We start from the raw sequence: 57671 nt of genomic DNA, 5'->3' as shown, positions 1-57671 counted from the left end.
TTCGATTTATAACGCCCGCCACATGAAGGAAGTGCGCTATATGAAGCGCCGCATCCAGAGCCGCCATTTTCAGCTCAATCATTATTACGAAGAAGAAAACCTGGAAAAAGAGCAGGGGTCCTTGCCCAGTTACAAGAATTTCGGCCATGAGGGCTTGAGCACCAATTTCGGCTGGAACATCACCGGTTTTCTGGAAAACAAGGAAGGTAAACTGCGCTGGAATACCTTCGAGGAAAACGCGTTCTGCATGGGTTGCCATTCCACGATCGGCTCGACGATAGACAAGACCTTCAGTTTCCCCCGCAAAGTAGACGGCGCCGCCGGCTGGGGTTATATCAATCTGCGCGGCATGCCGGACGCGCCGAATCTCGGCGAAACCCTGGGCGAGGTGGCGACGTATTTGCAACGGGTCGGCGGCGGCACCGAATTCCGCAGCAATCCGGAGCTGGAATCGCGCTTTTACCATGCCGACGGCAGCCTCAATACCGTGGCGCTGGCCAGCGCCAGCGACTTTTACGAGTTGGCGGCGCCGTCGCCCGAACGCGCCTTGCTGCTGAATAAAGCGTACAAAGCCATCGTCGAGGAGCAGGACTTTATCTTCGGCCGCGACGCCTCCGTCACGCCGCCGGAACGGGTGCTGGAATCGGTGGATAACGATACCTCGCCGACATTGCCGCCGGAAAAACAGCACGAGTGGAATATCGTGCTGGATTGGCAAGCGGCGGCCCGGGCGCTGTGCAATTATGGCGGCGACGTGGATTTTCATCAGCTGAACGCAGCGCACAGGGTGGTACTGGCCGGCAAGGAAACCGGCAAGTTCAACCGCGTCTGCGCCGGCGGCACCGTAACCTTGAGCGGCGATTTACAGGTCGAACTGGCGCAGGGTTATCTGCCGCAACCGGGCGACAGCTTCGAAATCGTCAAGGCGGGCCAAGGCGTCAACGGCCAATTCGCCGGCGTGCAACTGCCTGCTTTGACCCAAGGCCAGTTCAAGCTGAAAACCAATTCCGGCGGCGTGGTCTTATTTGTGGTCCAGGACAGCGACGGCGACGGCGTCAACGACGACGAAGACAATTGCAGTCAGGTGGCCAATGCCAACCAGCGCGATAGCAACGGCGACGGCTTCGGTAACGCTTGCGACGCCGATCTGAACAACGACGGCATCGTCAACCAAGCCGATACTGGCCTGTTCCGCTCGGCTTTTGGTTCGACCAACGCGGATGCCGACTTCAACGGCGACGGCCGGGTCGATCAACGCGATGCGGCGATTATGCGCGCGGCATTCGGCAAGGCGCCGGGCTAGTGCCGCCGGTGCCCAAGTAACGTTCGTAAGGCTCGGCCTCTCCCGGGGAACCGTCATGGCAGCATGCTGGGTTTTGGGGGAGGCCGAGAATTGCGTTATTGACGGGATTATAAATCTATCCGTTCCGGGGCCACGCGCATGACTTCCTCGATAGTGGTGATGCCGGCGGCGACTTTTTCGGCGCCGCTCAAACGCAGCGGCCGCATGCCTTCCTTGATGGCCTGTCTTTGTAATTGGTTGACATCGCAACCCTCTACGATGATTTTTTGCAAAGTGGCGCTGTTTTCGAAAATTTCATAAATACCGATACGGCCGGCAAACCCGGTGTTGCGGCATTCCTTGCAGCCGACGGCCCGGTAAATTTTCTTGGGGGCGGCCACTTTAAACGGTGCCGTCAAGGCTTGCCACTGCTGCGGGTCCGGCACAACGGCGGTTTTACAATGGCACAGCACCCGGATCAAGCGTTGCGCCATGATGCCCAGCACGGTTTGCTGGATCAAATACGACGGTACGCCGATATTGAGCAAACGGGTCACCGCCGCCGGTGCATTGTTGGTATGCAGGGTGGAGAACACCAGATGGCCGGTTAACGACGCCTGGACGGCCATTTCGGCGGTTTCCATGTCGCGGATCTCGCCCACCATGATGATGTCCGGGTCTTGCCGCATCAACGTGCGGATGCCGCTGGCAAAGTCCAGGCCGATATTGGCTTGCACCTGCATTTGATTGAATGCGGGTTCGATTTGCTCGATGGGGTCTTCGACGGTACACAGGTTGATTTCCGGCGTGGCCAGCCGTTTCAAGGTGGAGTACAGCGTAGTGGTTTTGCCGGAACCGGTGGGACCGGTCACCAGGATGATGCCATGACTCTGGCTGGTCATGTGGTTCCAAATCTGCAATTCCTGCTTGTTGAATCCCAGTTGCTCGTAATCGCGCAACAGCACGTCCGGATCGAAAATCCGCATCACCAGCTTTTCGCCGAAGGCGGTCGGCATGGTGGACATGCGCAGTTCGATTTCCTTGCCGGCCGAGCTTTGAGTCTTGATGCGGCCGTCTTGCGGCAGGCGTTTTTCGGCGATATTCATGCGGCCCAAAATCTTTAGCCGGCTCAAGACGGCGTTCATGATGTTCTTGGGTAATTGATACACTTGGTGCAGTACGCCGTCGATACGGAAGCGGACATTGCTTTGCAGGCGGCGCGGCTCGATGTGGATGTCGCTGGCGCGCTGGTCGAAGGCGTATTGCAGCAGCCAGTTGACCAGATTCACCACGTGCTGATTGTTGGCGTCCAGATCGGCATTTTTGCTGAGTTCGATCAGCTGTTCGAAATTTTGTACCGAGCTGCCGTCCGGTTGGCCGGTTTGATGGCTAGCGCCTTTTAACGAACGGGAAAAATTATAAAACTCATCCACGTAGCGCTTGATTTCATCCGGATTGGCAAACACGCAGCGGATTTTTCCGTTATGCATTTTGGCTAAATCCTGTTGCCAGGATTGCACAAACGGTTCGGCCGTGGCGACGACCACTTCGTCGTCGGTGATTTTGATCGGCAAAATGTTGTAATTGCCCGCGTACGCTTTGCTGAATACCGTCGTAACCTTGGATACGTCTATACGTAACGGGTCGAAGTAGTAATAGGGCGTCTTGAGTTTTTTAGCCAGCCATTGCGTCAGGTCTTCCTGGGTCAGCAGTTTGCCCAAGGCCGAACGATCGGCCAATTCGCACTCGGCCAGGATTTTCAGCGGATGTTTATGTTTGTTGATGCCGGCTTGCGCGTATTGGCGGCATTTTTTAAGATCCGCCGCGGATAACATGCCGTCGGCCTCCAACCAGGCGATGATTTGCGCTATATCCAGTTTTTGGTCTTCGGTCGTGCTTTCTTCAGGCATCGGGCGGAATAGTTTTATAAGTAGGCTTTTAGCTAGGGGCGTATTTTAAAGCGAAGCGGAAAATCGGCTGTTAAAGCTTAAAATCGTCATCCAGTTCCGATTCATCCAGAATGATGGAGCCGTCCGGCGCCCAATTGACTTTGGTAATACCGGGTTCCTCTGCTTCCAAGGCTTTTAAAATGGCATCCTGTTCGTTCAACTTGGCTTGTTGTTGCCTGACTTGGTCGGCAAGCGCCTTGTTTTCCTGTAATATCCGTTTTAATTCAAGGCCTTTTTCCACGGCATTGATAATTTCCAGGTTATTCCAGGGTTTGTTGATAAAGCGGAACACACCCAGCGTGTTGATGGCATTTTGCGCGGCTTCAAGGTCGGCATAACCGGTGACGATGATCCGAATGGCGTCCGGTTGAATCGCCATGAATTTTTCCAGAAATGCGATGCCGTCCATTTCAGGCATGCGGTAATCGGAAATGACAATATCGAATTGGGTTCCCAGGGCATGCGCCAGACCTTCGGAGCCGCTGTTGGCGGCGGTAACGGTATAATTTTTCAATACACGGCCGAGCGCCTTGAGTATATTGGGTTCGTCATCGACGAGCAAAACGTGGGCGGGTTCATTGTTCATGGTAGTGACGAGTTTATTTTTCTATAACTTATAGCATAAATTAAAATGATGGCCATGGAACATTCCGACCAATCAAGCTGGGTGTTTTTATACAAATTATCGTTTGTTGACGGTAACCGCCTGGAATTTCCGATACATATCGATAAAGCCAGCAACAGCTTTATCCCGTCCGCGCAAAATCCCGCTCCCGCTTGGGCTGCATTGGATTACCAGCAGTGCGGCAATTGCCCGCTGTCGAAAAGCGAGGTGCCGCTTTGCCCGGTGGCGGCCAATTTGGTGCCGCTGATCGAATTGTGCGGCTCGATGAAGTCCTATCAAACCGTGAGTCTGGAGGTTGCGACGCCGGAGCGCACCATTAGCGGAGAGACGACCGTACAGCGGGTGATCAGTTCGATACTGGGTCTGATCATCGCCACCAGCGCCTGCCCGCATACCGAGTATTTTAAACCGATGGCGCGGTTTCATTTGCCGCTTGCCAGCGATGAGGAAACCATCTACCGCACCACGTCCACGTTTTTGTTGGCGCAGTATTTTTTATACCGGGACGGCAAACCCTACACTCTGGAACTGGAGCAGCTCACGCAGATATACAAGGAATTGCAAATCATCAACCGGGCTCTGGCGCGCCGTTTGAAAGCGGCGATTAGCGAGGATGCGGCCGTCAATGGCATCATCCTGCTGGATTTATTGACGCAATCGGTTGCCTGGTCCATCGAGGAAGGCTTGGAAGGAATTCGCTACCTATTCAAGCGCTACGGGGTTGAATAAGCCGGCCAAGGTTTAAACGCGCACCCGCAAAACCAAGTCTTTACTATGCCTGCGCATTTCCAGGATTTTCTCGATTTGGCTGTGGCTTAAGATCTGGTCCTTTAAATACAGCATGCCGTTGTGGATGATTTCAACCGCTTCCATGCCCGGTTGCAATTGGGTCCAGGAAATGTCGATCACCGGGCGCTCGTCCTCGCTTTGCGATTCCGACAGCAAGGCCAGAAACAGATCGACAACGGCGGGATCGTAGAGGCTGCCTTTTTTCCGCGACAAGCGCTTCTTGGCGTTGTCCGTGCTTAACGATGCGCCGGTGATAAAGCCGTCCAGGCTGCTGATATAGTCGCGCACCACGGCTAAAATTCTTGATCCCAAGGGGATCTGGCTGCCCGATAAGCCATGCGGTTCGCCGGAACCGTCGAAATTTTCGTGCTGGTAAAGGATCAGCTCGGCCGCATTTTTGAGCTGGTCGATGCCGCTCAATAAATTGCTGCCTTCCTGGCCGTGATGCAGGAAACGCTTCCTGCCGGCCAGCGTCATGTCGGTCAACGGTTGTCTGAGTAAATCGTCCGGCAAGCTGATTTTGCCGATTTGCAGCAGCAGGCCGGCATACAGAATATCCTTGACGTCGTCGTCGGCCATATTCAGGCGTTGGGCCAACTCTTTGGCGTTTTCGGCTATGTATTTGGAATGGCCGCTTTTGATGCCGGGGCGCATTTCAATGATGCGGGCAAAGGTTTTAATGGTGTTGTTGAATTGTTTCTTTAACGCATTATGGGCGTTATCGATTTTTTGCAGCGAGAGTCTGACCTGCTCGGTACGCAGCTGGACCTTGGTTTCCAGTTGGTCGTTTAAGGTTTTCAGTTCCTGATTTTGCTGTTCGATAATCGCAAACAGCTGCCGGCGTTCGTCCAGCAGGCGTTTTTGTTCCAGGGCGTTATTGACCAGGATTTTCAGCTCGTTGTCTTCCCACGGCTTGCTGCAATAACTGTAAATTTTGCCTTTATTGACCGCGTTGATGGTGGATTCCATGTCCGCATAACCGGTCAATAAAATCCGGATAGTCTCGGGCCAGTGTTCGGCGGCCCGGGATAAAAATTCCGCGCCGTCCATTTGCGGCATGCGCATGTCGGATATGATCAAATCGACCGGCGTTTCGGCCAGGATCCTTAAGCCTTCCTCGCCGTTTTCCGCCAACAAAATAGTGTATTCCGCGCCCCGAAACAGCCGTTTCAGGGATTTGAGTATGTTGGGTTCGTCGTCTACAAACAGCAGGGTAGGCGGCTGTATCTGAATGGTTGCGCTCATGGCGGTCGGGTCCCTGTGCTAATTTATGGGATAGGTAAGGAGACTCTGAATTTAGTCCCTTTACCCTCGGCGGATTGCAAATCAACCTTGCCTTGATGGTCCTGAATGATTTTATACGATAGCGACAAACCCAGTCCGGTGCCCTTACCGACCGGTTTGGTGGTAAAAAAGGGGTCGAATATTTTGGACTGAATGGCTACCGGTATGCCTTTGCCGGTGTCTTCCACCTCAAACCAAACCCAGTTCGGTTCGTAACCGGTACGGATGTAAATTTTGCCGAATTCCTCGATGGCCTGGGCGGCATTGACCAATAGATTTAAAATCACCTGATTGATTTGGCTGCCGACGCAGACAAACGGTTTAACGCCGGCATATTCTTTGACGACTTCCGCTTTGTATTTGATTTCGTTGCTAACGATATTCAACGTGGCGTCGATACCGGCCTCCAGATCGAACGGACTTTTGTCCTGCTTATCGATTCGGGAAAAATCGCGTAAATCCTGGACGATTTTTTTGGCCCGGGTCGCGCCTTCCAAGGCTTCCTGGACCAGGTCGGGAATATCGTCCTTCATGAAATCCAGGTCGGCCGATTGTTGCAGCCGCAGAAACTCCACGACGGCCGGGTCATCGGCGGGCAGATGCGCTGCCAAGCGTTGGCCCGATTCTACAATGTTTAGCAAATCCTGAATGTATTGTTTTAAGGTATTCAGATTGGAATAGATGTAACCGAGAGGATTGTTAATTTCGTGCGCCACCCCGGCGGCCAACTGGCCCAAGGAAGCCATTTTTTCGGATTGCACAAGATGGCTTTGTACTTCTTTTAATTGCTGGTTCAATTCAACTTGTTGATTTTTCTCGTCTTCAAGGTGCTGGTTCACTTCCCGCAATTGTTCTGTGCGTTGATCGACCAGGATTTCCAGATGGGCTTCCGCCTGTTTCTGCAGGCTGATGTCCATGCCGAAGCCCATCAACCCGGCCACATGCCCGTTTGCCCTGATGCGCGGGACGATTTTTTCCAGCATCCAGAAGGTGCCTTTCTCGCCCCGGTTCAGACGGTATTCTATTTGTTGTTCGCAAAGTTCAGTGCTGGCTTTTTGGTATGCCTGTTTAACCAGCTCGATATCGTCGGGGTCGATGGCGCTATGCCAGTTGTCCATGGTGATTTTTTGCTTGGGCAGGCCGAAAATTTCCACCCAGAACCGGTTGCAAAAAATGGGGATATGTTGGGTGTTGGTGATCCAGATCAGGGCCGGCAACTGGTCGGCCAGTTCCTTGAAACGGTTTTCGCTTTCCCGCAAGGCCAAATAAAGGTTGCTGTGCATGATGTCGGCTTGCTGTTTGCGCAGCTCGATATCGTTAATCGCCGGGGCTCGGCTCAGCGCCAGCGCCATTTGTTTGTCCGAATACAAGATATGGTCCATCAGCCAGGCGACCAGAAACTCCAACAACACGCTCGAAACCGTATCCGGATTGTCGATGGCCATCGTCCGCTCTTGAGTGACCTTTTCGATGAATTCGTCGTGTTCGAGTTTATGTTTTTTATACTGGGCCGCATCGTAGCCGCTTTGTTGCATCAGCTGTTCTTCTTCCTGAAAGTGGTATTGCGTGTAATCGATCAACTCGTCGACCAGCTGCAGGATTTTTTTGTATTTGTAACCCAAGGCCACGGCTTCATCCAGCTGATTCAGGATGTCGACCAACTTTTGATGTTGTTTATCTACGTTCGTTATTCCAACATTGAGTTGGTCATTCCAAGTGATAATGGTCATAGTGCTAACTTGAGAAAAATACGGAATTCGGCGGCAAAGCGGAGGGTGCCCATGCGATATTGCCGTTAGAGCCGGATCATACACGCAACCGGCCCAACTTATAAACCAGGATGAATCAAACTGTTTCGCCATACGGCAATTGACAGCCCAAAGTGGCTTGGCAATACTGCGGAAACGGCTTGTGCCGCTTACTGACTCATTAGGAGTGTCAATTCATGAAAATAGGTCTGATAAAAGAGATCAAAAGCGAGGAATACCGGGTGGGATTAACGCCGGAGGGCGTCGCGGCGTTGGTTGCCCGCGGCCATCGGGTCTCGGTCGAGACGTCGGCGGGGGTGGGCTCCGGATTTAGCGATTCGGATTATCAACGCGCCGGCGCGGACATCGTCGGCGTCGAGCAGGCATGGGACAGGGAGTTGGTCATCAAGGTCAAGGAGCCCGTCGAAGCCGAGTACGGGTACCTGAAACAGCAAATTGTGTTTACTTACTTTCACTTGGCGGGTGTGCCCAAAGCGCTCACCGAAGCGTTATTGAGCGGTAAAACCACCGCGGTGGCCTACGAAACGCTGGAAGACCGGCAAGGCCGCTTGCCTTTGCTGGCGCCCATGAGCGCGGTCGCCGGCAATATGGCGGTGCAAATGGGCTGTCATTATCTGGCGCGCTGTAACGGCGGCAAAGGCGTGATGCTGGGTTCGGTGTTGGGTAAGCGCCACGGCAATGTCCTGATCGTCGGCGACGGCGTGGTCGGCAGTCATGCGGCGCGCACGGCGGCCGGTTTGGGCGCCAATGTAACGGTGGCGGGCTTATTTCCGGAAAACGCGGCCCGCTTGCAACGCGAGATATCCCCGGACATCGGCTTCATTATTTCCGACCCGGCGACTATTGCCGAACATGTGAAAAATGCCGATTTGGTAGTGGGCGCGGTACTGATACACGGCGCGCGGGCGGCGCATGTGGTCACCGAAAAAATGGTGCAAACCATGCAGCCCGGCTCGGTGGTTGTGGATGTCAGCATCGACCAGGGCGGTTGTATCGAAACCGCGAATGCCACTACCCATCTTGCCCCGGTTTACGAACAATACGGGGTCATACATTATTGCGTCAGCAATATGCCCGGCGCCTATCCCCGTACCGCCACCATGGCGCTAACCGACGCAACCTTGCCTTATGTGTTGAAATTGGCCGACCAGGGGCTGGCGGCGCTGTCTCAAGACCCCGGTTTCGCTAAAGCGTTAAATACGCATCAAGGTTTTATTACCTGCCAACCCGTGGCGGACGCGTTAGCGTTGGCCGATCGATACAAGGCCTATCCCGCGTAGTTGGCGAGGCCCTGGCAGCGCTTTCGGCACAACCGGTTTCGCATTTTTAAAATACTTACTGTTATCCGGGTTGCAAAAATCGATATGTCCGGTATTTTCGAGTGCTTCATCTACAAAGCGGCCGCCGGTTAATTGATATGATGGCCGGGATCGGCGGCCGTTTGCCCCGCGTTTGCCTTATGCCCCTGGAGAACTTGATGTCCGACAACCCCTTCCGTATTTTTGTAGTGGATGACGATAATTTGCAGCGCATGATCGTAACCGACCATTTGCAAGGCCATGATTATCGAATTCATGAATTCGGCGGCGGCGCCGAATGTCTGGCGGCAATGGACCTGCAACCCAATCTGATCTTGTTGGATATCGAAATGCCGGGGCAAAGCGGGCTTGAAACCTGCCGTGCGTTACGCGCCGAGGGTTACGACGAGGTACAAGTGGTTTTTGTCTCCGCGCATGACGACCTGGAAACATTGATGGCGGCTTTCGAAGCGGGCGGTAACGATTTTATCCCCAAAAATGCCGCTAAGGATGTACTGCTGCGCAAGGTCGAAATAGCCATCGAGGCCGAAGAGCAAAAACACCAGTTGCAGCAACAATTGTCGTATGCGCAAAAAACGGCCTTTACGGCCATGTCCAGCCTGGGCGAAACCGGGTTGGTGTTGCAGTTTCTCCGCTCATCGTTTCAGTGTTTAAATCTGCGGGCACTGGGGGATTTGCTTATAGAGACGATGGACCAATTTGGCCTGCATGTCTTGGTTAAATTGAGCGACGCCGGCGAGGAGCACTTTTTCCGTTCCGATACAACGTGCACCGAACTGGAAAAATCCATTTTGGGTTATGCCGCCAAATTGGGGCGCATCAGTCAGACCGGTGACCGGCTGGCCATGAATTATCCCAACATTACCTTGTTGGCGACCGGTCTGGATACCGAAGATCCGGAATTGATAGGCCGCTTACGCGATCATTTGGCCACCATTGCCGAAGGGGTCGGGGTGCGGATCGATGCCATGGCCAGGGAACAGGAGCGTTTGCGGCAAGCCAATGCACGCATGGCGGGAATTAAGGAACTGGTGGATTTGATTGCTGAAATCGAGACGCACCAAGCCAGCAACCACAGCCAATTGGAAAAATTGATCGAGCTGCATCGGCTGCAAATGGAGGAGGCTTTTGTGTTCTTGGCTTTGACCGATAGCCAGGAATTGCAATTGCACGGCATCGTGGATGAGCTGGTCACGCAAGTAGAGGCGCTTTTTGTCAAGGACAATTTGTTAGCTTTACGGTTGAGCGGCATCGTGGACAAACAACAGCAGCTGTTAAAGTCCGAATGAATAGGCCTTTTGTTTGGCGCGGTTGGCAGTCGTTTTGACGATGCGGCGTTTTTTCCGGAAACGGGGTCCCCGGATGCAAGGCTTATTATCTCCAGCTATTGCCGTGATGAATCGGTTGAGTTACGGCAAAAAAAATCTGTTGTTGTCGATTTTATCGCTGCTGGCCGTTTTGGTGGTCATCGCCAGCCTGTATCAAAGTCTGAATCGGGTGATCCAAAGATCGCAGTTGGAATTGGAGGGCTTGCGCCATTTAAACGCGACTGCGCAACTATTAAATGAACTGCAAAAATACCGCGGCCTATCCATGGCCGTGGCTGGCGGCATGCGGTCGATGCAGGATCGCCAATCCGAAGTGGAAGGCGAAGTCGACCGGGCTTTCATGGTATTAACGCGAGTTTTGCCGGCTGGCATGCAACAACGGTTCGGTTACGCGGCCATGCGGGAAAACTGGCAGCGTATCAAGCAGTCAAGGGATGATGGCGCCGATATCGAAGACATTTTTGCCGATCATGGCCGCTTGGTGGACAGCGTCTTGCAATTACAGGCCAATCTGGCGGATCAAACGAAGCTGCTGATCGATAACGAGCCGGACACTCGGCAGTTGATTCGCCTGTTAAGCGAAGAACTGCCGGACGTATTGGAAAAAATCTGTCAATTGCGTGGGCGCAGCATTGCCGCGATGGCCCAAAAAAATTTGACGGACGACCAGCGCATGGCGATGTTGTTCGCCAAGAACAACATCGAATTGCACATGGCTAAAATTGAAAATATTTTGCTCAAAACCGTTCAATATAATCCGGCTTTAGAAGTGCCTCTCTCGGCCATTCGGGACAGTCTGCATAACGCGGTTCATCTATTTACTCAGGTCGCTTTACCCGATATTTTACGGGGCGAATTTTCCCACGATTCGGAATATTTCGTATCGAGCGCGCTGTTCGTGGTGGATACGAATTACCGGCAGATCCTTGAAAATTTATTTCCCGCTGCCGACAAACTGCTTCAAGACCGTATCGAAAATGCCTATGACGTGCTCCGGCTCGGCATCGGCATACCCATGCTGTTGTTCGGTGCGTTGGCCTATTTGGCTATCGGCGCGCATGTTTCCGTATCCGGCGGCATGGCTGCCTTGGTGCGTTCGACCAAGGCATTCGCGCGCGGCGATCTCGATCAATCGCTACGGATTGCCAGCCGGGACGAACTGGGCCAGATGGCCGACAGCTTTAACCAAATGGCGGCCGGTTTCGCGCTTTTATTGAAAAGCCAGCAACAAAATGAAAAACGGCTGATCAGTATCGTCAACAGCGCCTTGGATGCCGTCGTACAAATGGATGCGGCGGGTTTGATATGCGGTTGGAATCGGCAGGCGGAAATCGTTTTCGGCTGGCGGGCCGATGAAGCAACAGGGGCCGAATTGCACACGCTGATCATTCCGGAACGCTTTCGGGAAGCCCATGGGAAGGGCCTAAAACGATACCTGTCGTCCGGAAACGCCAAGCTGGTTAATCAACGCATCGAGATTGTGGGGTTGCATAGGCAAGGGCATGAGTTTCCGATCGAATTGACCATTACGCCGAATCAGTTGCACGACGGTATTGAGTTCAGCGCTTTCATTCGCGATATTTCCAGCCAAAAACAGGCCTTAAAAACCTTGCAAGACAGCGAGTTGCGCTATCGGTTGTTATTCGAATCCTCGCGCGACGCCATCATCACCCTGTGCCCCGCTCGCGGTATTCTGTCGGGCAACCCCGCCGCCATTAGCTTGTTCGCCTGCCGGGATGAAGCGGAATTGATCCGGCAGGATCCGGTTAGCCTGTCGCCGCCATTTCAGAACGATGGTTTACCGTCCGCCGAGGCCGCCGCCTCAAAAATTCAACGGGCCATGGCGGAAGGATTTAATGAATTCGAATGGGTGCATCGGCGGTTGAACGGCGAAACCTTTATTGCCGAAGTACAGCTGAGCCCGATTGCCATCGGCCAGGGGACTATTTTGCAGGCCACCGTCCGCGACATTACCGAACGCAAACAGGCTAAAACGGAACTGCTGGCCAGCGAATCCCGATTCCGGGGCATATTGCGCACCATGGCCGATGCGGTCGTGCAAATCGATGCGTTCGGCCATATTTTATTGGTGAACGACGCCACCCTGGAATTATTCGGTTACCACGAAGAAGAGCTGATGGGCAACAATATCAAGCTATTGATGCCGGAGCCGCATGGTAGCCGGCATGACGAATACCTTAAGCGGCATCGCGAAACCCGCGGCCGCGTCATCATCGGCAGGCGGGTGGAATTTGAAGCCAAACACAAGAACGGCGATTTGATTCCTATCGAATTATCGGTGAATGAATTGATGGACGACGAGGGACATACCTATATCGGCGTGATTCAGGATATTAGAAAACGCAAAGCCGCCGAGTTTACCCAGGAGAGCGCGCGCCGGGAAGCCGAACATTTGGCCCATGTTAAAAGCGAATTTTTAGCCAATATGAGCCATGAAATCCGTACGCCGCTGAATGCCATTATCGGTTTGGCCAAGATAGCATTACGCGACCGTACCGGTTCGACGGCGGAACAGGCCAATAGCCGGCGGATATACGATGCCGGTATGCATTTACTGAACGTGGTCAACGATATTCTGGATTTTTCCAAAATCGAAGCCGGTAAAATGACCGTTGAAACCCAGCCTTTTAACCTTGCTTCGATCATCGAAGATGCCCTCGGTTTGATCGAACTGCGGGCCAAGGAAAAGCATTTGCAATTGGTGGTGGAAAAGTCGAAACATCTGCCGGAATGGGTGGTGGGCGATGCCTTTCGGGTACGGCAAATACTGGTCAATTTGTTATCCAATGCGGTCAAATTTACCGAACACGGCTATGTCAGCCTGTCCGTCAGGCAGGAACGTCGGCAAACGTTAATTACCGTCAGCGACAGCGGTATCGGCATCTCCGCGGAACAGAGGCAACGTTTGTTTGCCGCGTTCGAACAGGCCGACGGCTCTACAACGCGCAGATTCGGCGGCAGCGGCTTGGGGTTGGCCATCAGCCGTAATTTGGCGCGGATCATGGGCGGCGATATTTTCGTTAGAAGCCAGCCGGGGGTGGGAAGCCAGTTTTGCTTGAGCATTCCGTTACCGGCAACGCATCCGCGAGCCGAAGAGCCGGCGGCAAGGGTGAAAAACGGTCCCCGCCTATCGGGCCTGAGAATATTGGCGGCGGACGATGTAGAGCTGAACCGGTTGGTTTTGGAGGATTTGCTGGTTTACGAAGGCGCTGATGTGATTTTCGCCGAAAACGGCCGGCAAGCCTTGGAAAGGCTGGAAGAAATAGGTTATACGCAAATCGATGCGGTATTGATGGATATACAAATGCCGATCATGGACGGTTATCAGGCAACCCGCAAGATCCTTGAATTAGCCCCCGACCTGCCGGTTATCGGCTTGACGGCGCATGCCATGCCCGAAGAGCGGCAACGCTGTCTGGCGGCCGGAATGCGGGAGCGCGTTACCAAACCGATCGACAACGACCATTTGGTTAAAGTAATACTGCAGCATTTGCCCGTTAAGCCGCGGGACCGGTTGAATGAAGCGCCGGTTATCGAACAAGCCGGGCCGGAAAGTCCGCAACCGGAAACCGCCCAAACCGGGGCGATCGACTGGGCGGCGGTCCGGCAGCGTTTCGACGGGCGGCAGGATTTTATTCTACGGCTCATCGATAGTGCGCTGGATGGTTCCCAACAGGCTAACGCGCAAAAATTACGGCAAGCCTCCCATGACGAGGATTTTGCCGGCGTTAAGTTTGTAGCGCATGCTTTAAAAGGTTTTGCCGGCGTGTTTCAGGCGGCCGCCTTAATGGAGTTGGCGCAAGCGGCCGAAAAGGCCGCCAAGGTGCAAGAACCGCAGTGTCTGGAACTGTCCTTGAAATTAGCGGACTGTTTGGAACTTTTGTTAACGGAATTACAGCATTACCGGGAGATTGGTGCGGGCGATGAATCTTAATCAGCTGGAATTATTGCGCATTTTGCAAGAGACGGATTTTAACCTCAGCAAGGCGGCGGAAAAAATGCATGTGGTGCAATCGGCGGTCAGCCGGCAATTGCAATTATTGGAAACGGAGTTGGGATCGCCGTTGTTCGAACGCCACGGCAAACGGTTACTGGGGTTGACGCCGTTGGGAGAGCGCATCATGTGTGAAGTGGAGCAGATTCATCAGGCCAAGAAGAACATCCAAAGCATGGCCGACGATTTTCGCGCCAACCGGAACGCTACCCTGCATATCGCCACCACGCATACCCAGGCCAAGTATTTATTACCGGTGCCGGTGAAAAAATTCCGCCAACACTATCCGGGTATCAAAATTTATATGGTGCAGTCGTCGCCGGATAATCTGATCGATTTGCTGCACCGGCATCAGGCGGACATAGCCATTTGCACCGAAAAACTGGCCGACGACGACAGGTTGATTCTCAGGCCATGTTATCAATGGCACCACGTTGCCGTTGTCCCTAAAAATCATCCGTTGACTAGCGGCGAATTGACCTTGCAGCGCCTGGCCGCGGAACCCATTTTGACTTACAGCCCCGGCTTTACCGGGCGGTCGGCCATTGAAAAAGCCTTTAACGATGCCGAGTTGCAGCCGGATATTATTTTGGCGGCGGCGGATTCGGATGTTATCAAAACCTATGTCAGGCTCGGTTTGGGGGTAGGCATTATTGCGGAAACGTCTTACGAACCCAATAAGGACAGCGATTTGGTGGCGTTGGATTTAAGCCGGTTGATTCCGGCATCGGTGACTAAAATCGCCTATTTAAAGCAATTGTATTTACCCTCCTATTGCCGTTACTTCATCGATCAGTTGTTGGAACAAGCGCAATTAAAACACCGCTAAGGATCTCGCCAAAAATAATGGCTCATACGCTCCGAGCGATAAGTTTCGGCTTCGGGAAATTATGACTGACCAGTTCCTAACGCTTACAAGATAATTAAACAGCGTGGCAACGGCATAACGGCTTAAAATAGTCCTAAAACACTGATTTATTTTAATGAGCCGTTATGACTTTATCTTCCTCGGACTGCGTTGATGACGCTATTTTGTCAGCCTTGGCTGACAATCAATTGGCTGTCTGGTACGACCAAATCGCCCGCTCAAGCAGTCCGGTATATAACATCGGCGGCCGCTTGGCTATTTATGGCGAGCTGAATGTTGCCTTGCTGAAACGGGCCTTGGAGCTATTGGTTGCCCAAAATGCCGCATTCAGACTGGCAATAAGCCCAAGCGGCGGACGCATAATGCAGAGCGTGCGCCCGCATCTGCCGGTTGAACTGCCGTTTATCGATTTCTCGAATGAAGCCAACCCGGAAAGCTTGGCCGAGGCGTGGTTGCAAGAGCGGTTTAAGCAAGCTTTTCCCATCGGGGACGCAAGTATTTATTGGCAATTTGCCCTGCTTAAAATCAGTAACCGGCAATATGCCTTATTGACAAAATACCATCATCTGATCGCCGATGGCTGGTCGACTAAAATTGTCATCGATAGGCTGGCCGAATTATATAACGCCCTGCTATGCGGAATGCCGCCGCCGCTGCCGGAAACAAGCGGTTATCTGGATTATGTGGCTCAAGAAGCCCGCTATTTGAATTCCAAGTCATTCCTTAACGATGCCGCATTTTGGCGGCATGCCCTGCCGGAGCTGCCGGAACCCTTGATACGGCGGAAATATCCCGGCAACGGCCGCTTGCAAGCGGCCCGGGCCCATGTGCACCGGTTTAGCCTGAACCGGACATTTTACGACAGCCTGCAAAGCTGGGCCGGCGAACGGCAATCCAGCATCTATCATGTATTGCTGAGCGCGCTGAGCGTGTATTTTGCCCGCGCCCACCAGCAGCAACGCATTACCGTGGGCTTGCCGGCCTTGAATCGCGGCGGGGCCCGCTTCAAAAAAGTGGTGGGCATGTTCGCCAGTTTATCGCCATTGGCGATCGACATCGATCCGGAGATGTCGGTGCGGCAATTTATAAGGCGGATATCCTTAGCGGTTCGGCAAGTCCACAAGCATCAGCGTTATCCTTTGAGTGCTTTGCACCAGCGCCTACAGCTGTTGAAAAATCAACGCGAGAGTTTATTCGATTTGGTGCTGTCTTTCGAAAAACAGGATTATTCGGCGCGGTTTGGCGAAGCCGATGTGCATGCCCGGCAATTATTCAGTGGTTTTGCGCTTTACCCGTTGGCGGTGACTGTGTGCGAGTTTAATGCGGCGGACGACATCGAAGTGATTTTCGAGGCTGCCGAAACCTGTTTCAACCCAATTGAACTGGCGTTTTTAGCCCAGCGTTTTCAATGGCTCCTACGGCAGTTTATCGAAGCGCCCGACCTGCTTTTGCAAGATGTCGACTTGGTGCCGGCGGCCGAAAAACAATTTATCTTCCAACGCTTCAATTCCGCAAAACCCGCCGCCGGCTTCAACAGCGTCATCGGCCGGTTTTCGGCTTGGGTTGAACAGACCCCGAATGCAATAGCGGTCAGTCAGCAAAACCGAAGCGTGAGCTATGGCCTGCTGGACAGGCTTAGCGATCGACTGGCCGGGGAATTGCTGCGGCGGCGGATACCGAACGGCGCCGTGGTGGCAGTCTGCATGCCGCGTTGTATCGAAGCGGTGGTCGCTTTATTGGCCATTTTCAAAATTCGCGCGGTTTATCTGCCGATCGATGCCGATAGCCCGCCGGAACGCATCGAAACGATTTTGCGCCACAGCGAGGCGGTTGCCGTATTGGCCGTTTCAACGGCGGCGTGGATAGGCGCGCTGCATCGGTATTGTTTGTTTGTCGACCGGCTTGATGCGGCCGCTTCGTCCGGCGGAACGGCATGGGCCGAGCCGCGGGCGGACGAAGCGGCGTATGTGATTTATACCTCCGGCAGCAGCGGACAACCCAAGGGCGTCCAAATCCATCACCAAGCGCTTTCCCTGCGCCTGGACTGGTTGCAAGAGGCCTTCGCCATTCAGCGGCATGAAAGAGTTGGTCAGAGTATTCAGACCCATTTCGATCCGTCCCTAATCGAAATATTTCTGGCGTTGACCCAGGGCGCGCAGTTGGTTTTGGCGCCCGGGCAACGGTTAACCGCGGATGAATTCGCCGATTTCGTTTTGTCCGAAAAGATTAACGCTCTGGCATTGGTACCCAGTAGTTTGCGTCTGCTCATGCAAGGTTTGCCCGAATCCGGCGATGTGCCGTTAAGAGTGGCTTGCTGCGGCGGGGAAACTTTACCGCCCGCTCTAGCCAAGGCATTTATAGCCCGCACCGGTGCGAAATTGTGGAATGTATACGGCCCCACGGAAACCGCGATTTTGGCCAGCGCCTGGCCCTGCGGCATGGATGACGGCGAGGTGTTGCCGATCGGCTGGCCGGTGAGCAATACGCGGATTCTGGTTGTGGACAGGCGGTTGAAATTATTGCCGTTGGCCGTGCCCGGGGAAATCGTCATAGGCGGCGCCGGCGTGGGCCTGGGCTACTTGCGGCAGGAGGCGCTAAGCCGGCGGGTTTTCGTTGCCGATATTTACGACGAGGAGGAGGCAAACGCGCGCCTCTACAGAAGCGGCGACCAAGGCTATATCGGTACCGACGGACAATTATATTTCGCCGAACGCCTGGATCGGCAGGTCAAAATAAGCGGTTACCGTATCGAGCCCGCCGAAATCGAGAATCTGTTGTTGCGGCATGCCGCCGTGGATGCCGCGGCGGTGGTTGCGGTTGAAGAGCGGCATGGATCGAAACGGTTGGTGGCATACGTTGCGGCCGTGACGGATGCGCCCGACCTGCTGCGGGCCGAACTATCGGCTTTCCTGCGCGGACGCCTGCCGGATTATATGCAACCGCGGGCGATCAGCGTGCTGGACAGCATGCCGGTCGGAAATAACGGTAAGATCGCCTATGAGCGCTTGCCGAAACCGCAGCCTATCAATCGCCCGCGCGGGCAACCCGCACCCATGTCGGAGCTGGAAACGCAATTGTTGCTTATCTGGCGGCAAACGCTGAAAAATCCGGCTTTGGGTGTTGAAGATAATTTTTTCGAACAGGATACCGACTCCATCGCGGCCATCGGTTTAATCGCCGCCATCGAAAAATTGACCGGTTTTCGGCAATCCATGGCATTTTTAATGGCTTATCCGACAGTAGCGGCGCAAGCCGAGCGGCTAAAACAAAACCCTGTAGCCATGCAACCGTGCTGCGCGACGCTCACCGCTGAAAATCCGCACGTCAGTTTTTATTTGGCGGCGTCGGGCTACGGCGATCAGATGCGTTTCCAGGCCTTGGCCGATGCCTTGTCGGACTATTGCACGCTGCACGTGCTATATCCGCCCGCCGCCGGGAAAGAGCCCGCGGGTATAGAGGTTATCGCCGGCCACTATGCGCGTTTAATCAGGGAACAGTCGCCGCAAGCTTTTTATTTGGGCGGCTTTTCGATAGGCGGCGTGACCGCGCTTGAAACGGCCCGCCAACTCGAGTTGCAAGGGTTTCCGCCGCGGAAACTGATTTTGCTCGATTCCGTTTATCCGCGCTGGCCTTTGCAATCGGCTTGGCTGTTCAAAACCTTGCAAGGCTTGTCCGGTCTATGGGGATTCAATGCGATCTCCGTCAACGGCCGTAAATTGCGGGCCATGCTGACCGACCCGGGCATCATTCAGCAACTGGCCGGGTTGAGCCGGCATAGCATTCGGCCTTATTCCGGGCTGACATTATTGGTCATGTCCAGACGGATGAAGTGTTTGAAGCATTGGCTATTTTCCGGCTGGATCAAGTTATTCGGCGGCCAATTAAGCGTCGACTATGTGCCGGGCTTACATGGCGCCATGTTTAGCAGCCGGTATTTGCCCGCCCTCAGTCGGGCTATCAAGCGCGGTTTGCGCATGCCGTAACGGAAGGGCCGGGTTATTGCCCGGTTGAGTTTGCCAGCCTTTCAATCGCTCGCGGGTATATTGATAGCCGGCGTAGGCTATGGCCCGCGCCCGGTTGTAGCCGGTTAGCGGAAAATGTTTGACGGGCGGTTGCAGATACAGGTCCGCCAGACCTGCGCGCATCTTTTTTTGTTGGGCCAACCCGCCTATCATGCTGGCGCGAGTCAGTATTTGCACCATGCCCGGCATATTGATGCGCGGCGCCCAAGGGTTCAAGCGGCTCCATAATAGTTGCCAGCCGCTGACGCCTCCCAGGTTGTCCGTATTGTCGAGCAAGTCTTCCCGCTCGTTAACATCCACCGCAATAATGCGGCCGCCCGGGTTCAACTCCCGCATCACATCCACCGGCAGGTTGTTCAATAAGGCGCCATCGACCAGCAAGTCGCCGTTACTGACTTGCGGCGGGAACAGGCCGGGCGGGGCGTTGCTGCTGAGCAAGGCGGCCAGTAACGTTCCCTGGCGGTGGATCATCAGCGTGGCGCGGCTGATATTGCAGGATACGCAAAAAAAAGGCATCCATAAGTCTTCTATGTAGATGTCGCCGAATAGGTTTTCCAGGGCGTCGGTCATGGTCTTGCCGGAAAACAGCGAGACCAACGGTAATGTCATGCGATCGCCCCGCACGCAAAGTTGCCGGGTTTTTTCCAGCATGCGATTTTCATCCCACTGCAATGCGAATTCGGCGGCCAATACGGCGCCCATGCTGTTTCCGCCCACCATGTCCACCGCGATTCCCCGCTCTTTTAGAGCTTTGAGTACGCCGATATGGGCAAAGCCCCGCGCCGCGCCGCCGCCTAAAACCAAACCCAGTGCGTTGCCGGTCATGAAGCGCGCCAAACGGTCGAAGTCGCTTTGCAGCTGTTGCCTGACATGGTAGTGCGAGTCCAATTGCCTGGGTTTTAACCAGCGGGATGTACCGATAGGGGTTTGAGCGTTCTTGGGGTGCTGTAGTACCAGGGTCTTTTTGACGGCGTTAGCGTTGAGTTCCGCCAGCAATTGCGCTTCAAGCGCCGCGATATCGGGGCGGTCTTCGGCGTCGGCCAGGAACAAGACATGGTCGGCCTGGCGCAGACAGCGGCGCGTCCAGGGGTTGAGGCGGGCATCGGCCAAGTAGACGATGTGTTCGTGCGCCAGTTCCTGTTCGGAAAGCCACTGTACCAGGCTGGCGTTATCCAGGTTGTTGAAATCGCACTGGGCGGCGTCCGGGCGCATGAACGCCTGATCGACGATAGTGCTGGTCAATACCCGGGCAAGACCGTGGTTTTGTAAACCTTTGAGCAAGCATCGGCAAAACTCGAATGGGTCCAAATGCGGCGATAAATTGATTAAGGCAAAGGTATTGGCGGTATTGGTTTTTACTTGCGAGTTTTTTTCCAGGCGATTGATGAGACTTCTGACAAAGGTTTGGTTGATTTCCAAAGGGTGCTGTTTTAACAGGCGCTCGAAGGCATTCCGGTTCAAGTAGGCTACCGTCGAGTCGCGAATGGCAAACACATTGGCCGCGCGTTTACTGCCCGAGATCAAGCCCACCTCGCCCACTGTTTCCCCGCGGCCGATCACGGCGAGCATTTCGGGTTGGCGGTTTTCGTTTTCCCGGCAAACTTGAAATTGGCCGTTGATGACGATGCACATATATTCGGCCGGGTCGGACTGTTTTAATAATAGGGTATTGGCGGGGATGGATTTAATGGTTAATGCGTTAATCAAATCGCGGGCTATCTGTTCGTTCAGGCCGATGAACAGGCTGGACAGGCGCAAGGCCAGCATGGTCTGATTCCAGCCCAGCCGTCTGACCAAACGGGTGGTGATGGGTGTGAAATCCTCGGGTTGTTGCAGCAGCAAGGCGCCGAAGGTTTTCATGGGCCAGAATAATAACCGGCAATCGGTCAAAGCCAAGGCGCTGGTCGAGCGTATGCTGTTGCCGCATAACAGAAACTCGCCGAACAAATGGCTTTTACTGGAATGAGACATGATCAGCCGGTTATTGTCGTGCTCGCTGAAAATTTGCACTGTGCCTTGCACGACCAGATATAAGCCGTCGGCTTCCTCGCCTTGTCTGAAAATCAGCGTGTTTTGAGCCACGGCCATGAATTGCAGACAGTCCGCAATGGTGGCCAATAAATCCTGGCGGGAGCCGGCCACTAAAATGTTTTGTCCGATCAGCTCGATTAATTGCGAGCGAGAGGGTGGGGTAGAGCGCATTGCCATGTGCTTCAATAGCCCAGGCTGGATTTAAGGTATAAAACAGCCAGTGTTACATAGACCAGGAAACTGAGGCCCAGCAACCAAGGTCGGCCGCGGGGACGGGCCCATTCGGGCAAGTGCGGCGGCAGAAGCTTATGATTCAGCCGGTACAGGGCCAGCGGAAAAATAATAGTGCCGATGAAGCCGATCAAGGCGCTGGTTAAAATCAAGGGCCCCGGCGCATCCAGTTGCATGGTAAGCGAGGTGATCGCGGTCAGCAACGCCAGAAAAATGTAATACCAACGTCTGGCCGGCAGGCGGCGGCTGGCGGGAAACAGCGTCATGACAATGTCGGTTTGGATACGGCTAACGGCGTCGGCGGTGGCCAGCCAGGTGTCGGTCAAAAAGGCGGCGGCAATCACTAAAAACAGCAGGCGGCCGATTTCGCCCCAACTCACCGCAAAAAATTGGCTTTGCACTACGGCCAGTTCGTATTCCTGCGGTAGCAAGCCTTTGGGAAACAATAACGCATACGCCAACAGGCAAGTCATTAGGGTGGTGAACAAATTACCCAGAATGCCGACCATGATGTCCGTGCTCAAAAACCGCCGCCAAAGCGACCAGTTTTCGGCGCTTGGCCTGTCGTCGCTCGGTAGATAGCCGTCGCTGAGCACGGCTTCCTCGGCGCCGCCCAGTCCGGTGATGCGTCCCACCAGACCGGCCATGCCGGCGCCTTTGTCGCGCAGCCAATAGGAATAAAACAAAATCCAGAAACCGCCCAGGCCGGCAAAGGTAATGGCGGTCAGCAGTTTGCTGGCGTCCGCCGCCTCCCATGGGCGCGGGCTGGCCTCGGTAGGCCCGAGCAGACCGCGCATAAAACCGGGTAAACTGGCGACAACTTCCGCTTGCATGCAGGCCGATAGCAGGCCGATGACGGTCACCAGCGCCACCAGTTTCATGAATCGCTCGATCAAGGTATACACCACACCGCTGGCCAGAATGGCGCTTACGAACACTGCAATCGACGCATAGCCCCAAAACAGGCTTTGGCCGCGCTGGCTCCAGCCCGCCGGCCAGTGGGTGAGTTCCGCCATGGCGGTGCCGCCCGCCGAGGCGAACGCGCCGAACCACAAAAAAGAAACGCTCATCAGCAGCCACAAAAATATGCCGAAGCCGCGGTGCAGGCGAATGAAGCCATGAAAAATACTTTCGCCGGTCAGCAAGGTATAACGGCCGATTTCCAGATTCAATGGGTATTGCAGCAGGCAGGCGGGGGCTAGCAGCCAGATAAAGGTCAAACCGTATTTGGCCACCATGTAGGGCCACCAAATCAACTCCCCGCTACCCTGCGCCAGCGCCATCCACACCACGCCCGGGCCCAAGGCGGCCCACCAGCCGGGAAATGCCGGTACCGAGCGGCGGGGGAGGTGCTGTAAATCGGCGATATTCATGGTTAGGCGCGGCTGGGGAAAATGATGGCGGAATTGTCGATTAAGCCTGGCCGGCTTCTCTGGCTTTTTGCAGCTTTTTCAAAATGCTTTTACCGATGGCGGCGACGAATTCGTCCGGATTCTCGTAGTCTTGCGCCTGAATAAAGGCTACCGCGGCTTGCACGATTTGTTTGGTGCCGGCGATCTCGGCATGCGAACGTCCGCAACCTTCGCAGTGGCTGCCTTCTTTGGTGCATTGGTCGATACAGGGATTGAATTTCATGCGGGTTTCCTTGGTTACGAAGCGTGGATGGTATCTTGCTATTGTATGTCGAGGGCTTAAGGTTCGGCAAAAGTTAGGTTTTTGCATTTTTAGCCATTTCGCGCGCCTGGCCGGTATTTCGCGGCGAATGCAGTTTTATCGCTTGGCGGGTGGGTAGCGATGCCATCCTGAAGTACAATTTTGTAATCATTATTCAGTTAACAACTTACCGGCGGCACAACAATGGCAATTATTAAAAGTATATGCGTGTACTGCGGCTCCAGCCCCGGCCGGCGCGAAGTCTATGCCGATGCGGCGGCCGCGCTTGCCAAGTCGCTGGTCAGCAGAAATATTGTTTTGGTCTACGGCGGGGCCGGCATAGGTATCATGGGAACGTTGGCCGATCAGGTGTTGCGGCTTGGCGGCGAGGTTGTTGGCGTTATCCCCAAGGCGCTGTCGCATAAGGAAGTTGCGCATCCGCGGTTGACGGAGCTGCATGTTACTGCCTCCATGCATGAACGCAAAATGCGGATGGCCGAATTGTCCGACGGCTTTATCGCGCTGCCGGGCGGAATCGGCACGCTGGAGGAGTTGTTCGAGATTTGGACGTGGGCGCAATTGGGTTTTCATCAAAAACCCTGCGGTCTATTGAATGTAGACGGGTATTACGATGCATTGATCGGCTTTTTGGATCATGTTCTGGCCGAGCAGTTTGTAAGAACCCAGCATCATCGCATGTTGATGGTGGAAACCGACCCGGAGGTATTATTGGACCGCTATGCCAACTATCAACCGCCCGTCGCGAAGCATTGGATCGGCAGGGATGAAATTTGATGTATGTAAGGTAAAAGCCAAAATGTAGGTTAGTGTGGCCGTAACCCAACAAAATCAAAATGTTGGGCTTCATTGCATTTAACCCGTCTTTTGTGTAATGGGGGTAAAAAATCTTCTCCAGCCTTTCTTTTTCAAAGGGGGTAATCGTATGATTTGGTGCGATAGCAATTCCTGGAAATTGTTTATGACCATATACTTGGCTTTGTGATGGTATTGCTGGATGGGTTTGGCCTCTCTTAGAGATTTCACCTACATAACTTAAAGAAGATAGAAGGTATTCATAAACGAGGCGGATTTGTTACCAGCAATTGGTAGCTGTTCCATCTACCGCTCTTGCTCCCGTCTGCGTAAGGGTAAATGTGCCGCAATCATCGCCGCTTTGCGGACCGGTAGGCGCCGCGCTTAATGTATAACTGCTGGCGGTGGCGGCGCTGATCGTTATTGTGTAATAGGTTTGGGTTTCCGCCGCAACGGTGTAAATTGCAGGCGCGCCGGTATCTTCAAGGTTTGTACCGCAACCGGTGTCGGTTCCGGACGCATCCGCCGCATCGCAATAACTGTTTCGCTCGGTAAAACGTCGTTCCATGGCGTTAGCTAATCCCAGCAATGCTGCTTTCGCGTCCGCTCGGCGCGATTTGCGTACGCTGTCTTGATAACTGGGGAGTGCGATACCAGCCAGGATGCCGATAATTGCCACGGCAACCATTAACTCGATAAGAGTAAAAGCTTTTTGTTTTTGCATAATGTCGATGAAAAAAAATTAACTTGGCGGAAGGCTCGATTTGTCTATAGGTTGTGTCTCGGGGATGTTACCGTCCGGTGCTGGGTATTCATCCTTAGGACCCTTATCAGTGTCGTGATTGTCATGCCCAATTTCGCGATCGCTTGGTTGCAAAGGGTAAGAAGCACTCGACTTGCGATTGTCCTGCTGCGCGGTGTTGGAATCCCTATCGGTCGCGGTTACCGATAGGGGTGAAGACACCAGGGCCAAAATCATTAGCGATAGTAATATATTTTTCATGAGTGCGCCCCTTAATGGCGTATTTCTTGCCATGAGTTTCTTTTCATGTTCGATAAAGGTGTAGGAGGCGTTGGAGTTGGTGGTGGGGCAGGTGGCCTGACCCTACGCTTCTCTATAGTTGAACCGCCGCTTGTTCCCGGGGTGTATTGGTAATCCGTTAAGAAACTTGAAGAGGCGGGCAAGCCGCGCGTAAATATTTGACCGGTTGCGGCGTAAGTTGAACTCCCCGAGAGCAACAGGTCGGTACTGTCGATTGTATTATCGCCATTCAGGTCGAATGGGGCAATTTCAGGTCTGCCTCCGGTTACAAGATCGATAGACATTAACACCCCGGAGCCGCCCGCGCTGCAAACCGTGTTTTCCGGGATCCAGGTATTGAAGAACAGAAAATCTCCGAAGACATCGGGATCGACAATCACTCGTTCGCCGGTATTTTGCGTCAATCTGATAAACCAACCGTGTTTAGTAGCATAGTCGACCGTGTTGTTGGTCAATACGGTAAACCGGTTGGAAACGTTGACGCCGTTATTGGTGAACGTATTGGATAGAAACGTTTGTTCGACCAACTGCGCCGAGGTGATAGCGGCCGTGCCATGATCCCAAACGCCATAAAAGGCTTGAACGTCGGTGTTAGTCACGTCGGTGTCGACCAAATATTGTCCAGTGCCGAAAAATACCAGTACGTTAGGTGCTATGCCATTTGGTTGCGAGGGATGGGTTACCAATGCCGGTTTACTAGTAATTGGCTTGCCGGCGATGAACAATGGTTGCCCGGAATAAGCCACGGTCCAATTAGCGGCAGATGAGTTAGATACATCGAACGCCCACATATTGCCTTTTAAATCGCCCGCATAAATCCTGTCGATAACGTGATCGCCGGTTATGTCGGCGGCAAGCGGAGTGGACAAACCATTGCAATCGCTGGTCGGGTCGATACAGTCGTTGTTGACGATGCTGCCTATGCCTGTGCTTATTTCGATATAGTCCGTACCTGGAGTCCAGACGCCATCCAAGCCGCCGTCTAGAAACAAAATAAATAACTTGGCTTGTCCGTCCCCGGTATTGTTATAACCGTTGCCTATAATGGCGGCCCAGCGGCCGTTCGGCATCAGGCCGATACTGGGTTTGCTGAAGGAAAAGCCCAAGTCGGCATCATTGTTGTTGGTGAATTCCCATAACGCAATTTGGCTGGCATTGGCTTCGGAAAACGTTGCTGGGTTAGTGATATCCAGCGCGAATACGCCTTTGCCGCCGGCGCGTTCTCCGCCGACTAAAACGGTATGCCAATACGTGCCCGTACCGGTATTGATATACACATCTTCAACGGCCGAAGCCAAGTCAACGTAGAAACGATGCGTGTAGGCAGGGTCGGTTAAATAATGCAATCCGTTGAGAGGGTCGCCCGAACTGAATAAATTACCCGGTATGTATGCAAGGGTTTCGCTGCCGTCGGCGGCCGAAAACCCGTGCAGCATGCCATCGTTGGCGCCTAGATAGACCATTTCGGCGCGGTTTATATTGTTGGCGGCAAAATCGCTATATTTGTTTCCGGTTGTGATTGGAAATGGCGCACTATCCGGCCATGCGGAACGCGGCGAGCCCACGAAAACAGGATCGGAATTGACAATATCGCCGAGCAATTTGCTACGGTCCCTAAAGCTATAAGTACCGTTTAGGCTTTGTTCGTTGCTTCTATCGCCACGCAGATAATTTAGGCGCGCCTGCCCTTTGGCATCATCGGTGCCAAGGGTGCCGTTGGGATCGGTTAATAGATCGTTCCTCTGCGCGGTTGTCAGATTAGCCCATTGAAAAGGAATGCCATCGCCGCCGTCGTGGGTCAGGATGGTACGTGTCGTTACCGGATTGGCGCGGTTGTCCAAAATATCCGCGGCCCCCGCGGGATTGCCATTGACAGACCAACTTTGGGTTGTGGCCACATCCCCGTTTGTGGTGTTGAGGGCAAAAGCCAGCAGGTCGCCGCTCCATTTGTTGTTCAGATTGTTGAATTGGGCCAAAAAAACCGCGCTGGAGCCGGTTAAAGTGGTGGTGTTGAAAGAAACCGAGGCGGCACTTCCCGAGCGGTCGCCAATACTGGCCAGCGCCGTGGTCAATGCCGAGTTAACAGCTTCCGGCGACGAAGCCGAGACGAAAGCGCCGCGGCCGTTGTAAGCGGCGTGCCAGAGATCGTCTATTTTTTCCGGATCGCTATCGAATGGGTCTCCCCAGTCATCATCTTCGGCCAAGCCCGGTGCCGTGCCCGGCCAGCCGTCGCCATCGGCGTCGGTTAATAACCCGCTTAAACCGAAGGCAACTCCAAAAGTAACCATGTGTTGATGATTGACGGTATCGAACACGCTGTTGGGTACGTTATCGGCCAAGGGGCTTAAATCGCGGGTGTAATAGTATCTTGCAACGTCCGCCAGGGTTCGGCTGTGGCCGTCGTCGTCCGCATCGCCTATGGCCGTGGCGGGATTGCTGCCGTTCCAATAGCCATCGGTCAGTAACAGGGCAAAGTTTTGCTGGCATTCTTGAACAATAGGATCGGTCCTATCGTCTGTGTTGTCGAAGTATTTACCGACCCGTTCCAGTCCGCGCCGCAGCGGAGTGCTCGACTCGGGCCAGTTGAAGCTAAATAAATCGCTAATAAGGGTTGAGTTGTGAGAGGCAAAATTAGCGTCTAAATCCGGTACTTCGGTAAAAAACGTACTGCTGTTGATCGTGTTCAAACCGTAGCGAAAGCTGGGTTTTTCCGATATGACCTTGGCAATGGAGCCTTTAGCGACGAACGAGCGGCGGCGGGAATATTGATACCAGTTGGCAATGTTTTGTTTTTCCTCGGCCAGGGTGCGGCCGTTCAGGCCGGTTGTCAGGGTAGTGGAGGCCGCCGACGCATTCAGCCGGCCTTTATTGGTGCCGTTGGCGGTTGGGGAATACGTGATGACATCCCTGGTGATTGAGGTGGCATTGACGGTATAGCGGGTATGTTCGTCCCAATAATCCATTAGGCCATTGGCGCCGACGGTTCTATCGATGTTGGTGCCGCGATTGGGGCGGGTACCGTTGTAGCCGTGAGTGTCAGACCAGACTTCAAATATAAAACCGGTCAGGTTTTTGGTGTCGTCGTAGCCGGATTCGCCGCTTTTGGGGTTGCTTCTGACCGACGTGAAGCTGGCGTCCGGCATGGCGGTGCCGTCGCCGTTCTGCCATGGTAAATAAGTGATGTTTGGGTTGTAATACAGCACATTTAGGTCGGATGAACGAACCCGCCACTCATAATTACGCACATCGGAAACGCAATTTTCCAATTTCGGATAGTCATCCGCATTACAACCGTTGTTGTAGAGATTGTCGTCATTGTCGAATATGTAGGCATAGCTGCGAAAGGCGGTACCGGAATAAATTCTTATCAAGCCGTCGTTTAATACGCCGCCGCAATCGGTACTGCCAGTGTTACCCGGGCTATCCCTATCGTATGCGCAGGCGTGCCAATAGTTTTTAGTCAGGATCTCCCAATCCATCGAACCCGAATCGTCCAGTTCGAAGAAGACATTGGGGGGTACGTTGCTCATGGTGAACAATGGAGAATTGGCCAGTATACCCGGTGCCGCTTGCGCCGGTATTGCTACCAGAGCGGGCATTAAAAAGCCGATAGACCAGAAAATGAATTTGGATAGCTTGGTATTCATGTTTAACTCCGGGCCAATCGGCCTGAGCGGGTAAATGAGCGATGCATACTTTAAGGTAGAAACGTAGAGTCGCCGCCAAAATGGCTTTGCAAAATAACTTCCGTGGCATCCTGACCGCCGGTGCCTCTGGCCGTCACGATGAAACTGATCGGCGTGACCGGTGGGCCGGGGTTATAAGCGGTCACATAGGTAATGAAATAGCGCGGTTGCGTGCCGACTTCGCTGCTACCCGTATTATGCGTAACGGATTTGTTGTCGTCTGTCCAGGTGGTGGCGGTTTCCGGGTCGGGTGGGGCGTTATTGCAACCCGCAACGGTGGAAAATTGGCCGGCCGTGCCGGTGCAAAAAGCCTGAATCGAGCCGGTGCCGCCGTTCCACAAGGTTTCGATTCTGGCCTCGCCGGCTCGCAGCGCCGCTTCTGCGGATTGAAAGGCCAAATTCCTATCCCGGTTGTTGCCGGCCATTTTTTCTTCCAATGAGGTGCTCTGTACGCCGGACACGCCGATGATGGTCAGCAGCAGCAACATGATCAAGCTCACGACCAGTACCGCTCCGGCTTGATTATTTGAGATGTTTGGCATGTCGGTCTCCTCCTTTAACGCAGACGGTTTCGCAAGGCGATCGTAGTGGTGAAGGCCCGGCGCAAGCGGCGGTCCGCAGGCGTTATATCATCGGCGCCGTTGTAGTCATAAGGTACCGCGTTGGCGGATAAATTGTCGGCAATCGTTCTGGTTAGCAGACTGATGCGGACGCTGACTACCAGGGGCCAGTTAGCAGCGATTATACTGTTTGCGGTCAGATAGGAATTCGGCGTGCCGTCCGCATCGGTATCCACGCCGTAAGTAATTTGCATGTCTTCTATGCCTTCAATCAATTCCTGCGCCGACATGGCATTGGTGGCATTGCCGGAAGTGGTTAATTCCGAACGGTATAAGGCCGGTTGGTTGCCGGGATTGAGCCTGATGTAATAAGCGTAGGTTTTCAGTCTGGCAATTTGAGCGCCGGGACCGTAACTTTTGGTAAATGTTGCGGGTGCGGTATTGCCGGGCGTAAAAGTATTATTTACGGAATGCACCACATTCACGCCGCTGCCGCCGCCTATATCCGTCGTGTTGGTGGCCTGAAAAATAGTGCCTTGCGTGCAGTCGGTTACCATCAAAATTTCGCCTTCGTGGCAGGTGCTCGCGCTGGCGGCCGGGCAATCGGCATTGAACGCGGGGTCTACAAACATTTGGGCGGAGTCCGAATAGGGCGCTATCAACGGTATGTTGTCGCCGAATAAGCCGCGCATGGCGATGACATCCGTGCCGACCACGACATTGGAAATCACGGTGAAAGCATTGGTGACATCGTTGTAACCCATCAGAGGATTGGATATATCCCAGGCAAAATCGGTTTGGTCATCGAGTTCGTTTTCGACATTGGCCATGCTGAAATTATTGCTCAAACAGCCGAAAAAACCGGCCATCCGCACGTCCTGGCTGATAAATTCCATGGCAAAACGGCCGTTTTCCTGCAATCTGGATAAACCCTCCTGCATGCGGTAGGTTTGTTTGGTATTTAAGAAAATTTGTAAAACGCCCGCCAGCAAAAAAATGCCCAGTAGCATGGCGATTAAAATTTCTATCAACGTCATGCCTTGCTGGTGCAGGCCATCGCTGGCTGTTTGCCGAGGGCGATGCAGGGGATATAGGGATGATTTGATGGTGTCGTCGAGCTCTGCCACCGATTGACAAACGAGTATGTCATAGGGGGTTTTCCAGTCGCTCAATTTGTCGCAGGCCTGGGCATAGACTTCTTTTGTCCGTTCTTTGGGGGCCAGAATCATGATGTCTATATCGGAATAACCATGAAACTGGCCCGAGGCGAAGGAGCCGAACAAATAGACGGGATAGGGAAAAACCGCAAACCGTTGCTGGAGATTGCTGATTACCTCAGCCTGTCTTTTAGCTCTTGCGCTCTGTATAAGCCTATTGAGTTGCATAGAGTTTTTCCAAAATTAGCAAAGTTTCATTGACAGTGTGCATGGCGGTCAGCGCCTGTCTTTCCGTAATGAGATCGACAGGTGCGCTCGATGAGGACGGATAGCGAGCAATGGTTGTGTATTGGCTCAGCTCTTTGAAATGGTCGATTAGTTCATCGTCAAACAACTTCTGCGTTAATGTCTTATTACAATCTTTTGCCAATTCATGCACGGAATGGGTATGTCTAAAGGCAACACCCGCCGAGCTGAGTACGAACTTCAAAGCTTTTTCGCAGGCTTGCTGAGTGTGGTAACAAGCGCCATCCCATTTTTTGGCGCCAAATAAAATCAGGGCCATTTCCTGAACATTGAGACTTTGGCGCAACCAAGCATATTGGTTACCGGGCGTGGTCGCAATGTTATGCAAGGCCGGCGTATTCATAGTCGAAAGCTGGTTTGAAAACTGGGATTGTTGGAATTATCGCCGTCATGGTCGTCATCCCAGGTAATAGTTATAGTAAAGACGTTTCCGGCAACTGCGATGGTGCCGGAACCGCCAGGTAAAACATCCGTTAAAGTGGCGTTCCATTGAAATAGGTCTGTTTCCGCCATTTGGGCGGGTGTGCAGCCGGTGGCGGTTGAGCACGCAGCCGTTTCGGCGGCGTCCGGAGGATCGGTTGTCGTGTAGGTGGTAACGCCAGCGACGTTGGCCCGCATTCTGTCGGCAATATCGTAAGCTAACTGAGTTGCCTGGCTGCGCGTATAAGCGCTTTGATTATTTTTTAGGCCGACAGTCTGAATGCCCGCCAAACCCAACAGGCCGATCGCCAATATGATTACGGCAACCAACACTTCGATTAGCGTAAAGCCTTTATGCGTTTTCATATATCAAAAACCTGAGGTGCAAGAGGTAATTTCATTGCCATCTTCCTTTTCGGGGATTCCGTCATCGTCGGCATCCGATGCCATGCGAACCCGGCCGACAGCGTTGACTATCATTAGCTTGGCCCCAGTTACCGAGCCGGCATTGCACATGGCAAAACTGCCCGGCTGATTGCTGGTGCCGTTGGGCTGGTAACGGATGAAATTAACGACGTTGTTGTTACCGCGCAGGGTAATATTGGTGGGTAATGCCGGATACACTCTCAACTCGATATCCGTGCCGGCATCGAGTACGTTTTCCTTGGCGTTCGTGGAGCGGTCTATGTCTACAAACACTTGCCAGCCGTCTTCCCAATTCGTAGCGGTTTTTTTTACCACCACATGCTGGCCGCGCTTGATGGCCTCGCTTCTGGCTAAATTCAGCGAAGTTATGAATTCGTTGGTATTGGCTGTCAAACGGCTTCCGATGATGACCGAAGTAAAACTAGGTATAGCAACGCCCAGCAAAATAGCCGCAATCGCTATCGTTACCATGAGTTCGATCAGGGTGAAACCTAAACTTTCGACAGGTTTACTGCACATGGTTGCCTCTGTTTAAGGTGTTCGGAGGATATTGCCTATGGTTAGGAAGGCTATCATAAAGCATTGTTTTATCTGTTAAACGAATCACAATATTTTGTTTGTTAGGTTCGGGCCGATCGGATATGTGAAACGCGGCATTCCGGCTAAATTTTGTTCCGCTAATAATAGATCAAGATTTAATTATCGGTTGATTATGCTGCATTTGTAGGAACCTGAAATTTTAAAATTTGTTGATTTTGGGTGGATTGCCGGTAGTCTGTATTCGTTTGTTGTGTCTGTTAAACAGTTCGCATAAACAGGCTTAGCCGTTGTTTCGGTTTTAATTCCCATTAGAATGTCCGAATACAGTGCCGGTTACGGTTGCCGCCTTTCAAGGTTTGCTTCGGTTTTTTGACGCAGTGATTGTTAATTGGGTTTTTTTGGGTTTAGATATGCTTACTTTTCAACAGTTCTAGGAGTTAAACAGTGGCGACAATACTTGCAGTCGATGATTCCGCATCCATGCGACAAATGGTTTCCTTTACCCTGAAAGGGGCGGGTTACACGGTTGTGGAAGCGGTCGACGGTCTGGATGCTTTGAATAAAGCCAAATCGCAAGCGTTCGATTGCGTTGTGACAGACGTCAATATGCCCAATAAGGACGGCATTAGTTTGATTAAGGATTTAAGGGCTTTACCGAACTATAAATTTACGCCGATGCTGATGCTGACCACCGAGTCCGGCATGGACAAGAAGCAGCAGGGCAAAGAGGCGGGAGCGACGGGTTGGATCGTAAAACCGTTTAATCCCGATCAATTGCTTAAAACCATCAAAAAAGTGTTGGGTTAACAGCCCGGCAATCTCCGAGCGGATAAAATTATGTCTATCGATATGGCGCAATTTCATCAGGTGTTCTTCGAGGAAAGCTTCGAGGGCCTGGATGCCATGGAATCAGGATTGCTTAATCTTGACATGGGTGACGTGAATGTCGATGAGATTAACACTATCTTCCGCGCCGCTCATTCGATTAAGGGCGGTAGCGGCACATTCGGCTTTACGGCCGTGTCCGATTTTACCCACGTCATGGAAACCTTGCTGGACGAAATGCGGGATGGCCGCAGACGGGTAACCCAGCCTGCCGTTAACGTACTGTTGGGTTCGGTGGATTGTTTACGCGAGATGTTGCGGGCTATTCGGGATGGCGCGGAAATCGACGGGGAAAGTGTCGGTGCGCATAAACGGTCTTTAGATAGCGAATTGAACAATCATTCCCCCGCGGATGGCGTTGGATTAAGCCAGCCGCAAAAGGCCTCCGCAGCCGCTGGCGCGGAAGAGCAAATTTCCGGCTGGGCGATTGCGTTCAGTCCGCATCCGCATCTGCTGAAAACAGGCAATGAACCGGTGCGGATGTTTAGAGAATTGTTGACCTTGGGTCATTTGCGCGTCACGGCGGATTTGCAAGGCGTGCCCGATCTTTACGATTTGGATCCGGAAGAGTGCCATCTTTCCTGGAAGCTGGAACTGGACGGCAATGTGCCGGTTAGCGAAATCGATGAAATTTTCGATTGGGTCGAAGACGATTGCGACTTGGCCAAGCAGGCGGTGTTTAGTTCGGCGTCTGCTTTCGATAGGCAGGCGGCGTTTGGCGTATCGGAGCATATCGTTCCCGATGCCGTCCCCGCCGTGCCGGTCAAGCCGGAACAAACCGCCGCGAGATCGAAAGAACCTAAAGGCGATGAGCCGAAAGCGGCGGCGAAAGGTTCCAGTTCCATTCGGGTGGATACCGGCAAAATCGACACGTTGATCAATATGGTGGGGGAGTTGGTGATTACCCAATCCATGCTGAGTTTAATCGGCGAGCATTTCGAACTCGGTAAACTGGACCAATTGAAAAACGGCTTGTCCCAACTCGAGCGGCATACGCGCGAACTGCAAGAAAGCGTGATGAATATTCGCATGCTGCCTATCAGCTTTGTGTTCAGCCGTTTTCCCAGGTTGGCGCACGATATCAGCAGCAAGTTGGGTAAAAAAATCGAGTTAAAACTGGTGGGCGAGCATACCGAGGTCGATAAAACCGTGGTGGAATTGCTCAGCGATCCCTTGGTGCACTTGGTCAGAAATAGTCTGGATCACGGCATCGAAATGCCGGATGTGCGGCTGGCGGCCGGGAAGACGGAAACCGGCACGGTGACGCTGGAAGCGTACCACCGCGGCGGCAACATTGTCATTGAAGTCAGCGACGACGGTAAAGGCTTGGATAAAGACAAGCTGCGGGCCAAAGCCGTCGAAAAGGGTTTGATAGAGCCGGATGCCGTTTTAACCGACAAACAGACCTACGAATTGATTTTTATGCCGGGCTTTTCCACGGCCGAAAAACTCACCGATATTTCCGGACGCGGTGTCGGCATGGATGTGGTGCGGCGGAATATTCAGGCACTGGGCGGTAATATTGAAATAATTTCTACCCTGGGCAAAGGTTCTACCATTTCCATCCATTTGCCTCTGACGCTGGCTATTTTGGACGGTCAGTCGATTGCGGTGGGCGATGAAACCTATATCGTGCCCTTGGGCAGCATCATCGAATCGCTGAACATCAAGGAAGACAGACTCAACCGGGTCGTGGGCAAGGGCGAAACCTTCCTGTTGCGCGGCCAATATTTGCCGATCATCCGGATGCATGAAATTTTTAACGTGGTTTCCGCCAAGCACACTAAACTGACGGAAGGTTTGTTGGTGGTCGTGGAAGGGCAGGGCGTGAGGTGCGGTTTATTCGTGGACGACCTGCTCGGCCAGCAGCAAGTGGTGATTAAATCGTTGGAAGCCAATTATCGCCGCGTGGAAGGCGTGTCGGGGGCCACTATTTTGGGCGACGGTTCGGTGGCGTTAATTCTTGATATTCCAGGCCTGGTGCGCTTGGCCAACCAATAAAGACGGGTAACATGTCGCAAACAGACGCAAACCAACCGGCCGAGCGGCAGGAAAAAAAATCTCAAGCGGAGCTGGCTCAATTTTTGAGCTTTACTTTGGGCAAGGAAGAATACGGCGTGGATATTCTGCGGGTACAGGAGATTCGCAGTTGGGAGCCGGTATCCCGCATTCCCAATGTGCCGGCTTATGAAAAGGGCGTGGTTAATTTACGGGGCGCCATTGTGCCTATTATTGACCTGAGAGAGCGTTTCGACCTGGGGCATAGCCAATATACGCCGCTGACCGTCGTCGTGGTACTCCAGGCTAAAGTCGGCGAAAAGACCCGGGTTATGGGCGTGGTGGTGGATGCGGTGTCCGATGTGATCGATGTGGAAAAAAAGAGCATCCAGAGTTCGCCGAATTTTGGGGCGAAAGTGAGCACCGAATTTATAAATGGTCTGGTTTCCGTCAATCAGCGCATGGTGATGTTGCTGGATGTCGACAAATTATTGAAACTGGATGGCGTGGATACCCACATGGGCATAAACGATGACGATGAAGTTTAAAAAAAATGAACTGTTTGGCTGGGGATTAACGGAGAATTTGCAATGAAAATCAATCACCCTGTGACTGATCATGAAGTGATAATGAAGCCGGGCACCATCCTGGTTACGCGCACCAATTTAAAAGGCATCATTACCTATGCCAATGATGCTTTTATCGACATCAGCGGATTCAGCAAGGATGAGTTGATTGGCGCCAATCACAATGTGGTTCGCCATCCCGATATGCCGCCCGCCGCATTTGCCGATTTATGGCAATGCCTGAAAAACGGTAAACCCTGGACGGCTCTCGTAAAAAATCGGACTAAGTCCGGCGATTATTATTGGGTGGAAGCCAACGTCACCCCGGTTTATAAAAGTGGGAAGTTGCATGAATATTTGTCCGTCCGCTACGCGCCGTCACGCGAACAGATATTGCAAGCCGAGGCTTTATACGAAAAATTGAATGCCAACAAAGCCGCCATGCGGCCGACCGGCTTGGCGGCCTCGTGGCAAACGCTTACAGGCATGGGGCTGTGGAAAAAGGCCGGGCTCGTGTATGCTTTATTTCTATTGCCGATACTGGGGGCTATTTTTTCGCATTATCAGCAGCAGCAATGGCTGGAGTTGTCTGTCTGTTCGGCATTATTACTTCTTGGGACTTTGTTGGGGTTCGGGCTGATCAGCAGTATTGTCGGCAGCATGGAAGATTCCGCCAAAACTTGTTACCGTCTGGCCGATGAAGAGTTCAGAAACAAAATCGATCTTGATCGCGGCGACGAATTAGGCGATTTCAACCGGGCTTTATACGGCATGCAAGTCAAATTGAATGCGGATATGGCCTATACCAAGCAGGTGGCGGCCGAAGCCACCCGGATTAAACAGGCTCTGGATAATGTGCAGTCCTGCGTGATGGTGGCGAATAACGATCTCGACATCATTTATATGAATAACACCGTATTAGGAATGTTCCAAAACGCGGAAGCCGATATTCGCACCCAACTGCCCAATTTCGACGCGAATAAGTTGATGGGGGCCAATATCGACCAGTTCCATAAAAATCCGGCGCATCAGCGCGGATTATTGGGCGCGTTGAATACAACCTTTAGTTCGGCGCTGGAGATTGGCGGCCGGCACATGAATATTGTCGCCAACCCCGTCAGAAACGACGAAGGCGAACGGATCGGTGTCGTAGTCGAATGGCTGGATAGAACAGGTGAAGTGAAAGTCGAGCATGAAATCGAGGAAATTGTCGAAAGCGTCAAAGTCGGCCGCTTGGATAAACGCTTGTCCCTGGCCGGCAAACAAGGTTTTTTCGCCAAGTTGAGCGAAGGCATCAACGAGCTTACCGACGTCATCGAACGGGTATTCCAGGACATCGGCAGCACCATGGAAAGCATGTCCGAAGGCGACTTGACCAACCGGATTACCCGCGATTATCAAGGCGTTTATCTCAACTGCAAAAACGATATCAACTCCACTATCGATAAATTGAGCGAAATTTTCGGTCAGGTCAACGAGTCCGCCCGCTTCATTAACAATTCATCGCAAGAAATAGCCAGCGGCAACAATAACCTGTCGCAGCGGGCCGAACAGCAGGCGGCTAATCTGGAACAAACCGCCGCAAGTATGGAAGAGCTGACCAGTACGGTCAAAAATAACGCCGACAATGCCCAGCAGGCCAATTTAGTAGCCGGTAACGCGCGCGAACTGGCGGAAAAGGGCGGTAGCGTTGTGGCCGCCGCCGTCGCCGCTATGCAGGAAATCAATGAAAGCAGCAACAAAATTGCCGACATTATCGGCGTGATCGATGAAATTGCGTTCCAGACCAATTTGCTGGCCTTGAACGCATCGGTGGAGGCCGCGAGAGCCGGCGAGCAAGGCCGCGGCTTTTCCGTGGTGGCTACCGAGGTCAGAAATCTGGCCCAGCGCAGTGCCACGGCGGCCAAGGAAAGCAAGGAATTGATTCAAAGCAGCGTGCAGAAAGTGCGGGCGGGCAGCGAGTTTGTTAACCAAACCGGGGCGTCGTTGACCGAAATTGTCTCCGGCGTGAAAAAAGTCGGCGATATCGTGGCCGAAATTGCCAATGCCAGCGTCGAACAATCGGCCGGCATTGCCCAGGTCAATCAGGCCGTCGCGCAAATGGACGAAATCACCCAGCAGAACGCCGCCTTGGCCGAACAAGCGTCCGCCGCCAGCGTGTCGATGAGCGACTTGTCCACCAACATGGTTGAATTGTTGTCGTTTTTTAAATTGGAAAACGGCAATGACCGAAATACCGCGGGCCGTCCGGCGCGCGAAAAGGCATCGGTTACAATGGCCAAGGCAAATGCGGCGCCGGCACCCCGGCAGCCTGCCTACAAAAGCCCGGCCAGTGACGAGGAATGGCTGGATTTTTGATGATACTTGACTTATTACACCGCCCTATGGAAATGCCGACATGACAGCCGAAGCGAAGTCCGACGCACGGAGCGAACAATTTCTGACTTTTGAGCTGGCGGGTGAAGCGTATGGCATTGAAATTTTGAAAGTACAGGAAATCCGCGGCTGGGAGCCGATCAGAAAAATTCCGAACACACCGGCATATTTGAAAGGCGCCTTAAATTTACGCGGTTCGATTGTGCCTATCGTCGACCTGCGCGAGCGGTTTAATATGGAAAAAATCGAATATACGCCGACGACAGTGGTTATCGTCATGTGTATTCAGACCGAAAGTACCGGTACGACGGTGATGGGTATCGTGGCCGATGCGGTGTCCGATGTGTTGGATATCGATTTAAATGAAATTAAAGCTTCGCCGAATCTGGGTGCGAAAATTAATACCCGCTACATCAGGGGGATGTACGTGGGTAAAACAAATATGGTCATGCTGTTGGATGTGGATAAGTTGCTGAACCCCGATGAGTTCATGGATATCGCCGTTTTGCCTTTGGCGGCAGAGAGTAAATGACAAGCAGAATTGTTGCCGTACTCAACCAAAAAGGCGGGGTGGGGAAAACCACGACAACAGTCAATCTTGCCCATGCGTTGGCCAGAATGGGTAAAAAAATCACCGTGATCGATTTCGATCCGCAAAGTCATCTGGCCGTGGCGCTGGGTGTTGTGTCCAAACAGCAGACTGGGATTGATGAGATCATGTTGGGGCATGCGACGTTTACACAGCAGCAAATTCCAGTCAGAGAAAATTTGAATTTAATAGTGGCGGGGCCGCGTTTGCAGGAAATCGAACAGTTGAGAGAGAGTGGCTCCCACAGGGGCGATTTATTGCGTAAAGCCCTGGCGCCGGGAACCGATGACAGGGATTTGATCTTTATCGACTGCCCGCCGTCTTCCGGTATTTTGGTGGCGAATGCCTTATTTGCCGCTGAAGAATTATTGGTGCCGATGACCAGCGATTATCTGGCGTTGCAAGGCTTATCGCATTTAATGGGTACGATCAAAAAGTTTGAGGCGGTTTTAAATAAAAAGTACCGTTTGCAAATCGTGATGTCGCGTTACATACCCACTCGCAGACTCTCCAAGGATGTGGTGAGTACCCTGAAAAAATATTTTCCACAGCAGATTTTGGCAACGCCTGTTCGGGAAACGGCGGCTTTGGCGGAATGCCCCAGCTTCGGCAAAACCGTTTTCGAATACCGCCCGGGATGGCGTTCCGCGAAAGACTTCGAAGCATTGGCTGGCGACTTTTTAGCAGGCAGGATGATGTAATGGCGGAACAAGAAGAAAACAGCATGATCGGTTACGATCCCTTGGCCTGGATGCATGAGGCGGAAGAGGAGGAGTCCCCCACTCGTTCGGCGCCCTTGAGCGCTGCTTTACCGGATGATTCGGCTATTTTCGATGATGATATGGCGGACGCCGGAGTTGAAACCGAACCCGGCGCGGCATTAAATGCCGCGGACCTTCAGCCGTCCGCCGATGCGGAAACCACGGGCCGGATTATATTGGAACCGCTGCAAAATATTCAGACGGTCTCCCAACTGCACCAACAACTACGGTGTATGCTGGATAGCTGTAACAAAATTGATATCGATGCCTCCGCCGTCAGCCAAATCGATACGGCGACGCTGCAATTGTTGTTGGTGTTGAAGTTGACCGCTGTTAAGCTGCGGAAAGAAGTAAACATCGATTTTCCTTCGGAAAAATTCATGGAGGCCGCCGATTTGCTGGGGGTATCGGAAATGCTGAGTGTAGACCAGGCCGTTTCCGGTTTTTTCTAATCCGGGCCGGTATTCGATAACCGTTTAAAGGCGTTGATAGAGTGGCTGACAAAGATAAAGCGCGGGAATTTGAATACACCGAGGATGATTTCAATTTTTTAAGAAGGCTCTCGAATCAGCATTCGGGCATTTTAGTGCCGGACGATAAATTCGATATGTTTTATTCAAGATTATCGAAACGGGTTAGGCTGTTGGGCTTTACTTGCTTTAAACAATATTGCCGGTATTTGCAGGAGCATCCGGATCGGGAGTTTACCGAGTTCATTAACGCGGTTACTACCAACTTGACTTCATTTTTTAGAGAAAAACACCATTTCGAGTTTGTAGCTCAAACCCTGCTTCCGGAATTGCTAAAAAAAAATCAATCGCAAAAACAGATCAGAGTCTGGTCCGCGGGCTGTTCGACGGGAGAAGAGCCGTATTCTCTGGCAATGACTCTGATGGAAAATGTACCTCGGGATTGGGACATTAAAATTTTGGCCACCGATCTGGATACCAATGTGTTGTCTTCGGCGGCCGAAGGCGTGTATCCGGTTGACCGCATTGCTTCGATTAACGAAGAGCGCTTACGTAATTGGTTTCAAAAAGGTGCGGGTACGCAACTCCATAAAGTCAAAATCAGACCGGAGTTGCGCCAAATCATTTATTTTAAGCAATTAAATCTGATGCAAGATTGGCCGCTGAAGGGCACGTTCGATTTTATTTTTTGCCGCAATGTATTGATTTATTTCGACAGAGCGACAAAAGAACGTCTAGCCAACCGCTACGCCGGTTTGTTAGCCGAAGGCGGGTGTTTATTCATTGGCCACTCCGAGTCGCTGCATCAACTCGATACGCCTTTTTCGCTAATCGGCAATACCATTTATAAAAAAACACGCTTATGACAGACGATGGTTCGGTGGGGCCAACTTCAATTCCCGGTTTCGAAAATATCAATCGGTATTGGGATAAAGAAAACCAAATAATCGCTGCGAAGCTATTGCCGGGCGAGTATTACGTGACCAAGGATAATGAGATGATAACCACCGTTTTAGGGTCTTGCGTGTCCGCGTGTATCCGGGACAGTGTGTTGGGTATCGGCGGCATGAATCATTTTATGTTGCCGGAGACTAGTTCGTCGCGCTTGAACTCCAGGGAAGAGGCTGTGGTGGGAACCGCGCTACGCTACGGCAATTACGCCATGGAACATCTGATCAATACCGTCTTGCAATTTGGAGGCAAGCGTAAAAACCTGGAAGTCAAATTGTTCGGCGGCGGTAAAGTGATTCCGACCTTGGGCGATGTAGGTCTCAGGAATATTACTTTTGTATTGGATTATGTCGATATGGAAGCCCTGAATTTAGTTTCGCATGATCTGGGCGATAATTATCCGCGCAAAATCAATTTTTATCCGCAAACCGGTCGTGTCAGGATGAAGAAAATCAAGGATTTACATAACGAAACGATCGTGTTACGCGAAAAACAATACGGTTCGCAAATCAAAAATATTTCCGTTGAAAGCAGCATAGAACTGTTTTAGGGCGCCCATGGAAAAGGTAAAGCTGTTGATTGTTGACGACTCGGCCTTAATCAGGCAAATGCTGAAGCAGATTTTCAGCGAAACGGACGATATCGAAGTTGTCGGTACCGCCAGCGACCCGCTAATCGCCCGGGATAAGATTAAAGCCTTAAATCCGGATGTGTTGACGTTGGATGTCGAAATGCCGCGTATGGACGGTTTGACTTTTTTGCGAAATTTAATGCGGCTAAGACCCATGCCGGTGGTCATGATTTCTACCCTGACCGCCAAGGGGGCGGAGGTAACGCTTGAAGCATTGGCGCTGGGGGCGGTCGATTTCGTTGCCAAACCCAAAGCGGATGTGCCGAATGCCCTGGAAGAATACGCCGATGAAATTATAGGCAAAGTGCGCATGGCCGCTAAAGCCAAAGTGAAGGCCTTGGAAATCGTAAAGCCGGCGGCGAGCAGTACAGCCGTCCAACCACCAAGCAGGCACTTTCAAACCACGCATAAGATTGTCGCGGTCGGCTCCTCGACAGGGGGGACAGAGGCCTTTAAGCGCATCGTAAAAATGCTGCCGGCCGATGCCCCGGCCATGGTGGTGACTCAACATTTGCCGGTTGCTTTTAGCTTGTCCTTTGCCAAGCATATCGATGAGGCCGGGCAGATGAATGCCTGTATCGCCGCTGACGGACAATTGATCTTGCCGGGGAATATTTATATCGCTCCCGGCGATAGGCATTTGCGCGTGGCGCGGGACGGTGCCCGCTATATTTGCCGCTTGGACGACGGCCCGTTGGTTAACCGGCATAAACCTTCGGTGGAAGTTTTATTCGAGTCCGTGGCTGAAAATGTCGGTAAAAACGCTATTGGGGTTATGCTGACCGGCATGGGGGCGGACGGCGCCCATGCCATGCTGCAAATGCGCGTAGCGGGCGCTTACAACATCGTTCAGGATGAATCTTCATCGGTGGTTTGGGGGATGCCCGGCGAGGCGTTTAAACAGGGGGCCGCGCATCAGGTTTTACCTTTGGATAGTATCGCCGCGCGAATCATGACGCTAATCAATTGATATCGATATGACTAAATTTCTGGTAACCAACCGCGGGTTGTTGATACTTACGCTATTGCTGGCGTTCTCGCCGCTGCTGTTGCCCGCCGGGCTTGGGGGGTGGCTTCCCGCTTCGATAATGGCGCTATTATGGATAAGAAAGGCCTTTGTTTTGCATTCGGCACTGCAAAAGGCCGCCGAATTAAACTTAAGCCGGCCGGATGAAGACAGGTTGAACCTCTGCATCGATCGGTATGTATCGGGTTTAAACAATTGTTTAACCGAGGAAACGCTGCATTTCAATAACGACCTGCGGCAGCTTAAGTCCATGGTGGCGGATGCGGTAAATACCATGTCCCATAGTTTCAATAATTTGCACTATTTAGCTTCAAGCCAATCGAGTATCGTTCAAACGCTGGTCAACGACTTGGACAGTTCGACCGCCAAAAAAGAAGGAGCCATGAGCTTTCAGCAGTTTGCGGAAGAAACCGACACGGTGCTACGGTTTTTTATTGACCACATATTGCAAATCAGCAAGCAAAGTATAGAAATGGTGGGTGTCATTAATGACGTAGGCTCCAACATGGCGCGCGTGGAAAAATTGCTGGTGGATGTGCAAAAAATCGCCGACCAAACCAATTTATTGGCGCTGAATGCGGCAATAGAAGCCGCGCGCGCCGGGGAAGCAGGCAGGGGGTTTGCGGTGGTTGCCGACGAGGTGCGGAATTTATCCAAAAACTCCGATAAATTCAGCGAAGAAATTAAGGTTGTGGTCAATGCCTCCAAGAATAATATTAAACAGGCGCAATCCATGATTGAAATGATGGCATCCAAGGATATGAATATTGCCCTTAATTCAAAAGATAAAATCGACGACATGATGACCAGTATTGCCTTGATTAATAATAAAGTATCGAAAAGCATCGTCGAAGTATCCCAACTTACCGATAACGTTGGAATTACGGTCAACGATGCGGTTAGGGGTCTGCAATTCGAGGACATGTGCCGGCAGTTAATAGAGTTTTTACAAACCAATACGCAACATTTCCAGGCGCTGGCCGATGAAGTGGCTATCGGCATGGGCGTGTTTAAAACCGCGGACAGCACACAGTGGGAGAGCCAATTGGCTGAAGGGGTAAGCCGCCTGAGGGCCATGCAAGAACAGTGGCGCGCGCAAGGCTCTAAAGCCGTTTCGCAATCTACGGTTGAAGAAGGCGATGTTGAGTTATTCTAAACGGGCATTTTATTGGCGCGTCAATCAGTTCAAGGGAGAAGAAAATGAGTTTTGAGACAAAAATTGAGTCGGGTATTTTGCATATCAAAATCAGCGGCCGATTCGACTTTAGCTTGCATAAGGAGTTTAGGGAGGCTTCCAACCAATTCATGCAGGATATTAAAAAGATAGAAGTCGACCTGTCCACGACGAATTATTTGGATAGTTCCGCATTGGGAATGCTGCTGATTTTGCGCGATAAGGTGGCCGGCAGCAAGGATGCGGTTGTAATTAAAGGCGCAACGGCCGATGTAAAAAAAATTCTCCAAATTGCCAACTTTGATAAGCTTTTCACGCTTGCTTAACGTGTCTTCCCGCTTCCCGTGCGTCAACAAATCGCTAATCAGCCTGTTTCCAGGCCAAAAAGTATAAATGAGTAAACAAACTAATTTTTCCAATCTCGATTTTGTCAGGGACTTTTTTCACCGGTTTTTACCCAATTCGCAAGTTGTCTCATTGGCAATCAGTCTTTTTGTCGGCTCGATATTAATCTACTGCCTATCCGGTTTATTGATGCCGGTATTCGCTTCAGTTGTTCTGGCCTACCTATTGGAAGGGCTGGTCGCTAAAGCCGAACGCCGCTCGCTGCCTAGAATTGTTGCCGTGCATGTAGTATTTTTTGCATTTTTGACCATATTGGGTTTTATTTTATTTGTGCTGGTGCCCGTTGTGTCCGAGCAAACCGTGCAACTGGTGCAACGCATTCCCGAAATGGTAGCCAGCGCGCAAAGCCAAATCATGCGTTTGCCGGAAATTTATCCGGAATTTATCACTCAAGCGCGGATCAGGGAAATTATGTTTTCCATCCAACAGGATTTGTTGAGATACGGACAAGATGTTATTTCCGGGTCGGCGCAGTCGTTTGCGGGTTTGCTGGCGGCCGTCATTTATTTGTTCCTGGTGCCGATGATGGTGTTTTTCTGCCTGAAAGACAAAGCGCTATTGATAGATTGGTTCGCACAATTTTTCCCCCGCGATATGTCGTTGACCATGCATGTCTGGCAGGAAGTCGACTCGCAAATTGCCAATTATGTCAGGGGTAAGTTTCTTGAAGTATTTATTTTATGGGTCGCCAGTTACCTGACTTTCACCATGTTAAACCTAAACTATGCCATGTTGCTGGCCGTTTTGATGGGGTTGTCGGTGGTCATTCCCTATGTGGGCGCGACGCTGGTGACTTTTCCGGTATTGGGCGTCGCCTATGTGCAATGGGGTGTGGGCGGGGGCGGCGAGTTTATGTATGTGTTGATCGCCTATTCCGTTATTCAGGCCATCGATGGGGTGGTGCTCGTCCCCTTGCTGTTCTCGGAAGCCGTCAATCTGCATCCCATTGCCATCATTGTGGCGATTTTGTTTTTTGGCGGCCTGTGGGGATTTTGGGGGGTATTCTTCGCCATCCCGCTGGCCACGCTGGTTAAAGCCGTGTTAACCGCATGGCCGCGGGCGGGGCAGGTCTCGGCCGTTCAATAGCTGCTTATAAATTATCCGAAGCGTAATCGGCCAGACGCGAACGTTCGCCGCGTTTCAAGGTAATATGCGCGCTGTTCTCCCAGCCTTTGAAGCGATCCACCACATAAGTCAAGCCCGAGCTGGTGGCGGTCAGATAAGGGGTGTCGATTTGCGACAGGTTGCCGATGCAGATGATTTTAGTGCCGGGACCGGCCCGCGTAATCAGGGTTTTCATTTGTTTGGGCGTCAGGTTTTGCGCTTCGTCGATAATCAAATACCGGTTTAAAAAAGTTCGCCCGCGCATGAAGTTCAGCGAGCGGATTTTGACCCGGTTCATCATCATGTTTTGCGATGCGCCTTGTTCCCAGTCGGTGGTGCCGGAGCGGCTGCCCAATAATTCCAGATTGTCCATCAACGCTCCCATCCAGGGCGCCATTTTTTCTTCCTCGGAGCCGGGCAGAAAGCCGATGTCCTCGCCCACCGGTACGGTTTCCCGGGTCATGATGATCTCCAGAAATGCCTTGTGCTCCATCGTTAAGGATAACCCGGCGGCTAACGCCAACAAGGTTTTGCCGGTGCCGGCGGTGCCAAGCAAGGTTACAAAGTCGACGTCTGGATCGAGCAGGGCGTTCAAGGCGAAGTTTTGTTCGCGGTTTTTGGCGACGACCCCCCAAACGCTGTGATGCTTGGTGCGAAAATCCCTGGCCAGCTGCAACACGGCGCTTTCCCCGTCGCAGGTTTTGACGACCGCCTCAAAGCCGGATTCATCGTCGATATACAAAAACTGGTTGGGGTACCAATCGGCAACCTGCGGACCGTGGATGCGGTAAAACGTTTTATTGTTTTCCTGCCAGGATTCCATCTTGCTGCCGTGTTCTTCCCAAAAATCGGGTTCCAAGGCGGTAGAGCCGCTATACAGCAAATCGATGTCTTCAATGGTCTGGTCGTTGTGGTAGTCCTCCGCATTGATTTGCAAGGCGGCGGCCTTGATGCGCATATTGATGTCTTTCGAGACCAGAATGACATTGACGTCCGGGTACTCCTTGCCGAGCGCCAGCACGATGCTCAGAATCGAATTGTCGGCGATCTGGCCCGGCAGATCGTCCGGCAGCAGATGCTTGAGCTGCCGGGTTTGAAAATACAGCCGCCCGGGCGATTCGCTACCGCCGCCGGGGCCGTGCTCGATACGCGATAGCGGCAATCCTTCATTGATGGTGCGTTGGTCGGCGTCGCGTATCAGTTCATCCATGAACCGGCTTACTTGGCGCACATTGCGCGATACGTCCGAAATGCCTTTTTTGGCATGGTCCAGTTCTTCCAGCACTACCATCGGAATAAAAAGATTGTGTTCCTGGAAGCGAAAAATCGAGGCGGGGTCGTGCATTAAAACGTTGGTATCCAGTACGAACAGTTTTTTGGTAGTGGAATGAATATTCATGGCGTCCTTGATAGTTTGAGTCGAATTGTTGTTATTAACCGCATGCCTTGGCGTATTTCTACTCTATCTGCCGAGCGGACGTCAACCTGGGCGGCCGCATGTTCGGCGGCGATTATCACTATTCACACCGTGGTTTGTATTGCGTGGTCAATTACAATAGAATGCCGCGTTGGCAAATTTTGCGGTTTGTCTTTTTAAATCAGTTTTCGGTATCCAGTAATGATAGGTTCAGGATCAAACCAGCCGGATTTGGATTGGAGCCAAATCCGGGAAACGGTCAAGCTGTTGGCCGTTTCGGTGGCCCAGGTTGAAGGCAGCATGAGAATCGGCGATGAATCCGTCAATGTGCTGACTGCAACGTTTACCGATATGGTGGCCGACATGAACGCCATTCAAAGCCTTTTGACAACATTAGAGCCTAGCGAACAGCGGGATGCGGTATTGATCCATTGCTCGGCGACGCAGGAAAAAATCTATTCGTCGATTGTCGCGTTTCAGTTTTACGATCGTTTACAGCAATGCCTGCAACATGTTTCGGTTGGGTTGAAGGGGCTGTCCGACATTATCGAGACCCCTAGCCGGCTGTATAACCCGGCCGAGTGGCTAGGCTTTCAGGAAGAGATTCGCGGGCGCTACACCATGGAAACCGAGAAAATTATGTTCGATGCGATTCATCAGGGTAAAAGCATAGAAGAAGCTTTGGCATTGGCAACTCATATCGATGGCAAATCGTCTGAAGACGAAATCGAATTCTTTTAATTGATATCAAGCATCTTAAGTTTTAAATGAAGAACAAAGTCCTGTTATGTCTTTTCCCCGCCTTGCTTTTCGGCGCGGGTTGCAGCACTGTCAATGAACCGCCGCCAAAGCAGGTGGCTAAAGCCGTTAAACCCAAGCCGGTGCCGCCGCGCGCACCCGTTCAAAAGCCGCAGCCCTATACTGCCAAAAAGCCGGCGCCCGCTAGCGGTACGGCGACCTATGCCATCGACGACGGTAAAAACAATTTTAAGGTCGAGCCCAGTCTGCCAGCCTTTAGGGCGGAACCTTTGATGCCTCCCGCCGATCCCGTCCCTGTACCGGAGGCGGCGGTCCCGGCGTTGCCTGCTTTTGCCGTCGAGGAAGCCCGCATTCCCACGGGCACGCCGCCCGCGGTAGTGGCTCTGTTGACCGAAGCCGATCGTAATCGCGCCTCGGGTAATTTGGATGCGGCGGTGGTATCAACCGAGCGAGCGCTGCGCATCGATTCGCGCAACCCCACGCTTACCTATAAACTGGCGCAACTCAGAATCAAGCAAAATAAACCTCAGCTGGCCGAGGAATTGGCGGGCAAGGCGGCTTTATTGGCAGGCAGCGACCTGGATTTAAAACGCAAAAGCTGGCTGTTAATAGCCGAAGCCCGGCGCATGCAACAAAATTATCAAGGCGCCAAAGAAGCCAAGGCCAAGTCGGAAAGTTTTTTCGGCCGTTAATCGCATAAGCTTACCGTGATTGACCTTACCGAAATATTCGGCAACGGTGGTGCGCTGGCAAATGTCATTTCGGCCTACTCGCCGCGTGCCGGACAGATGGAAATGGCACAATCCATTGCCGAGGCGATCGAAAGCCAGCAACATTTGATTGCCGAGGCCGGCACGGGTACCGGTAAAACCTTTGCCTATCTGATTCCGGCTATTTTATCCCGCAAAAAAGTCATCGTTTCCACCGGCACCAAAAATTTGCAGGACCAATTGTTCAATAAAGACCTGCCGTTGATCCGCAAAGCCTTACCCCGCATCCCTTTCAAGGCCAGCTTGTTGAAGGGTCGCGCCAACTACTTATGCACGTATCGGCTGGAACACGCCCTGAATGCCGCCTTCGGTTACAGCAAGGAAGATGCCGCCGCCTTGGCGCAAATCAAGGCCTGGTCCAAACGCACCAAAGCCGGGGATGTTTCGGAGGTGGTGGATGTGCATGATGGCGATCCGGTGTGGTTTCATGCTACCTCGACCGCCGATAATTGTCTGGGCCAAAACTGCCCGGATTATGCCGACTGCTTTTTAACCAAGGCCCGCAAGCAGGCGCAGGAAGCCGAAATTGTTGTGGTGAACCATCACCTGTTATGCGCCGACTGGTCGATACGCGAAATCGGTTTCGGCGAATTACTGCCGGATGCCGAAGTGGTCATCATCGACGAAGCGCATCAATTGGCCGATACCGCGTCCAATTTCTTGGGCGTAACGCTCAGCGGCAAGCAATTGACCGATCTGGCCGACGATACGCTGGCCGAATATTTTACTGACGCCAAGGATATGCCGGACTTGCGGACTGCATGCGAAGATCTGCAATTGGAGGTCAAGGACATGCGCTTGGCATTCGGCCTGGAATTGCGCCGCGGCGATTGGCAGGATATCGAAACGAACCCAAAAATTGCCGGCGCCTTGGAGTCATTGCAAAAACAACTGGCCCGACTTACTAATCAACTGGAACGTGCTTCGGTGCGCAGTAAAGGCTTGGAGTCCTGCTTCGATAGGGCGGAAACGTTGGATATGCAACTGGAAACCCTGATTAACGACAAGGACGGCCAGTGGATCAAATGGTACGAAACCTACAGCAAGTCGTTTACCCTCAGCCGTACGCCGCTGGATATCGCCAAGGAATTCCGGGGCTTTATGGCCCGGCACAAAGCCAGCTGGATCTTTACCTCGGCCACCTTAAGCGTGGCGAACAATTTCGTGCATTTTTCCAAAAGCTTGGGTTTAAGCAGCGAATTAGGCCGCAGCTGGGAGAGTCCGTTCGATTATGCCAATCAGGCCTTGTTTTATCATCCCAGGGGGCTCCCGCAACCCAGCGATCCGGCGTTTACCGACAAAATAGTCGAATTCGCCTTGCCGGTTTTGGAAGCCAGCCGCGGCCGGGCGTTTTTTCTGTTCACCAGTCACCGTGCCCTGCAAAGGGCGGCTCAACTGCTGGAAGGTAAAATCGACCATCCCTTGCTGGTACAAGGCAGCCGTTCCAAGGGCGTGTTGCTGGATCAGTTCAAGGAATTGGGTAACGCGGTGCTGCTGGCTACCGCCAGTTTTTGGGAAGGCGTGGATGTGCGCGGCGATGCCCTGTCCTGCGTGATTATCGATAAACTGCCGTTCGCCTCCCCGGGCGATCCGGTGTTGAAGGCGCGGATGAATGCCCTGGAAAAGCAAGGCCGCAATCCGTTTTTCGAACAGCAATTGCCCGCCGCCATCATCATGCTGCGGCAAGGCGTGGGACGGTTGATTCGCGATGTCAACGATAGAGGGGTTTTGATGGTGTGCGATCCGCGCCTGTTGAAAAAGTCCTACGGGCAAATGTTTTTGGATAGCGTGCCGGCCATGAAACGCAGCCGGGATATCGACGATGTGCGGCGTTTTTTCGCCGACGAGGAACAGCATTGAAATTATTGGCGGTAGAAACCTCCACCGATGCCTGTTCGGCGGCTTTGTTTATCGATGGCGAGATCAGGGAAAAATTCGAACTGGCGCCGCGCGAGCATACCAAGCTGATATTGCCGATGATAGACAGCCTGATGGCGGATGCGCAACTCAAGCCGCAACACCTCGATGCGGTGGCTTTAAGCCGGGGGCCGGGTTCGTTTACCGGCGTGCGTATCGCAACCGGCGTGGCGCATGGGATTGCCTTCGGCGCCGATATTCCGGTGGTACTGGTATCCACGCTGGCGGCCATCGCCCAGGATTTTTTCAATCGGCGGTCGGAGGATGTGGCGTTTACCGCCATGGACGCCCGCATGAATGAAATTTTTTGGGGCGTTTATCAACGCAATGCGCTGGGTTTGGCGGTTTTGCGGGGCGACGAGGCGGTCACGCCGGCTGGAGAAGCGCTTTATCCGGAGTTGAAGGGGGCGGGGGTGGGTTCCGGCTGGGCTGTGTATGGCGAAATTCTAATGTCCCGTTTGGGTTCGCGCGTGCAAAGTATTGAGAGCGAAGTTTGGCCGCGCGCCGCCTGCATTGTTCAGCTGGGCGCCTATGATTTTACCAATGGTCTGGCCGTGCCGGTCGAACAGGCCATGCCGGTTTATCTGCGGGACAAAGTCGCCAAAAAGCAGTCGGAAAGATAAGGTACAATGGTTTCATTTAAGCCTTATAACCGCACATGGCCGAGTTTCTGGAAATCCACCCGCAAAATCCGCAACCGCGATTAATTCAACAAGCGGTCGGTATCATCCGGAACGGGGGGGTTATCGTCTATCCGACCGATGCTTGCTATGCGCTGGGCGCGCAAATCGGCGACAAGCAGGCCATGGATACCATGCGGCGCATCCGCCGCTTGGACGACAACCACAATTTCACGTTGCTGTGTAACGACCTGTCGCAAGTGTCGACCTTTACCAAAATGGGTAATGACGCCCACCGCTTGATCAAAAAACTGACGCCCGGCCCGTTCACCTTTTTATTGGATGCCACTCGGGAAGTGCCGCGTAGATTGCAACATCCCAAAAAGAAAACCATAGGGGTGCGGATTACCGATAACAACATCGCCCGTGCCTTGCTGGAACAATTGGGCGAGCCCTTGCTGACCACGACCCTGATTTTGCCGGGGCAGGACGAGGCCATGGCCGACCCCTACGACATCCGCCAAAAACTGGACCGCGAACTCGACTTGATCATCGACGGCGGTATTATCGACTACAAACCGACAACCGTGATTGCCTGCACCGATAACGTCATCGAGATTGTCAGGCAGGGTATCGGTCAGGCGCCCATGTTGGAGAATTGAGTATGATGGACGAATTGACGCTGATACAGCGCATTGTCGTATGGCTGTTGCCGGTGGTTTTTGCGATTACCGTGCATGAAGTGGCGCACGGCTGGGTGGCCAGGCAATACGGCGATAAAACCGCCGAGCGGCAAGGGCGGTTGACCTTGAATCCGCTGAAGCATATTGACCCGGTGGGTACCATTATCGTGCCCGGTTTATTGTTAATTACTTTTACCGGGTTTATTTTCGGTTGGGCCAAACCGGTGCCGGTGGATGGGCGTAATTTTAAAAACCCCAAGAAGGCCATGATGATGGTGGCGTTGGCGGGTCCTTTGTCCAATCTGTTGATGGCCATCGCCTGGGCTTTGTTGGCGCGTATCGGGGTTGCCCTCAATATGGAATTTGTTTCCATGCCGTTGATATACAGCGGGGTGGCCGGCATCACCATCAATCTGGTGCTGGCCTTGATCAACATGTTGCCTATTCCGCCGCTGGATGGCAGCCGCATTTTGTCCGGCTTGTTACCGGACTATTGGGCCTGGCGCTATAACCAGCTGGAACGCTGGGGCTTTTTGATTCTATTGGTGTTATTGGCGACGAATACCTTGGGCATGATTTTGGGGTATCCGCTGTATTACGCGCAACAACTGTTTTTCAGTTTGGCCGGATTGTGAGTTCGTTCGATAAGCATGGGCCCGCATCCGGTTGCCGGCCTTGAACATGAATGCCGTAGAACCCCTAGCGGAAAGACCGGTTTTGCCGCTGGCCATGGTGCAGGGCCAGCCTTATCAGGACCTGCCGGACGATTTATATATTCCTCCCGATGCGCTGGAAGTGGTTCTGGACGCCTTCGAAGGGCCGCTGGATTTGTTGCTGTATTTGATCAGGCGGCAGAATCTGGATATTCTGAATATCCCCATAGCCCAGATTACCCGGCAATATATTGCCTACATCGACATGATGGATAAACTGCGCCTGGAATTGGCAGCGGAATATCTGGTGATGGCGGCGCTGCTGGCGGAAATCAAATCCCGCATGCTGTTGCCGAGGCAACCGGAAAGCGAAGAGGAAGAAGAGGACCCTCGGGCGTTTTTGATTCGCAAACTGCAGGAATACGAAGCCATCAAGAAAGTCGCCGAGGAAATCGACTTGCTGCCGAGAAACGAACGGGATACTTTCGAAGTCAGCGTCGACGTGTCTACCGTGACTATTCAACAAGCGTTGCCCGATATACAACTCAAGGAATTGCTGCTGGCGTTTCAGGATGTGTTAAAACGTGTCGAGCAACTTAGTCATCATCAAATAACCAAAGAGCCCTTATCAGTCCGTGAACGAATGGCAACCATTTTGGAAAAACTTAACGGAGCAAATCAGCTCCCTTTCCCAGCGTGTTTTACCGGAAGTGAAGGAAAAAACGGGGTGGTTGTCGCGTTTCTTGCCATCCTTGAACTCTCCAAGGAGCGAATCGTCGACATCATCCAGTCCGAGCCCTACGCCGGAATTTATATCAGAATCCGTGCTAACGGCGGCACCGGCGATTGAAGAAATTCGTACCGAAGTCGCATTAGAATCAGAAAATGTCGTTCCGGAAGTTAAACCTAAGCCACGTAAACCCAGAAGCAAACCCGCGCCGGCTATTACTGTGGTGCAAGCCCGAAAAACCGCGGTCCGATTTCCCGAAGTGTGGACTGTGGAATTACAGGGCAGACCGTATCGCCCCAAGCGCGCGCCGCTGCGAAAGCCTGTTGCGCGCCTGCCCGCGAATCGGGCGGATAAGCCTTGCGCCAACTGGGGCAGGGCGCTGATTGCCGAGTACCAACCGCCGTTATCCGAGCCATCGATAGAGTTCGACGTGAATACCAAACGCATCGTAGAAGCCATTTTGTTTGCCGCCAATAAACCCATGACGGTCAAACAAATTCAAGAAACCTTTCCCGAACTGGAACAGCCGGATACCCTGGAAATTCAGACCGCCCTGGAAGCGATTGCGCAGGATTATCTGACTCGCCCGATTGGTCTGAAAAAGTTGGCCAGCGGCTACCGGTTTCAAATCAGGGAAGGGGTGGCGCCTTGGGTGACGCGTTTGTTCGAGGAAAAACCGCCGCGGTATTCCCGAGCCCTACTGGAAACCCTCTCCATCATCGCTTACCGCCAGCCGGTGACGCGCGGCGAAATCGAGGATATTCGCGGCGTGGGCGTCAGTTCCGGTATTATCCATACTTTGTTGGAACGGGAATGGATACGCGTCATTGCCCATAAGGAAGTACCCGGCCGGCCGGCGTTATACGGCACCACCAAACAATTTCTGGATTATTTTAATTTAACGTCGTTGAACGAATTGCCGACTTTGGACGAAATTACCCATCTGGATTTCAGTAACGACACAGCCCAGCAGGAACCCCGTGAAAGATCGCAAACCGACCCCGCCGAAACCCAAATCCCCCGTCAAGCCGCAGAGCAGGAAACCGAGCCCGGCCGGCAGGCCGCAAGCGAAGCCGGTAACGGCAACATCAGAACGCTCCATTAAACCCGCCGTCGGCGGCGAGCGGATTCAGAAATTGCTGGCGCGAGCCGGCCTAGGCTCGAGGAGGGAAATCGAACGCTGGATAGAAGACGGTAAACTCACCGTTAATAACCAGCCCATCCAGCCCGGTTACCATTTAAAACCCGGCGATTTTCTGCAAATCAACGGCCGGGTGGTGAAGTGGGAAAAATACGCCGAACAACCGACCCGGGTACTGGTGTATCACAAGCCGGTCGGCGAATTGGTAACCCGCCGGGATCCCGAAGGGCGGCCGGTGATATTTACCCAGTTGCCGCGCTTGGCCGTGGGGCGCTGGATTGCCGTCGGCCGTTTGGACATCAATACCTCCGGCTTGATATTGGTGACCAACAACGGCGAACTGGCCAATCGCTTGATGCATCCTTCCCGGCAGGTCGAGCGGGAATATGCCGTGCGCATTTTGGGCGAAGTGGACGATGCCATGATGGAGCGGTTACGTAGCGGCGTGGAGCTAGAGGACGGTCCGGCCCGTTTCGATGAAGTACGCTTTTACGCCGGCGAAGGCGCCAACAAATGGTTTTATGTCACAGTCAAACAAGGCCGCAACCGTCTGGTCAGACGCTTATGGGAATCGCAGGGAGTCAAGGTCAGCCGCTTGATTCGGGTGCGCTATGGCGATGTGACGTTGCCGGAAAAAGTCAGGTCGCACTCGTTTTACGAGTTGGAAGCGGCCGAATTGCAAGCATTAATGGCATTTGTCGGCCTGTAAGCAAGCGATGGGCGGTTTTGTTGTCATGGCGTCGAGAGGATTTTAATAAAACCATAACCGAATCTTAATGGTTCTGTCACGGCATTAGAGCATAATCGCTATGAAATAATTCGCGGCCCGCCGGGTTGCCTTTTATTGGGTGCGTGTCTTCTTTATAGTTTAAAGGAATGCTTGATATGAACAGATTTTTGATAAAAAACACGCTTGCAAAGTGCGTGTTATTAGCGGCAGGGTCGTTGATAGCAGGGCCAGCGGCATTTGCAAGTAACTGGGTGGGAACGGCCGATTATACGGTGGCGCCCGGTGCAAGCGGGGATGAGGCTAACGTGGGTCCGTTCGACACCTACGATTTCGGTCCCGGAATAGGTTTGGTCAAGCCCGACACTACTGTTGCGGTAGGCAATACTTTTTCGGGTTATTTTCAAACCGTCGTTACCAGTCATATTTTTGAAGGAACGGCAATAAATGTAGGGCAACTTGATGTGTCGGGAGGCAATAATTTTACCGGCACGGGAGATGGATTTGAACTGACGGTCCGGTCTTTTTTTACCGGGAAATACACAACGGTTTCCTCGGCGGCACTGGATGTCGAGTTTACCGGAGGGACCGCGGCTATTTATTTCGATAGCGCGCCCAATTATAGTTTTGCCGATGACTTCGGTTTTGCCGACGGGGCCCCTATTTTAACCGGGACTATCACTAACGGTGTGGGCTCGATCTTTTCTCCGTCGGTTCTGGGGGTTGGATTCGAACAAGTAGAGCTTAGTTTTTCCGGTGTGTTTGGCGGTTTTAATCCAAATGTTTTCGAGCCGGATACCATCGATGGCGGAGTTGCGTCGTTTTTTGTAAAGGTAAAAACCCCCTTGACCAATACGCCCATTATCAACCAGGTTTTAAACGGAAATAATACGGTTGGCGGCTTAAGCGCTACCAACAACACCTTGTTTGAAATGGATGGACAAATGCAATTAACAGCCGTTCCGCTTCCTGGCGCGGTTTGGATGTTTTTGGCCGGCATGATGGGAGTTTTCTCGGTTGGCAGAAAGAAAAAAGCTGTCTAATTCGTTCCGTCGGGACCGAAACTTTCGCAACAGGCATATCGCTACGCAGCGATATGCCGTTTTATTTTAAGTTTGATTTTGCCGTCAATCGTCAAAATTACGGTCCGCATCAATCCGCCTCCAATACCCGAAACAGCATTTCCTTCACCGTCTGCGGGTCGAACGGTTTATCGCAAATCCCGGAAACGCCCGCCTTGTAAACGTTGCTCAAGCGGGTTTCATTATCCTCGCTGGTCACCATCAGGATCGGAATGATCGCATTGCCCAGATCCTTGCGAATGTATTGGATCATGGCTTGACCATCCATTACCGGCATATTGAAGTCGGTGACGATTAAATCGAACGCATCTTGGCCGCCGGCGAATATCTCCGCGCCCTGCCGGCCGTCCTCCGCCTGGGTAATCTGCTGGATGCCCATATTGTTCAATACCCGGCATATATGTTTGCGGGCCAAATTGCTGTCGTCGACCACCAAAACCCGCACATTCCTGATGTCGTAATGTTGCAGATCGATTTCTTGCGGATCGATAAATTCGATGGTCGAGCGCAAGGCGTTTTTTAAGTCCCGATGGGCGAACGGCTTGGGTAGAATGGCCACCACGCCGGCCTGGCGAATTGCATCCAAAACCTGAAAGCTGGATTCGCTGGAGATCAGCATGAACGGAATATGGCTCAAGACTTCATCGTGTTTGATTTGCTCGATCAATTCGATGGCGGTCATGTCGGGCAGGTAAAGACTGCTGATGATTAAATCCGGACGGTGGTTTTGCAGACTATTGATCGCATCCTTGCCGCTGACTACACCCTCTATATTGGCAACCCCCTCGTCACGCAAATGTTGCAGAATGACTTTAAGTTGGGTGTTGGAAGGTTCGATCAGCAAAATAGCCAAATCGCAGATGTTGACGGAGTGCATGTAGTGGTATTCTGGTAGTTTGTAATTAAAAAATATTTTCGAGTTTAACGTTTTTTAGATGATACAAGAAACCATAGTCACCAGCATCAGTGCATCGGGTACGGTGCATATCGCGCCCATGGGCGTTCACGTCGAGGGGGATTCCTTCGTTATTTTGCCTTTCAAACCCTCCACGACCTTAAATAATATAGTGCAAACCGGCCACGCGGTCATGAATCATTGCGACGATGTGCGGATATTTGCCGGTTGCCTGACCGGACGGCGGGATTGGCCGTTAAAACCCTGCGAAAGCATAGCCGGCTATTATCTTGCCGATACCCTGACGCATATCGAATTGTCCATGCTGCGCCTGGAAGACGATCCCATCCGTCCAAGGCTGGCGTGCAAGGCTGTACATACCGGCATGCACAAGCCGTTTCCGGGCTTCAACCGGGCGCAATTCGCGGTATTGGAAGCGGCGATTTTGCTTAGCCGCCTCGATAGATTGCCGTGGCAAAAAATTCAAACCGAACTGGATTATCTGCGGATAGCGGTGGACAAGTGCGCCGGCGATCGCGAACTCGAGGCCTGGGGGTGGTTGATGCGGGCCATGGAAGAACATAAACGAACAACGGTGGCGCCATGAGCGGTATGCTGGCGAGTGTCAACAGCCTGGACGAGGCTTTGCTGATACAGACATTCAATGTCGATATTATCGATTTGAAACAACCCGCCCAAGGAGCGCTGGGGGCATTGCCTGTTTCCGAAGTAGCGGAAATCGTTTCCAGGTTGAGGGGGCGCTGCGTCATTAGCGCCACGGTGGGCGATTTACCCATGCAGGCCGATTTGTTGGCCGCCGCCGTGCAAGACATGGCCGGCACCGGTGTCGACTATGTCAAAATCGGTTTTTTCCCGGGCGGCGATTGGCGGGCCTGCATAGCCGGGATGGCCGCGATAGCTCAAGAGCGGCGCTTGATCGCGGTGCTGTTTGCCGATACCCGGCCCGATATGGCTACGATTAGCGCCTTGCGGGCGGCGGGATTCGCCGGCGTCATGCTGGACACCATGGATAAAAGCCTGGGGTCGTTGACGCAATTGACGACACTGTCCGAATTGAGCAGATTTACCGGCATTGCCAAAGCCGCGGGTTTATTAACCGGTTTGGCGGGGTCGCTGACCGAAGCCGACGTGCCGCCGCTGCTGGCCCTGGAGGCCGATTACCTGGGATTTCGGGGCGCGCTTTGCCGCCAACACTGCCGGACGG

The 57671-nt window shown here is 52.7% G+C and carries 49 protein-coding genes (1 of these 49 running past the window's edge); 33 read left to right on the top strand and 16 right to left on the bottom strand.

Translation table 11 applies throughout. The annotated features are described in order from the left end of the window. Nucleotides 1-1303, top strand: the 3' portion of a protein-coding gene (locus NP596_RS02380; protein ID WP_256613609.1) for an Aq_1262 family (lipo)protein. 944 nt of this gene lie to the left of the window's left edge; the window shows 1303 of its 2247 coding nt (coding positions 945-2247); the start codon falls outside the window, past its left edge; the stop codon is at nt 1301-1303. A 107-nt stretch (nt 1304-1410) separates the two neighbouring features. On the opposite strand, the gene tfpB is transcribed toward NP596_RS02380, so the two are convergent. Together tfpB and NP596_RS02370 are read right to left on the bottom strand one after the other, a co-directional pair. After that, complete coding sequence (gene tfpB, locus NP596_RS02375) at nt 1411-3192, bottom strand: type IV pilus assembly ATPase TfpB (protein ID WP_256613608.1); 1782 nt, start codon at nt 3190-3192, stop codon at nt 1411-1413. A 70-nt stretch (nt 3193-3262) separates the two neighbouring features. Then, complete coding sequence (locus NP596_RS02370; RefSeq protein WP_256613607.1) at nt 3263-3817, bottom strand: response regulator; 555 nt, start codon at nt 3815-3817, stop codon at nt 3263-3265. Nucleotides 3818-3871: 54 nt separating this feature from the next. On the opposite strand from NP596_RS02370, the gene NP596_RS02365 reads away from it, so the two are divergent. After that, complete coding sequence (locus NP596_RS02365) at nt 3872-4585, top strand: DUF6901 family protein (RefSeq protein ID WP_256613606.1); 714 nt, start codon at nt 3872-3874, stop codon at nt 4583-4585. A 12-nt stretch (nt 4586-4597) separates the two neighbouring features. Here the strand turns inward: NP596_RS02365 and nosR are convergent, their stop codons facing one another. Further along, on the bottom strand, nt 4598-5890 hold the full coding sequence (gene nosR, locus NP596_RS02360; RefSeq protein ID WP_256613605.1) for a response regulator c-di-GMP phosphodiesterase, NosR family: 1293 nt from the start codon (nt 5888-5890) through the stop codon (nt 4598-4600). 23 nt (nt 5891-5913) lie between these two features. Continuing rightward, complete coding sequence (locus tag NP596_RS02355; protein ID WP_256613604.1) at nt 5914-7659, bottom strand: bacteriohemerythrin; 1746 nt, start codon at nt 7657-7659, stop codon at nt 5914-5916. A 215-nt stretch (nt 7660-7874) separates the two neighbouring features. Here NP596_RS02355 and ald point away from each other — a divergent pair, with 215 nt between their 5' ends. The 5 genes from ald (at nt 7875) to NP596_RS02330 (ending at nt 19211) form a co-directional block, all read left to right on the top strand. Next, nucleotides 7875-8978: an alanine dehydrogenase gene (gene ald / locus NP596_RS02350; RefSeq protein ID WP_256613603.1), complete on the top strand. Its 1104-nt coding sequence runs from the start codon at nt 7875-7877 to the stop codon at nt 8976-8978. A gap of 197 nt (nt 8979-9175) precedes the next feature. Next, complete coding sequence (locus tag NP596_RS02345; protein ID WP_256613602.1) at nt 9176-10306, top strand: response regulator; 1131 nt, start codon at nt 9176-9178, stop codon at nt 10304-10306. A 73-nt stretch (nt 10307-10379) separates the two neighbouring features. Continuing rightward, nucleotides 10380-14300 (top strand): PAS domain S-box protein, encoded by a 3921-nt coding sequence (locus NP596_RS02340; protein WP_256613600.1) that lies wholly within the window; start codon nt 10380-10382, stop codon nt 14298-14300. Beyond that, nucleotides 14290-15189, top strand: a complete 900-nt coding sequence (locus tag NP596_RS02335) for a LysR substrate-binding domain-containing protein (RefSeq protein ID WP_256613599.1) — start codon at nt 14290-14292, stop codon at nt 15187-15189. The genes NP596_RS02340 and NP596_RS02335 overlap by 11 nt, the downstream gene beginning before the upstream one ends. Nucleotides 15190-15353: 164 nt before the next feature. Then, on the top strand, nt 15354-19211 hold the full coding sequence (locus tag NP596_RS02330) for a non-ribosomal peptide synthetase (protein ID WP_256613598.1): 3858 nt from the start codon (nt 15354-15356) through the stop codon (nt 19209-19211). Here the strand turns inward: NP596_RS02330 and NP596_RS02325 are convergent. The 3 genes from NP596_RS02325 to NP596_RS02315 are packed head-to-tail and all read right to left on the bottom strand — an operon-like array spanning nt 19134 to nt 23147. Further along, complete coding sequence (locus NP596_RS02325; protein ID WP_256613597.1) at nt 19134-21452, bottom strand: cyclic nucleotide-binding and patatin-like phospholipase domain-containing protein; 2319 nt, start codon at nt 21450-21452, stop codon at nt 19134-19136. The genes NP596_RS02330 and NP596_RS02325 overlap by 78 nt on opposite strands. Nucleotides 21453-21463: 11 nt before the next feature. Next, the gene (locus NP596_RS02320) at nt 21464-22885 is read right to left on the bottom strand and encodes an Nramp family divalent metal transporter (RefSeq protein WP_256613596.1); all 1422 of its coding nucleotides are present in this window, start codon (nt 22883-22885) and stop codon (nt 21464-21466) included. A 40-nt stretch (nt 22886-22925) separates the two neighbouring features. Then, complete coding sequence (locus tag NP596_RS02315; RefSeq protein ID WP_256613595.1) at nt 22926-23147, bottom strand: DUF1289 domain-containing protein; 222 nt, start codon at nt 23145-23147, stop codon at nt 22926-22928. A 222-nt stretch (nt 23148-23369) separates the two neighbouring features. Here NP596_RS02315 and NP596_RS02310 point away from each other — a divergent pair, with 222 nt between their 5' ends. Next, nucleotides 23370-23960, top strand: a complete 591-nt coding sequence (locus tag NP596_RS02310; protein ID WP_256613594.1) for an LOG family protein — start codon at nt 23370-23372, stop codon at nt 23958-23960. A 298-nt stretch (nt 23961-24258) separates the two neighbouring features. Here the strand turns inward: NP596_RS02310 and NP596_RS02305 are convergent, their stop codons facing one another. The 7 genes from NP596_RS02305 to NP596_RS02275 all read right to left on the bottom strand — a co-directional run bounded on the left by NP596_RS02305 (nt 24259) and on the right by NP596_RS02275 (nt 32094). Next, on the bottom strand, nt 24259-24702 hold the full coding sequence (locus NP596_RS02305) for a type IV pilin protein (RefSeq protein ID WP_256613593.1): 444 nt from the start codon (nt 24700-24702) through the stop codon (nt 24259-24261). Between the two features lie 290 nt (nt 24703-24992). After that, nucleotides 24993-28667, bottom strand: coding sequence for a pilus assembly protein (locus NP596_RS02300; RefSeq protein ID WP_256613591.1), 3675 nt, complete (start codon nt 28665-28667; stop codon nt 24993-24995). Between the two features lie 50 nt (nt 28668-28717). Beyond that, nucleotides 28718-29248 (bottom strand): pilus assembly PilX family protein, encoded by a 531-nt coding sequence (locus NP596_RS02295; protein WP_256613590.1) that lies wholly within the window; start codon nt 29246-29248, stop codon nt 28718-28720. A 14-nt stretch (nt 29249-29262) separates the two neighbouring features. After that, nucleotides 29263-30651 (bottom strand): PilW family protein, encoded by a 1389-nt coding sequence (locus tag NP596_RS02290; RefSeq protein ID WP_256613589.1) that lies wholly within the window; start codon nt 30649-30651, stop codon nt 29263-29265. Continuing rightward, complete coding sequence (locus tag NP596_RS02285) at nt 30638-31072, bottom strand: HEPN domain-containing protein (RefSeq protein ID WP_256613587.1); 435 nt, start codon at nt 31070-31072, stop codon at nt 30638-30640. Before NP596_RS02285 ends, NP596_RS02290 begins: the two co-directional genes overlap by 14 nt. Then, complete coding sequence (pilV, locus tag NP596_RS02280) at nt 31069-31515, bottom strand: type IV pilus modification protein PilV (RefSeq protein ID WP_256613586.1); 447 nt, start codon at nt 31513-31515, stop codon at nt 31069-31071. The genes NP596_RS02285 and pilV overlap by 4 nt, the downstream gene beginning before the upstream one ends. A gap of 3 nt (nt 31516-31518) precedes the next feature. Further along, nucleotides 31519-32094: a GspH/FimT family pseudopilin gene (locus tag NP596_RS02275; RefSeq protein ID WP_256613585.1), complete on the bottom strand. Its 576-nt coding sequence runs from the start codon at nt 32092-32094 to the stop codon at nt 31519-31521. Nucleotides 32095-32559: 465 nt separating this feature from the next. Between NP596_RS02275 and NP596_RS02270 the strand changes: the two genes are divergently transcribed. The 13 genes from NP596_RS02270 (at nt 32560) to NP596_RS02210 (ending at nt 45034) form a co-directional block, all read left to right on the top strand. After that, nucleotides 32560-32922, top strand: a complete 363-nt coding sequence (locus NP596_RS02270) for a response regulator (protein WP_256613584.1) — start codon at nt 32560-32562, stop codon at nt 32920-32922. A gap of 30 nt (nt 32923-32952) precedes the next feature. Then, on the top strand, nt 32953-35001 hold the full coding sequence (locus NP596_RS02265; RefSeq protein WP_256613583.1) for a chemotaxis protein CheA: 2049 nt from the start codon (nt 32953-32955) through the stop codon (nt 34999-35001). Nucleotides 35002-35012: 11 nt separating this feature from the next. Further along, entirely contained in the window at nt 35013-35546 is a 534-nt protein-coding gene (locus NP596_RS02260) for a chemotaxis protein CheW (RefSeq protein ID WP_256613582.1), read from the top strand. 42 nt (nt 35547-35588) lie between these two features. Further along, nucleotides 35589-37922 carry a methyl-accepting chemotaxis protein gene (locus NP596_RS02255; RefSeq protein WP_256613581.1) on the top strand — a complete coding sequence of 778 codons (2334 nt, stop codon included), beginning with the start codon at nt 35589-35591 and terminating at the stop codon, nt 37920-37922. Between the two features lie 40 nt (nt 37923-37962). Further along, the gene (locus tag NP596_RS02250) at nt 37963-38472 is read left to right on the top strand and encodes a chemotaxis protein CheW (protein WP_256613580.1); all 510 of its coding nucleotides are present in this window, start codon (nt 37963-37965) and stop codon (nt 38470-38472) included. Beyond that, nucleotides 38469-39230 (top strand): ParA family protein, encoded by a 762-nt coding sequence (locus NP596_RS02245; RefSeq protein ID WP_256613579.1) that lies wholly within the window; start codon nt 38469-38471, stop codon nt 39228-39230. Before NP596_RS02250 ends, NP596_RS02245 begins: the two co-directional genes overlap by 4 nt. Then, a complete protein-coding gene (locus NP596_RS02240; protein ID WP_256613578.1) occupies nt 39230-39742 on the top strand; it encodes an STAS domain-containing protein in 513 nt (170 codons plus the stop codon). Before NP596_RS02245 ends, NP596_RS02240 begins: the two co-directional genes overlap by 1 nt. A gap of 41 nt (nt 39743-39783) precedes the next feature. Then, nucleotides 39784-40626 (top strand): CheR family methyltransferase, encoded by an 843-nt coding sequence (locus tag NP596_RS02235; protein WP_256613577.1) that lies wholly within the window; start codon nt 39784-39786, stop codon nt 40624-40626. Further along, on the top strand, nt 40623-41261 hold the full coding sequence (gene cheD, locus NP596_RS02230) for a chemoreceptor glutamine deamidase CheD (RefSeq protein WP_256613576.1): 639 nt from the start codon (nt 40623-40625) through the stop codon (nt 41259-41261). The genes NP596_RS02235 and cheD overlap by 4 nt, the downstream gene beginning before the upstream one ends. Nucleotides 41262-41268: 7 nt before the next feature. Next, nucleotides 41269-42312, top strand: coding sequence for a protein-glutamate methylesterase/protein-glutamine glutaminase (locus NP596_RS02225; RefSeq protein ID WP_256613575.1), 1044 nt, complete (start codon nt 41269-41271; stop codon nt 42310-42312). A gap of 7 nt (nt 42313-42319) precedes the next feature. Further along, complete coding sequence (locus tag NP596_RS02220; RefSeq protein WP_256613574.1) at nt 42320-43525, top strand: methyl-accepting chemotaxis protein; 1206 nt, start codon at nt 42320-42322, stop codon at nt 43523-43525. 44 nt (nt 43526-43569) lie between these two features. Further along, the gene (locus NP596_RS02215) at nt 43570-43869 is read left to right on the top strand and encodes an STAS domain-containing protein (protein ID WP_256613573.1); all 300 of its coding nucleotides are present in this window, start codon (nt 43570-43572) and stop codon (nt 43867-43869) included. A gap of 67 nt (nt 43870-43936) precedes the next feature. Further along, the gene (locus NP596_RS02210; protein WP_256613572.1) at nt 43937-45034 is read left to right on the top strand and encodes an AI-2E family transporter; all 1098 of its coding nucleotides are present in this window, start codon (nt 43937-43939) and stop codon (nt 45032-45034) included. 4 nt (nt 45035-45038) lie between these two features. Here NP596_RS02210 and NP596_RS02205 read toward each other — a convergent pair whose 3' ends face one another. After that, nucleotides 45039-46451, bottom strand: coding sequence for a PhoH family protein (locus NP596_RS02205; RefSeq protein WP_256613571.1), 1413 nt, complete (start codon nt 46449-46451; stop codon nt 45039-45041). Nucleotides 46452-46670: 219 nt separating this feature from the next. On the opposite strand from NP596_RS02205, the gene NP596_RS02200 reads away from it, so the two are divergent. The 10 genes from NP596_RS02200 to pepA all read left to right on the top strand — a co-directional run bounded on the left by NP596_RS02200 (nt 46671) and on the right by pepA (nt 55512). Next, nucleotides 46671-47210, top strand: coding sequence for a hypothetical protein (locus NP596_RS02200; RefSeq protein WP_256613570.1), 540 nt, complete (start codon nt 46671-46673; stop codon nt 47208-47210). A 26-nt stretch (nt 47211-47236) separates the two neighbouring features. Next, nucleotides 47237-47920 (top strand): tetratricopeptide repeat protein, encoded by a 684-nt coding sequence (locus NP596_RS02195; protein ID WP_256613569.1) that lies wholly within the window; start codon nt 47237-47239, stop codon nt 47918-47920. Nucleotides 47921-47935: 15 nt separating this feature from the next. Beyond that, nucleotides 47936-49858: a DNA repair helicase YoaA gene (yoaA, locus tag NP596_RS02190; RefSeq protein WP_256613568.1), complete on the top strand. Its 1923-nt coding sequence runs from the start codon at nt 47936-47938 to the stop codon at nt 49856-49858. Further along, nucleotides 49855-50538, top strand: a complete 684-nt coding sequence (gene tsaB, locus NP596_RS02185) for a tRNA (adenosine(37)-N6)-threonylcarbamoyltransferase complex dimerization subunit type 1 TsaB (RefSeq protein WP_256613567.1) — start codon at nt 49855-49857, stop codon at nt 50536-50538. The genes yoaA and tsaB overlap by 4 nt, the downstream gene beginning before the upstream one ends. Nucleotides 50539-50573: 35 nt before the next feature. After that, on the top strand, nt 50574-51197 hold the full coding sequence (locus NP596_RS02180) for an L-threonylcarbamoyladenylate synthase (RefSeq protein WP_256613566.1): 624 nt from the start codon (nt 50574-50576) through the stop codon (nt 51195-51197). Between the two features lie 2 nt (nt 51198-51199). After that, nucleotides 51200-51853: a site-2 protease family protein gene (locus tag NP596_RS02175; protein WP_256613565.1), complete on the top strand. Its 654-nt coding sequence runs from the start codon at nt 51200-51202 to the stop codon at nt 51851-51853. 46 nt (nt 51854-51899) lie between these two features. Further along, the gene (locus NP596_RS02170) at nt 51900-52721 is read left to right on the top strand and encodes a segregation and condensation protein A (RefSeq protein ID WP_256613564.1); all 822 of its coding nucleotides are present in this window, start codon (nt 51900-51902) and stop codon (nt 52719-52721) included. A gap of 148 nt (nt 52722-52869) precedes the next feature. Further along, nucleotides 52870-53706 carry an SMC-Scp complex subunit ScpB gene (gene scpB, locus NP596_RS02165; protein WP_371927885.1) on the top strand — a complete coding sequence of 279 codons (837 nt, stop codon included), beginning with the start codon at nt 52870-52872 and terminating at the stop codon, nt 53704-53706. Then, the gene (rluB, locus tag NP596_RS02160; RefSeq protein WP_256613625.1) at nt 53702-54451 is read left to right on the top strand and encodes a 23S rRNA pseudouridine(2605) synthase RluB; all 750 of its coding nucleotides are present in this window, start codon (nt 53702-53704) and stop codon (nt 54449-54451) included. The genes scpB and rluB overlap by 5 nt, the downstream gene beginning before the upstream one ends. A gap of 176 nt (nt 54452-54627) precedes the next feature. Next, nucleotides 54628-55512 carry a flocculation-associated PEP-CTERM protein PepA gene (gene pepA / locus NP596_RS02155; protein ID WP_256613563.1) on the top strand — a complete coding sequence of 295 codons (885 nt, stop codon included), beginning with the start codon at nt 54628-54630 and terminating at the stop codon, nt 55510-55512. Between the two features lie 109 nt (nt 55513-55621). Here pepA and NP596_RS02150 read toward each other — a convergent pair whose 3' ends face one another. Then, nucleotides 55622-56428 (bottom strand): response regulator, encoded by an 807-nt coding sequence (locus NP596_RS02150; RefSeq protein WP_256613562.1) that lies wholly within the window; start codon nt 56426-56428, stop codon nt 55622-55624. Between the two features lie 58 nt (nt 56429-56486). On the opposite strand from NP596_RS02150, the gene NP596_RS02145 reads away from it, so the two are divergent. Next, nucleotides 56487-57053: a DUF447 domain-containing protein gene (locus NP596_RS02145; protein ID WP_256613561.1), complete on the top strand. Its 567-nt coding sequence runs from the start codon at nt 56487-56489 to the stop codon at nt 57051-57053. Beyond that, nucleotides 57050-57671, top strand: a 622-nt coding sequence (locus NP596_RS02140; RefSeq protein ID WP_256613560.1) for a (5-formylfuran-3-yl)methyl phosphate synthase, incomplete at its 3' end; no start/stop codon positions are given. The genes NP596_RS02145 and NP596_RS02140, both read left to right, overlap by 4 nt.

This window comes from Methylomonas rivi (assembly GCF_024505165.1).
In the GTDB taxonomy this organism is placed as follows: Bacteria; Pseudomonadota; Gammaproteobacteria; order Methylococcales; family Methylomonadaceae; genus Methylomonas; species Methylomonas rivi.
This window is presented reverse-complemented; position numbering and strand designations above follow the sequence as displayed.

Bases quoted from the DNA above. Each gene is read 5' to 3' on its own strand.
- tfpB (WP_256613608.1), bottom strand. From the start codon at position 3,192: ATGCCTGAAGAAAGCACGACCGAAGACCAAAAACTGGATATAGCGCAA.
- NP596_RS02370 (WP_256613607.1), bottom strand. From the start codon at position 3,817: ATGAACAATGAACCCGCCCACGTTTTGCTCGTCGATGACGAACCCAAT.
- NP596_RS02365 (WP_256613606.1), top strand. From the start codon at position 3,872: ATGGAACATTCCGACCAATCAAGCTGGGTGTTTTTATACAAATTATCG.
- nosR (WP_256613605.1), bottom strand. From the start codon at position 5,890: ATGAGCGCAACCATTCAGATACAGCCGCCTACCCTGCTGTTTGTAGAC.
- NP596_RS02355 (WP_256613604.1), bottom strand. From the start codon at position 7,659: ATGACCATTATCACTTGGAATGACCAACTCAATGTTGGAATAACGAAC.
- ald (WP_256613603.1), top strand. From the start codon at position 7,875: ATGAAAATAGGTCTGATAAAAGAGATCAAAAGCGAGGAATACCGGGTG.
- NP596_RS02345 (WP_256613602.1), top strand. From the start codon at position 9,176: ATGTCCGACAACCCCTTCCGTATTTTTGTAGTGGATGACGATAATTTG.
- NP596_RS02340 (WP_256613600.1), top strand. From the start codon at position 10,380: ATGCAAGGCTTATTATCTCCAGCTATTGCCGTGATGAATCGGTTGAGT.
- NP596_RS02335 (WP_256613599.1), top strand. From the start codon at position 14,290: ATGAATCTTAATCAGCTGGAATTATTGCGCATTTTGCAAGAGACGGAT.
- NP596_RS02330 (WP_256613598.1), top strand. From the start codon at position 15,354: ATGACTTTATCTTCCTCGGACTGCGTTGATGACGCTATTTTGTCAGCC.
- NP596_RS02325 (WP_256613597.1), bottom strand. From the start codon at position 21,452: ATGCGCTCTACCCCACCCTCTCGCTCGCAATTAATCGAGCTGATCGGA.
- NP596_RS02320 (WP_256613596.1), bottom strand. From the start codon at position 22,885: ATGAATATCGCCGATTTACAGCACCTCCCCCGCCGCTCGGTACCGGCA.
- NP596_RS02315 (WP_256613595.1), bottom strand. From the start codon at position 23,147: ATGAAATTCAATCCCTGTATCGACCAATGCACCAAAGAAGGCAGCCAC.
- NP596_RS02310 (WP_256613594.1), top strand. From the start codon at position 23,370: ATGGCAATTATTAAAAGTATATGCGTGTACTGCGGCTCCAGCCCCGGC.
- NP596_RS02305 (WP_256613593.1), bottom strand. From the start codon at position 24,702: ATGCAAAAACAAAAAGCTTTTACTCTTATCGAGTTAATGGTTGCCGTG.
- NP596_RS02300 (WP_256613591.1), bottom strand. From the start codon at position 28,667: ATGAATACCAAGCTATCCAAATTCATTTTCTGGTCTATCGGCTTTTTA.
- NP596_RS02295 (WP_256613590.1), bottom strand. From the start codon at position 29,248: ATGCCAAACATCTCAAATAATCAAGCCGGAGCGGTACTGGTCGTGAGC.
- NP596_RS02290 (WP_256613589.1), bottom strand. From the start codon at position 30,651: ATGCAACTCAATAGGCTTATACAGAGCGCAAGAGCTAAAAGACAGGCT.
- NP596_RS02285 (WP_256613587.1), bottom strand. From the start codon at position 31,072: ATGAATACGCCGGCCTTGCATAACATTGCGACCACGCCCGGTAACCAA.
- pilV (WP_256613586.1), bottom strand. From the start codon at position 31,515: ATGAAAACGCATAAAGGCTTTACGCTAATCGAAGTGTTGGTTGCCGTA.
- NP596_RS02275 (WP_256613585.1), bottom strand. From the start codon at position 32,094: ATGTGCAGTAAACCTGTCGAAAGTTTAGGTTTCACCCTGATCGAACTC.
- NP596_RS02265 (WP_256613583.1), top strand. From the start codon at position 32,953: ATGTCTATCGATATGGCGCAATTTCATCAGGTGTTCTTCGAGGAAAGC.
- NP596_RS02260 (WP_256613582.1), top strand. From the start codon at position 35,013: ATGTCGCAAACAGACGCAAACCAACCGGCCGAGCGGCAGGAAAAAAAA.
- NP596_RS02255 (WP_256613581.1), top strand. From the start codon at position 35,589: ATGAAAATCAATCACCCTGTGACTGATCATGAAGTGATAATGAAGCCG.
- NP596_RS02250 (WP_256613580.1), top strand. From the start codon at position 37,963: ATGACAGCCGAAGCGAAGTCCGACGCACGGAGCGAACAATTTCTGACT.
- NP596_RS02245 (WP_256613579.1), top strand. From the start codon at position 38,469: ATGACAAGCAGAATTGTTGCCGTACTCAACCAAAAAGGCGGGGTGGGG.
- NP596_RS02240 (WP_256613578.1), top strand. From the start codon at position 39,230: ATGGCGGAACAAGAAGAAAACAGCATGATCGGTTACGATCCCTTGGCC.
- cheD (WP_256613576.1), top strand. From the start codon at position 40,623: ATGACAGACGATGGTTCGGTGGGGCCAACTTCAATTCCCGGTTTCGAA.
- NP596_RS02225 (WP_256613575.1), top strand. From the start codon at position 41,269: ATGGAAAAGGTAAAGCTGTTGATTGTTGACGACTCGGCCTTAATCAGG.
- NP596_RS02220 (WP_256613574.1), top strand. From the start codon at position 42,320: ATGACTAAATTTCTGGTAACCAACCGCGGGTTGTTGATACTTACGCTA.
- NP596_RS02215 (WP_256613573.1), top strand. From the start codon at position 43,570: ATGAGTTTTGAGACAAAAATTGAGTCGGGTATTTTGCATATCAAAATC.
- NP596_RS02210 (WP_256613572.1), top strand. From the start codon at position 43,937: ATGAGTAAACAAACTAATTTTTCCAATCTCGATTTTGTCAGGGACTTT.
- NP596_RS02205 (WP_256613571.1), bottom strand. From the start codon at position 46,451: ATGAATATTCATTCCACTACCAAAAAACTGTTCGTACTGGATACCAAC.
- NP596_RS02200 (WP_256613570.1), top strand. From the start codon at position 46,671: ATGATAGGTTCAGGATCAAACCAGCCGGATTTGGATTGGAGCCAAATC.
- NP596_RS02195 (WP_256613569.1), top strand. From the start codon at position 47,237: ATGAAGAACAAAGTCCTGTTATGTCTTTTCCCCGCCTTGCTTTTCGGC.
- NP596_RS02180 (WP_256613566.1), top strand. From the start codon at position 50,574: ATGGCCGAGTTTCTGGAAATCCACCCGCAAAATCCGCAACCGCGATTA.
- NP596_RS02175 (WP_256613565.1), top strand. From the start codon at position 51,200: ATGATGGACGAATTGACGCTGATACAGCGCATTGTCGTATGGCTGTTG.
- NP596_RS02170 (WP_256613564.1), top strand. From the start codon at position 51,900: ATGAATGCCGTAGAACCCCTAGCGGAAAGACCGGTTTTGCCGCTGGCC.
- pepA (WP_256613563.1), top strand. From the start codon at position 54,628: ATGAACAGATTTTTGATAAAAAACACGCTTGCAAAGTGCGTGTTATTA.
- NP596_RS02150 (WP_256613562.1), bottom strand. From the start codon at position 56,428: ATGCACTCCGTCAACATCTGCGATTTGGCTATTTTGCTGATCGAACCT.
- NP596_RS02145 (WP_256613561.1), top strand. From the start codon at position 56,487: ATGATACAAGAAACCATAGTCACCAGCATCAGTGCATCGGGTACGGTG.